Annotated in this window: 43 protein-coding genes and 3 pseudogenes; 21 read left to right on the top strand and 25 right to left on the bottom strand. The window is 62.0% G+C overall.

The window, feature by feature from the left end:
- Positions 1-146: 146 nt before the first annotated feature.
- Together sphst_RS09350 and sphst_RS09345 are read right to left on the bottom strand one after the other, a co-directional pair.
- Positions 147-1,436: a sensor domain-containing diguanylate cyclase gene (locus sphst_RS09350; protein WP_031393187.1), complete on the bottom strand. Its 1,290-nt coding sequence runs from the start codon at positions 1,434-1,436 to the stop codon at positions 147-149.
- Between the two features lie 11 nt (positions 1,437-1,447).
- Complete coding sequence (locus tag sphst_RS09345; RefSeq protein WP_234387541.1) at positions 1,448-1,780, bottom strand: phosphonate transporter; 333 nt, start codon at positions 1,778-1,780, stop codon at positions 1,448-1,450.
- Between the two features lie 437 nt (positions 1,781-2,217).
- On the opposite strand from sphst_RS09345, the gene sphst_RS09340 reads away from it, so the two are divergent.
- The 6 genes from sphst_RS09340 (at position 2,218) to sphst_RS09310 (ending at position 9,402) form a co-directional block, all read left to right on the top strand.
- The gene (locus sphst_RS09340) at positions 2,218-2,961 is read left to right on the top strand and encodes a Crp/Fnr family transcriptional regulator (protein ID WP_081877437.1); all 744 of its coding nucleotides are present in this window, start codon (positions 2,218-2,220) and stop codon (positions 2,959-2,961) included.
- Between the two features lie 808 nt (positions 2,962-3,769).
- Positions 3,770-4,309 (top strand): heme NO-binding domain-containing protein, encoded by a 540-nt coding sequence (locus sphst_RS09330; protein WP_031393191.1) that lies wholly within the window; start codon positions 3,770-3,772, stop codon positions 4,307-4,309.
- A complete protein-coding gene (locus tag sphst_RS09325; protein WP_081877434.1) occupies positions 4,279-6,303 on the top strand; it encodes a putative bifunctional diguanylate cyclase/phosphodiesterase in 2,025 nt (674 codons plus the stop codon). Before sphst_RS09330 ends, sphst_RS09325 begins: the two co-directional genes overlap by 31 nt.
- A 198-nt stretch (positions 6,304-6,501) precedes the next feature.
- Entirely contained in the window at positions 6,502-7,065 is a 564-nt protein-coding gene (locus sphst_RS09320; RefSeq protein ID WP_031393193.1) for a recombinase family protein, read from the top strand.
- A gap of 7 nt (positions 7,066-7,072) precedes the next feature.
- Positions 7,073-7,609: a hypothetical protein gene (locus tag sphst_RS09315; protein ID WP_234387539.1), complete on the top strand. Its 537-nt coding sequence runs from the start codon at positions 7,073-7,075 to the stop codon at positions 7,607-7,609.
- Positions 7,610-7,671: 62 nt separating this feature from the next.
- Positions 7,672-9,402: a methyl-accepting chemotaxis protein gene (locus tag sphst_RS09310; protein ID WP_234387538.1), complete on the top strand. Its 1,731-nt coding sequence runs from the start codon at positions 7,672-7,674 to the stop codon at positions 9,400-9,402.
- A 123-nt stretch (positions 9,403-9,525) separates the two neighbouring features.
- On the opposite strand, the pseudogene sphst_RS21495 reads toward sphst_RS09310, so the two are convergent.
- The 3 genes and pseudogenes from sphst_RS21495 to sphst_RS09290 form a co-directional block, all read right to left on the bottom strand.
- Positions 9,526-9,738: pseudogene (locus sphst_RS21495) on the bottom strand (transposase); the annotation flags it as partial.
- A 453-nt stretch (positions 9,739-10,191) separates the two neighbouring features.
- Positions 10,192-10,392, bottom strand: coding sequence for a 30S ribosomal protein S21 (gene rpsU, locus sphst_RS09295; protein WP_031393196.1), 201 nt, complete (start codon positions 10,390-10,392; stop codon positions 10,192-10,194).
- Positions 10,393-10,909: 517 nt separating this feature from the next.
- On the bottom strand, positions 10,910-11,554 hold the full coding sequence (locus tag sphst_RS09290; RefSeq protein WP_159043561.1) for an ATP-grasp fold amidoligase family protein: 645 nt from the start codon (positions 11,552-11,554) through the stop codon (positions 10,910-10,912).
- Here sphst_RS09290 and sphst_RS20890 point away from each other — a divergent pair.
- Complete coding sequence (locus sphst_RS20890) at positions 11,509-11,763, top strand: hypothetical protein (RefSeq protein WP_031393198.1); 255 nt, start codon at positions 11,509-11,511, stop codon at positions 11,761-11,763. The two genes, sphst_RS09290 and sphst_RS20890, sit on opposite strands and share 46 nt — an antisense overlap.
- An 807-nt stretch (positions 11,764-12,570) precedes the next feature.
- On the opposite strand, the pseudogene sphst_RS09285 reads toward sphst_RS20890, so the two are convergent.
- Positions 12,571-12,911 (bottom strand): annotated as a pseudogene (locus sphst_RS09285) (integrase core domain-containing protein); the annotation flags it as partial.
- Positions 12,912-13,160: 249 nt separating this feature from the next.
- On the opposite strand from sphst_RS09285, the gene sphst_RS09280 reads away from it, so the two are divergent.
- Positions 13,161-14,774 carry a DUF5597 domain-containing protein gene (locus tag sphst_RS09280; protein WP_031393199.1) on the top strand — a complete coding sequence of 538 codons (1,614 nt, stop codon included), beginning with the start codon at positions 13,161-13,163 and terminating at the stop codon, positions 14,772-14,774.
- 104 nt (positions 14,775-14,878) lie between these two features.
- Here sphst_RS09280 and sphst_RS09275 read toward each other — a convergent pair whose 3' ends face one another.
- The 5 genes from sphst_RS09275 to sphst_RS09255 all read right to left on the bottom strand — a co-directional run bounded on the left by sphst_RS09275 (position 14,879) and on the right by sphst_RS09255 (position 19,820).
- Positions 14,879-16,501: an alpha-L-fucosidase gene (locus tag sphst_RS09275; RefSeq protein ID WP_031393200.1), complete on the bottom strand. Its 1,623-nt coding sequence runs from the start codon at positions 16,499-16,501 to the stop codon at positions 14,879-14,881.
- Between the two features lie 146 nt (positions 16,502-16,647).
- Complete coding sequence (locus sphst_RS09270; protein WP_234387537.1) at positions 16,648-17,292, bottom strand: GDSL-type esterase/lipase family protein; 645 nt, start codon at positions 17,290-17,292, stop codon at positions 16,648-16,650.
- Between the two features lies 1 nt (position 17,293).
- Positions 17,294-18,073, bottom strand: coding sequence for a GDSL-type esterase/lipase family protein (locus sphst_RS09265; protein ID WP_031393201.1), 780 nt, complete (start codon positions 18,071-18,073; stop codon positions 17,294-17,296).
- A complete protein-coding gene (locus sphst_RS09260) occupies positions 18,070-19,029 on the bottom strand; it encodes an alpha/beta hydrolase (protein WP_031393202.1) in 960 nt (319 codons plus the stop codon). The genes sphst_RS09265 and sphst_RS09260 overlap by 4 nt, the downstream gene beginning before the upstream one ends.
- Positions 19,026-19,820 (bottom strand): IclR family transcriptional regulator, encoded by a 795-nt coding sequence (locus tag sphst_RS09255; RefSeq protein ID WP_051916241.1) that lies wholly within the window; start codon positions 19,818-19,820, stop codon positions 19,026-19,028. The genes sphst_RS09260 and sphst_RS09255 overlap by 4 nt, the downstream gene beginning before the upstream one ends.
- Positions 19,821-20,030: 210 nt before the next feature.
- Between sphst_RS09255 and sphst_RS09250 the strand changes: the two genes are divergently transcribed.
- The 6 genes from sphst_RS09250 to sphst_RS09230 all read left to right on the top strand — a co-directional run bounded on the left by sphst_RS09250 (position 20,031) and on the right by sphst_RS09230 (position 31,125).
- Positions 20,031-22,823 (top strand): TonB-dependent receptor, encoded by a 2,793-nt coding sequence (locus tag sphst_RS09250; protein WP_043156344.1) that lies wholly within the window; start codon positions 20,031-20,033, stop codon positions 22,821-22,823.
- A gap of 81 nt (positions 22,824-22,904) precedes the next feature.
- A complete protein-coding gene (locus sphst_RS09245) occupies positions 22,905-23,633 on the top strand; it encodes a FadR/GntR family transcriptional regulator (RefSeq protein ID WP_031393205.1) in 729 nt (242 codons plus the stop codon).
- A 382-nt stretch (positions 23,634-24,015) separates the two neighbouring features.
- Entirely contained in the window at positions 24,016-25,038 is a 1,023-nt protein-coding gene (locus sphst_RS21195) for a WD40/YVTN/BNR-like repeat-containing protein (RefSeq protein ID WP_234387536.1), read from the top strand.
- A 75-nt stretch (positions 25,039-25,113) separates the two neighbouring features.
- Positions 25,114-26,115 carry a hypothetical protein gene (locus sphst_RS21190; protein ID WP_234387535.1) on the top strand — a complete coding sequence of 334 codons (1,002 nt, stop codon included), beginning with the start codon at positions 25,114-25,116 and terminating at the stop codon, positions 26,113-26,115.
- A 162-nt stretch (positions 26,116-26,277) separates the two neighbouring features.
- Positions 26,278-29,145 (top strand): glycoside hydrolase family 31 protein, encoded by a 2,868-nt coding sequence (locus tag sphst_RS09235; protein ID WP_043156353.1) that lies wholly within the window; start codon positions 26,278-26,280, stop codon positions 29,143-29,145.
- Between the two features lie 39 nt (positions 29,146-29,184).
- Entirely contained in the window at positions 29,185-31,125 is a 1,941-nt protein-coding gene (locus tag sphst_RS09230; RefSeq protein WP_159043560.1) for a hypothetical protein, read from the top strand.
- Here the strand turns inward: sphst_RS09230 and sphst_RS09225 are convergent.
- The 8 genes and pseudogenes from sphst_RS09225 to virB10 form a co-directional block, all read right to left on the bottom strand.
- Positions 31,112-32,176, bottom strand: coding sequence for an aldose epimerase family protein (locus sphst_RS09225; RefSeq protein WP_159043559.1), 1,065 nt, complete (start codon positions 32,174-32,176; stop codon positions 31,112-31,114). The two genes, sphst_RS09230 and sphst_RS09225, sit on opposite strands and share 14 nt — an antisense overlap.
- Before the next feature lie 466 nt (positions 32,177-32,642).
- Positions 32,643-32,819: pseudogene (locus tag sphst_RS09220) on the bottom strand (transposase); the annotation flags it as partial.
- A gap of 352 nt (positions 32,820-33,171) precedes the next feature.
- Positions 33,172-33,474, bottom strand: a complete 303-nt coding sequence (locus tag sphst_RS21185) for a hypothetical protein (protein ID WP_234387534.1) — start codon at positions 33,472-33,474, stop codon at positions 33,172-33,174.
- A gap of 72 nt (positions 33,475-33,546) precedes the next feature.
- On the bottom strand, positions 33,547-33,816 hold the full coding sequence (locus tag sphst_RS21180; RefSeq protein WP_267895111.1) for a recombinase family protein: 270 nt from the start codon (positions 33,814-33,816) through the stop codon (positions 33,547-33,549).
- Between the two features lie 276 nt (positions 33,817-34,092).
- Positions 34,093-34,548 (bottom strand): hypothetical protein, encoded by a 456-nt coding sequence (locus tag sphst_RS20445; RefSeq protein WP_159043558.1) that lies wholly within the window; start codon positions 34,546-34,548, stop codon positions 34,093-34,095.
- 602 nt (positions 34,549-35,150) lie between these two features.
- On the bottom strand, positions 35,151-37,001 hold the full coding sequence (locus sphst_RS09210; RefSeq protein ID WP_234387532.1) for a type IV secretory system conjugative DNA transfer family protein: 1,851 nt from the start codon (positions 36,999-37,001) through the stop codon (positions 35,151-35,153).
- Positions 37,002-37,086: 85 nt separating this feature from the next.
- Entirely contained in the window at positions 37,087-38,109 is a 1,023-nt protein-coding gene (gene virB11 / locus sphst_RS09205; RefSeq protein WP_031393499.1) for a P-type DNA transfer ATPase VirB11, read from the bottom strand.
- A 4-nt stretch (positions 38,110-38,113) separates the two neighbouring features.
- Positions 38,114-38,956, bottom strand: a complete 843-nt coding sequence (gene virB10 / locus sphst_RS09200; protein ID WP_234387531.1) for a type IV secretion system protein VirB10 — start codon at positions 38,954-38,956, stop codon at positions 38,114-38,116.
- A gap of 1,078 nt (positions 38,957-40,034) precedes the next feature.
- On the opposite strand from virB10, the gene sphst_RS09190 reads away from it, so the two are divergent.
- From sphst_RS09190 to sphst_RS09180, 3 genes are all read left to right on the top strand, one after another.
- Positions 40,035-40,685, top strand: a complete 651-nt coding sequence (locus tag sphst_RS09190; protein WP_234387530.1) for a hypothetical protein — start codon at positions 40,035-40,037, stop codon at positions 40,683-40,685.
- 51 nt (positions 40,686-40,736) lie between these two features.
- On the top strand, positions 40,737-41,060 hold the full coding sequence (locus sphst_RS09185) for a single-stranded DNA-binding protein (protein ID WP_031393496.1): 324 nt from the start codon (positions 40,737-40,739) through the stop codon (positions 41,058-41,060).
- 251 nt (positions 41,061-41,311) lie between these two features.
- Positions 41,312-42,181, top strand: a complete 870-nt coding sequence (locus tag sphst_RS09180; RefSeq protein ID WP_107045444.1) for a DUF7146 domain-containing protein — start codon at positions 41,312-41,314, stop codon at positions 42,179-42,181.
- Between the two features lie 42 nt (positions 42,182-42,223).
- Here sphst_RS09180 and sphst_RS09175 read toward each other — a convergent pair whose 3' ends face one another.
- The 3 genes from sphst_RS09175 to sphst_RS09165 form a co-directional block, all read right to left on the bottom strand.
- Positions 42,224-42,847, bottom strand: coding sequence for an SOS response-associated peptidase (locus sphst_RS09175; RefSeq protein ID WP_031394153.1), 624 nt, complete (start codon positions 42,845-42,847; stop codon positions 42,224-42,226).
- Positions 42,848-42,898: 51 nt separating this feature from the next.
- Positions 42,899-43,168: an HU family DNA-binding protein gene (locus tag sphst_RS09170; protein ID WP_031394152.1), complete on the bottom strand. Its 270-nt coding sequence runs from the start codon at positions 43,166-43,168 to the stop codon at positions 42,899-42,901.
- A 210-nt stretch (positions 43,169-43,378) separates the two neighbouring features.
- Positions 43,379-43,975: a hypothetical protein gene (locus sphst_RS09165; RefSeq protein ID WP_234387528.1), complete on the bottom strand. Its 597-nt coding sequence runs from the start codon at positions 43,973-43,975 to the stop codon at positions 43,379-43,381.
- 40 nt (positions 43,976-44,015) lie between these two features.
- Here sphst_RS09165 and sphst_RS09160 point away from each other — a divergent pair, with 40 nt between their 5' ends.
- The 3 genes from sphst_RS09160 (at position 44,016) to sphst_RS09150 (ending at position 49,742) form a co-directional block, all read left to right on the top strand.
- Entirely contained in the window at positions 44,016-44,777 is a 762-nt protein-coding gene (locus sphst_RS09160) for an ImuA family protein (protein WP_031394150.1), read from the top strand.
- A 163-nt stretch (positions 44,778-44,940) separates the two neighbouring features.
- Positions 44,941-46,482 (top strand): Y-family DNA polymerase, encoded by a 1,542-nt coding sequence (locus tag sphst_RS09155; RefSeq protein WP_051916375.1) that lies wholly within the window; start codon positions 44,941-44,943, stop codon positions 46,480-46,482.
- Positions 46,479-49,742, top strand: a complete 3,264-nt coding sequence (locus tag sphst_RS09150; protein WP_107045441.1) for an error-prone DNA polymerase — start codon at positions 46,479-46,481, stop codon at positions 49,740-49,742. Before sphst_RS09155 ends, sphst_RS09150 begins: the two co-directional genes overlap by 4 nt.
- Before the next feature lie 389 nt (positions 49,743-50,131).
- Here sphst_RS09150 and sphst_RS09140 read toward each other — a convergent pair whose 3' ends face one another.
- The 3 genes from sphst_RS09140 to sphst_RS20440 all read right to left on the bottom strand — a co-directional run bounded on the left by sphst_RS09140 (position 50,132) and on the right by sphst_RS20440 (position 51,019).
- On the bottom strand, positions 50,132-50,422 hold the full coding sequence (locus tag sphst_RS09140; RefSeq protein ID WP_031393324.1) for a DUF1488 family protein: 291 nt from the start codon (positions 50,420-50,422) through the stop codon (positions 50,132-50,134).
- 6 nt (positions 50,423-50,428) lie between these two features.
- The gene (locus sphst_RS09135) at positions 50,429-50,716 is read right to left on the bottom strand and encodes a hypothetical protein (RefSeq protein ID WP_031393325.1); all 288 of its coding nucleotides are present in this window, start codon (positions 50,714-50,716) and stop codon (positions 50,429-50,431) included.
- A 96-nt stretch (positions 50,717-50,812) separates the two neighbouring features.
- On the bottom strand, positions 50,813-51,019 hold the full coding sequence (locus sphst_RS20440; RefSeq protein WP_031393326.1) for a hypothetical protein: 207 nt from the start codon (positions 51,017-51,019) through the stop codon (positions 50,813-50,815).
- A gap of 333 nt (positions 51,020-51,352) precedes the next feature.
- Between sphst_RS20440 and sphst_RS09130 the strand changes: the two genes are divergently transcribed.
- Positions 51,353-51,615: helix-turn-helix domain-containing protein (locus sphst_RS09130; protein ID WP_199848943.1), on the top strand; the 263-nt coding region annotated here is incomplete at its 3' end.

Raw genomic sequence — 51,615 nt, 5'->3', positions numbered from 1 at the left:
CCAGCCTTCGTCGCCGATGAGCATGTCTTCAGGCCATTCACCCGATAGCATCGAGGACAAGGATCCATCCCGCAAGCGCTGTACTTCTACGGTCGTGACGGCGCACGCAATCCGGTACACGGCGGACCGCCCAATCCCTGATCTCGTCACGCAGCCTTGGTCTCAGCTGCGAAGACCCGGTTCCGTCCGGCACGCTTTGCAGAATAAAGACGTTTGTCAGCCAACGCGATGAGCGCTTCGATTGATCCTTCGGTCTCGTCGAGGGTCGCACAGGCCAAGCTGGCCGTTACCCGCAGCGTGCCCGATGGAACTTCGATGACAACATCGGCAATCGCTTCGCGAAGTCGCTCGGCAAGCTCCATGGCTTGATCACGATCATAGCGCGGAAGCAGAACCCCAAATTCCTCGCCCCCCAAGCGCGCAAAAATACCGCGTGGTGGCAGGAGTGCGCTGCACGCCTCGGTCACCCGGCATAGAAGCGTATCGCCGACCGGATGGCCGTGCGTATCGTTCACCGTCTTGAAGTGATCGAGATCGAGCACGATGAGGGATAGCGACTGGCGGAGTTCGCGCCAGCTTTCCTGCTCACGCGTCATGGCTTGGCTGAAATGGCGTCGGTTTGCTGCGCCGGTCAGATGGTCACATGTCAGGAGACGCCGCACATCCTCCGTGGGGGCTTCGCGACGCGGTACATCGCGTAAGATTACGGAAAACCGAGGTAGGACGGCATTGTCGCGGGCCGAGCGCGCAACGACGAGACGCTGGCACCAATAGCGCTCGCCATCGGCGCGCTGCTGCCATCCTTCTTGAAGATGCCATCCCTCGCGAACGGCGATCGCAAGCTGCTCATCCAGCCGCAGATCGCCGCCAGGCAAATCGGTGCTGAGGACGTCGGCAAGGTTGTGCCCTGTCACGTCGGTTGGCTCGTACCCCGTCTGCCGGGCAAAGCCGGTGTCGGCCGCTGCGATTTGCCCGTCTGGCGTGATCGTCAGAGCGGCATAGCCATTGACCCCGTCGAGTAGCGTGGCGAACCAGGTGTCGGCCTGGCGCAGGCGGTTTTCCTGAACAACCTGGTGGCTAATATCGGTGAGCGTTGCCATGAATCGATCCGCGGCGAGCTTGACGAGCGTACAGGCGAGGACCTTTGGCGCGGCACCGCTCTTTCCCGGCCCGAGGTCGACGAAGATGCGGTGGCCGTCACAGATACGTCCCGTAGGCAGCGCAAAGGCTTCCGCCATGCTTCGCAGTTCGGGAGCGTGATGTTCGAACGCCGAGAACAGGTTGCTGACACCACGCGCGCGCGCTAGCGGCAGCAGATGCTGCATGGCGTGCGGGTTCATCAGGCCGATCTCGCCGGCTGCGTCGCATTCGATCAGGCCGACCGGACAGGCATATAGAAATTCGAGGAGTTCCTCCTCACCCGACGGTTCAGCCATCCCACCAGCCTTTAGCGTTCGATGAGCACGTAGCGGCGCGGCGTCTGTGCCGTCGCGAGCAGCCGCAACCGCACTTTGGTCGGCCGCATGCGAAGCGTCAGGACGTACGGAAATATGTCGTCGAGTTCCGGTTCGTCTTCGAACCGCTGCGCCACCATGAAGTTGTTCATGCACTGTGCGACCGCGTCGAAGAACGGAACGCCGACCACCGTAGCCGGATCCAAACCTGACATACGAGCCTCGGTTGCATTGTAGACCTGGACGATTGTGTCTGCGGCGAAGCCGACAACGCCGAACGGCAGAGTATCGCGTTCCACAGGGTTCATCGCTTCAAGGTCGTGCAATCCGACCGTCTCAAATTCTACGTTGGTTAGTGACACAATCAGTAGCTCCTCAGCGAGGGGGCATGCCTTAAGATATTTAATTTTCTACGAAAATTTTAGGGCATCGGGCTTGGCGGCGTCTCACAAGATTTGGGAAGAAAGCTGCCGTTGTACCTGTCGATAATAAAGCTATCGTCATGAGATGATTGACAAGCATGAGGACGATGGCCCGCCGCGATGGAGCGACCCACCCAGCCCAGGTTACAAAACACTCGGATGGGGCTGCCTAGCCGTCCTGCTCTTGCCGTTTCTTGTCATCATCCACGTTTTTGTGACCTTCTGCGAAAACAACTGCTCGTGACGATTACAACCATGCTTTGGCTTCACATGTTTATGCGATCGGTTTTTTCATCGTACGGTACAAATCGTCGGACCTACATCGCCGTCTGGGGGAGGAAATGAGTTCTTACAAGTTTTTGACGGGACGTGGCCGAGAGCGCTTAACTCTCAAAGAGCAGACTTTGCTTGAGGGCAGCAGTAGCCGTGTTCAGATGGTTGAGCCCCGGAAAACGCTGATTAGGCGGGGGGAGCCCGTTTGGTCGAGCATGCTGGTGGTCGAAGGTTTTGTCTGCCGCTCCGCAGACGATCACCGAGGGCGGCGGCAGATAATCAGCCTGTATATACCAGGCGATTTTGTTGACCTTGATGGACTCAAACTCAAGCGCCTTGATAACAACGTAGTAGCGATTGGAGCAGCCAAGGCTGCTGCCTACAGTCATGATACGTTAGCAAACTTGAGCAAGCGTTGTCCGCGTTTAGCTGAGTCGTTTTGGCTTAGCAGCTTGCTGGATGCAGCAATTCAGCGTGCGTGGATCTTTCGTCTTGGTCGCCTTGAAGCCGAGGCACGCGCTGCACATCTCTTTTGCGAACTTCATGCGCGACTAGAGATGGTTGGCCTAGCTCAGGATGTTTCGTTTGCGCTTCCACTGACACAATCGGATTTAGGTGCGGCCTTGAGTCTCACCGTCGTTCACACAAACCGCGTACTGCGTTCTCTGCGTGAACGAGGCCTTCTGACGTTCCGGAACCGGCAAGTGGAAATTCACGATAGGAAAGCCCTGGCCAAGCTAGGCGATTTTGACCCTGCTTATTTATATGCGTCGGACTGGAATACGCCAAGCGGGCGACCGCTGGATGGCTGAATGAGCGGCTGCTTTCGGACAGTTCTATTTCGTGGCCGGACCTCGGAGTTTAGACGAAAGCGGAATGGCCGGAAAGTCGCCGTCCTGACACACAAGCTAGAGGATGCCGACTGCACCATCGGCCCAGATCGCCAACGCAGCTAATATGACTCCATAAACGAGGGCCGTCCGTAAGCCCGACTGGTCAACGAACCGAACAATTAGCTCAATCGCACAGCCGACAACGGCGAAAATGGCGGCAGCCGCAATGAAATCGGCGCCAGTCCAACGCACCTCGTCAGTGAACAACATCGCGATAGCCGGAAGAAGGAGTAAGGCTCCAAGGAGAGCCCACAGCGCCGGACGCCAGCGTCCGAAATTAGCTGCTCGAGAATGGGTCGATACAGTCACAGACACCCTCCATCTACGCTAACTTCACATGCGCCCTGATATCTACAAGTAAGGTATGGTGAGAAGTTGCCACATTGAGCGAATATGCAGCTTTTTACCAGCAGACATTTTACGGCCGGCGTCTCGACTGCCCCCCCTGTCGTGGCACCGATCCAACCAGCGGTGATGGATTGCTCCGAACTTCGCCTGATCAAAAGCGCCATCTAGCCCATGTCGCGAAAGTGCTAAATCTTGGACTTCGCGAATGCCAAATACTATGCCGTAATGACGTGTTATAACGTAATATATACCTTATAAGAAAGTTTGCGTTAGAATGGGAAACCGATCGTTTCCTGTCGGCAGTTTTGCTGAAACCACGTATTAACGAATTATATCCAAGCAGGTCTGCGAAGCGGAGGAGCTTGGCGGGGAGCGAGCGGTGAAAGGCGTAATATTTAATCTGCTGGAGCAAGCGGTTACCGACGCTCACGGTGACGATGCCTGGATAGATTTGCTGGAGGCAGCAGGGGTCGATGGCGCCTACACTTCACTTGGCAGCTACCCCGACAGCGAGATCGTTGCGCTGGTAGGCATGGCCGCACTCCAACTTGACCTGCAAGCAGCCAATGTGCTGCGATGGTTCGGCCGTGCGGCAATGCCAATGCTGGCGGAACGCTATCAACCGTTCTTCGCTGGCCATGCCTCGGCACGCACTTTCATTCTGAGCGTAAACGACATCATTCATCCTGAGGTGCGAAAGCTCTATTCAGGTGCTGGTTGCCCACACTTCCATTTCAGCGATGATAGCGATGGCCGCCTTATCATTGGTTATCAGTCACCGCGGCAAATGTGCTATCTGGCACACGGTTTTGTTGAAGGCGCGGCAGATCGTTTTGATGAAAAGGTCGAGGTCGAGCACATGGCCTGCATGCTGGAAGGGAGTTCGGTATGCCGCCTGGCGGTTCGCTGGCTTCATTGAAGAATTTTACGCCACCTGTGTCCGATGATCGCGACCATAGACTCGCGCGCGCAGAACGTCGTGTCGTGCGCGAGCGCGCCGCCCGAATGGAAGCAGAGGCAATCGCCGAGCAAGGCCTGAGGCGGCTTTATGAAAGCCAGCAGCGTCTGCTTCTGCTTCAGCGGATTACCGATGGCGCGAACCGGACGACTGAGATCGAGGCGGCGCTGCGCATCGCCGTGACTGAAATTTGCCGAGACATGGACTGGGCATTCGGTAACGCATTGCTTGTCGGAGATCAGAGCAGCACCGTTGCCGGATGCGATGTCTGGTATGCCGCTGACCCCGATGCGCTGTTTCCTTTTGTCGAGGCCTCTCGTCATGCCCGTTTCGAGGCCGGGATTGGGTTGCCGGGGCGGGTGCTGGCCGATGTTCGGCCGCATTGGATCGACAACGTTACGAGAGACACCAACTTTCCCCGGCTGAACATGGCTGCGCAATGCGGGCTTGCTGCAGCCTGCGCCTTTCCGGTGATGGTGGGTGACGAAGTGGCGGGCGTGCTCGAGTTTTTCGCCAGACGGCTGATCGTGCCTGATGACGATCTGCTCGGTATCATGGGCCAGATCGGCACGCAGCTTGGTCGCGTGATCGAGCGTGATCGGGCCCGACGTGCCTTGATTCACGACGCTCACCACGACGCAATGACACGGCTACCGAACCGAACCCTTTTCATGAAGCGGGCCGAGAGCGCGTTCGTCAGGATGACGGTGGATCAACAGGTCAACATGGCAGTGATCGTTGTCGATCTCGACGGCTTCAAGGCGGTAAACGACACGCTAGGCCATCAGGCTGGCGATGCGCTTCTCATCGAGGTCGCGAGCCGCATGCAGGCTTGTATCGCTGCTGCCGAGGAAGAGGCCAGAGGAAGCGGAGCATGCTGGCGGGCAACACTCGCGCGGGTCGGAGGTGATGAATTCAATGTGCTGGTTGACAACTTCGATGACGCTGCTGCCGTCACCCGTCTAGCCGACACGATCCACCGTTGCTTCGCAGCTCCCAGTGTCCTTGCCGGCAAGCAAATCCGCTGCCAGGCATCGATCGGTATCGCCTTTGGCAATCAGTCATACGGTGACGTCGAACAGATGCTCCGTGATGCAGACCTGGCGATGTATCAGGCCAAGTCGCGCGGTCGCGGACAGTCCGTGACTTTTACCGAACAACTCGGGACGGAAGTGCGTCGGCGCACCCAGATTGAGCATGAGCTACGCCGGGCAATCGCCGAGCGCCAGTTCGTGCTTCACTACCAGCCGATCGTATCACTAAACGATCCCAATAGTATCTGCGGTTTTGAGGCGCTCATCCGCTGGAACCATCCCATGCGCGGTCTGCTGTTACCGGCCGAATTCATCGACATCGCAGAGCAGAGCGGGCTCATTCTTTTCATTGGCGACTGGGTTCTAGGGGAGGCATGTGCGCAAGCCTCTGCCTGGCACTGGCGCACCGGTGGCGAGCGGCTGCCGTTCATCAGTATCAACATATCGCCGCAGCAGTTCCTCCAGCCAGAGTTTGTCGATCGCGTTCACGCGGTGCTGATGGAGAGTGGGATAACACCCGCAACCGTGCGGCTTGAGGTTACCGAGGGCGTTGCGATCATGGATGCGGCACAAACGTCGGTAATTCTTGAAAAGATCAGAGCCTGGGGCGTCAAGACGAGTCTTGATGATTTTGGAACCGGGTTTTCCTCGCTCAGCTATCTCCAGTCGTTACCGTTCGACGCACTGAAGATCGATCGATCGTTTGTCGCGGCAATGAATGGCAGCAACAAGAGCCGCGGCATCGTTCAGGCCATCCTGGATCTAGCAAGGACCATGGGCATGACCGTGATCGCCGAAGGGATTGAGACTGCTGCGCAGGAAGAACTGCTACGGCTCATGGGCTGCGACATGGGGCAGGGGTTCCGCTATGGTCGGGCAGAGACCAATACGCATGCGTTGGCGAAGATCATGGTATGCTGACAATCAGGCATTCTGATCATCTAGTAGGCTGGCTACATGCCACATTCGTCTCCTGTGCCGGTAGGTTTCAAGCGCTCACACAATGATGTCGCGAAAGTTCTAAGTTTTGCGACAGCTGCCCGGCCGACGCGTTTCCGCGCTTGGTGGCGTCGCACAAGTCGGTTGCTTAAGTCTGCGGTTCCGATGCATATCCGCGACATGCTGACCGGCTATGCACGCGTATCGACCGATGAGCAGGATCTGCGGCTGCAGCGAGGCCTACTGACCGAGGTCGGCTGTCGTCGCATTTTCGAGGAGAAGGGCTCCGGCGCCAGCCGTGATCGGCCCGAACTGGTGCGGCTACTCGACCAGATCCGAGCGGACGACATCGTGGTGGTGACCCGGCTCGACCGGCTGGCGCGCTCGACCAGAGACCTGCTCGACATCGCCGAGACGCTGAACGACGTCGGCGCCGGTCTACGCTCGCTGGGCGAGCCATGGGCAGACACGACCTCACCGGCGGGGCGGATGGTGCTGACCGTGTTCGCCGGCATCGCCGAGTTCGAGCGCGCTCTGATCCACCAGCGCACTAGTAGCGGCCGCGTGGCGGCCAAGGCGCGGGGCGTGCGGTTCGGGCGGCCGCCCAAGCTGACCCCTGACCAGATCGCGCTGGGCCTGCGACTGGTCGGCGAGGGTACCTCAGTGCGCGAGACGGCCAAATTGCTCGATTGCCACCATGCCACGCTCTACCGGGCGTTGACCGCGGCGTCACTCAGGCCATGACGGCGATGTGTTCACGTTTCATCATGCCGGGATCACGCCACTGATGCCGATCCGAGCTGAGCATGTCTTCCTTTACCCGATCGACTGGCCGCAGCTGTCCCATCATGTCCGCTTCGTACGCGCCGGCGGGCGCTGCGAGCATTGCGGACGCCCGCACGGGGAACGCGTCTTCCACCTCGGCGACGGCCGCTGGTGGGATCAGGAACGGCTGTACTGGCGTAATGGCAAGGGCCGGCGGGTGCGACGGCCGACCGGCGACATCTTGACTGACGGCGCCTGGACGCCGGTGGCGCTGGCCTGCGCCCATCTCAACCACGATCCCAGCGACAGCGCGCTCCACCAGCTCGCCGCGCTCTGCCAGCGCTGTCACATGATCTACGACGGCCCCGAGCATCGGCGCCGACGCTGGATGAACGCGTATTACCGTCGCGCGCTTGGTGACCTCTTCCACGGCCCCTATCCCGAGCGCGGCGCCAACTGGATCGGCCCCACCCCGCTCAGCATGCTCGATGATCGCCGGTCGCTCTACGCGTATAGCCCTTAGGGGTAACCTGCTCCGGACGGGATCATGCCTTGGCCAGCGCATAGTCCTGGACCAGAACCTTATTGCGGGTCTCGATTAACTGCCCGGTAACCTCACACTGCAATGTGCCCAATATGGGACGAAGCGATCACATATCGAACATCTGGTCGCGCGATAGCGGTTCTATCACCACACGGGTACTGCATCAGCTTAAAGCCTACCTCAGGGACTCCACGACAATCGGGGTCAATCCTGATGCCGTTCGTGAAAAGGCATTTGGTCAGCAACTGGTTGCCGTAACAAGAGGCATGCGTCCGCTCATTCCATTGGCCCTGATCCTTGTGGGCATTGCCCTCGCAGTTTTCTGGCAAACCGCTGATCGGTCATTGTTGGTAAGTGGTGTTGCTATCATCGTAATTGGAGCGATCGTCGCACGCCTGAAACTGATGACGGTAGGGCGCGACCTTAACGCCTTCGCCCGATCCCATCTCCTCGTGGCCGTCAGCTTGGGAACTGGGTGGGGTATACTAAGCCTGAGCATCACATCGATCGGCGACCCGCACATCGTAATGATGATCCTCTGGATTCAGATGGGTCTGATTGCGTCAGGCCTGGTCATGTATCTTTACCTGCCGGTCGCATTCCTCGGTTTCAGTATACCGATCGCGGTGCCCATGGCGCTGATTTCAGCTCGTTATGGCATTGGCGGCTTTGCAAGTGCGTTACCGCTGACCGCGTTATACCTTGTGGTGCTGGGCAGGGCGGCGGTCGATCAATGCCGCATGTTCGTTGAAGCATCGGTGACAACCGAACGACTGATCAACAGCGAAGCTGCCACCCAAGCAGCCCATAGCTTAGCCGCTGCGGCCCATGCCGAAACAGCCAATGCCCATGCCGAAGCGGCAAATCTGCGCCTCGAAAGCCTCAAGGCCGCAGCAAAGGCAGCGAGTGAGGGCGAAGCCCAGCGCCGCATTGGCATGATTACGCTGGCCGAGCATTTTGAAACAAACGTTCTATCGGTAGCGCGACAGGTCTCATCAGCAGTGTCGGATCTGGATCAGTCGGCGCGTCGCCTGGCAGTAATCGCCGGGGAAAGCGCCGGGGCGGTAAGCGAGGTCGCCTATCGGGCCGAAGCCGCCTCAATCTCGGTGTCGACGCTGGCAACCGCAGCCAGCCAGCTTGGCACCACGATCACCAACATAGCATCACAGGTCGATAATCACGCCACCTTGAGCTCGGACGCCCATACCTTGGCGGAAGCAAGTTCCGGCGCCATCGCCGGTATGTGCGACCGGGCAACTCAGATCGGGGACATGACATCCGTCATCACCGACGTAGCCAAGAAGACTAGCCTGCTGGCGCTCAACGCCACGATTGAGGCAGCCAGGGCAGGCGAGGCAGGGCGTGGATTTGCCGTAGTTGCCGCCGAAGTGAAATCCCTCTCCGTCCATACCGAAACAACCGCTGGTGAGGTTTCCTCCCACGTCAAGAACATCTTCGCTCAGGTTGAGGTAGCAACCGATGCGGTACGCAAGACGGTATCGAGTATCGACGGGGTCGCAGCGATCGCTTCGTCGATTGCCGGCAGTATTGTCGAGCAGCGCAATGCGACGATCGAGATAGGTCAGGCTGCCGAGGTCGTGGCGGGCCACGTCAGTGACGTCCGGGATCAGGTGACATCGTTCGCTGAAAGCGCCGATGCGACCGGCGCCCTGACTGAGGAAGTCAGCGCAACGAGCCGCCGAGTATCCAGTCAGACAGATACGTTGCAGCGGGTTACCGCAGCGTTCTTGGAGGAACTGCGCTGCGCCTGACCGAGGCCATCGGCGAACGCATGGCGTTGAGTGTCAAAACCGTCCGAGACTGTTGAAAAGTCCTGCGGAGTAACAGCGCAGCGGATGGCTGGTGGCGGCGGGCACCGCAAGATGCGCTCGTACCGGCGCCGCCTGCCGGGCGAGCAGCTGGAGGTTATAGGCCGCAGCCGCCATGGTGAACTCCGCGGTAGCTCCCGACAGGCCACGCAACTTGAGTGTTCGTAGCCCCAGATTGCGCTTCAGGTGACCAAACACGCGCTCGATCCGCTGTCTTCCACGCCGCGCGTAGGTGGGCAATGGCTGCACTGTTACGAACCGCCGCCTCCGCCTGCTCACCTTGCTTGGTCGCGACGAAACAGTTGCGACACTTGGTTGCCTTCAGCCAGCGGGCTTTGCGCTCCTGCTGGCTGGCAAAGCCGGAAAGATAGTGAATCTGCTCATGCCCGCAGGCGTGCGTGATGATTTGTCCCATAACATGATGATGCTCAACAGCCGTTTCGAGGCAACCGGGATGAGTCAGGTTCAATCACGAATGCGTTGAGCCGTTGGCGTGACTACTTTCCAACTTCAATCACTTAGTTGGGGGCTACTCCATCGGCATTCACGAGAGCGGGGCCGACAAGCGTGCCGACCAGACGAACCCGCTTCTCTACGAGGTCGAATGGCGCTGCAATTCCAATTCGTAGCGACCCCCAAGGTGCCGCCGCAGGTAAAAGGCGCCACCGTCGCGGATCAATGTACCAATCTCATCTACCCGCATACCGATCACCGGCACGATCGCGTTGTCGTTCAATTATCGCGTTCGGCGCGCTTGCGATCCGCCTTCCGCGCACGACTGACGGCCGCGGCATGTTCGCGCGCCCGTTTCTCGGACGGCTTCTCATAATGCCGGCGCAGCTTCATCTCACGGTACACCCCTTCACGCTGCAGCTTCTTTTTCAGGGCGCGCAAGGCTTGGTCGACGTTATTGTCGCGGACGATGATCTGCATGATGGCTGGCTCGTTATGGCTATAGGTTAGTCAAATACAATACGCCTTATGCCCAGGAACGAGCCATGCCAAGGATAGCTTAGGCGGCATAGTCTGGCGATCCGCGTCACCGACGACGAGTCGAGCTCATCGTCGGCACATAGGGTTACCTTCGTCCGGTCGCCCTGCCTTTGAAACTGATATTGCGCCGTTGCATTCCAAAGAATGCCATATCCCGATTGGCGCGCGGAGCGCGACTGTGAAAATGTCGGCGCGATCGAGCAGATCGGTGTCGGCGAGGCCTGTAATAGACCGAGCGAACGGTTGATCCTGCATACCGGCGTGTCGGTCGTGGACGGGCAAATGTCCTGCGCCCGCATCTGGAGGCGGCGCTGGCTGGCACGGATGCAGCCTGGGGTATCACGAGCTCTACCCCGTCATCTTCGGCGAGGAGCTGGCGACCCCCGCCTATGCCAGTGTAAAGCGGATCGCGGCGGTGGGGGCCTGCGTGGTGCGTCCCGCTTGATGCTGACGCCCGTCAGCCCTCGCGCCTGAACGCCCGCATCAGCGTGCGGCTGTATTCGCGATGGGTCGGAGTTTCCCGGTGGCACCCGGCAGATGATGGCGCGATGCCAAGCGAAGCTGCGGGTGTGAACGTCAGTTCCCCGAAATAGATGCCGTCCGCCCCGTCATAGAGGTCAACGCGGACGAAATCGAACGGGGCCGCCAGTGCTCGAGCCGCCGCGGTTATCTCAGCAAGGCGACCAGCATCTGGAAGCCAGTAATCTTCCGGGGTCGTGAACCCGTCGTCTGCGTCCATGGGCTCGAACCCTGGCACTTGGAACAGGCGGCTCCATGCCGTACCGAACCGGGCGTGATCGACCTGGCACAGCAACGGTTCGCCGTGGATGCAATGAAACTTGTAATCGTCGGGCGGGGCGGAGTTATGGGCGGGCACCAGCGTTTCGACGATGATCTGCCGCGGCAGGTTCCAATACTGCATCTCGCGCATCACGAGCGCATAATCGATTGATGCCAGCTGGTGCATCGCCGCAAGATCTGCCGGCGAGGTGACGTTCCGCAGAAAGACGGGCGATCCACTGGCATGGGTCGGCTTGGCGATCGCAGGGGGTTCCAATGAACGGCCGCAGCAACTCGTGGAGGCGGTCGACGGATCGCACACCCGCCATCGGGATGACCGCCAGCGTTTCGGGCACGCGCAAAGCCGGGCATGATCGCGTCGCCATCGCCTTGGCAGTGCCCTTGTCAACGAACGTACGCTGGAGCGTCGACCAATTGGGGTTGATCATGCGGGCGAAGATCAGGTCGTTGATCGTTGCGGCGGCATCATTCGGGGGAAGCGGCCATCGCCCGAACTTCCGTTCAAAATGACCGCCTGCGATCAGATGGTTGAACCCGCGCTCCATTGGCGCGGGACGGGCGAACCCGTTTCGGTCGTCCCCTGACAAGTCCGTCATTCGATACTCTTGCCCATTGATCCCGATCGCGGATCAGTCCGCCTGCGGCCGCAATATGGCATCCAATTGGGTGAGGCGACCCGGAATGCATGCGACATGAGGGTAATGTAAGCCATTGCCTGGAGCTTGGCGGGGCGCACACGGAAAGTGAGACCGCCCCGAACTGCGTGCCATCATTAAATACCGGACTGCTGGTCAGCGATCCGTTATGTGGCATTCGATGCCGGCTCGCTGCTTTTTAACCCTCATGATTGCCTGTGTCGCATTGATCGGATGTGGCGACCGTACGCCTGACCGTGAACGTGTGCTGCGACAATTGGCACAATCCCCGGATGCCCAGCTTGCAGAGGGAAGCCGAGAACCTCAGGAAAAACTGATGCGAGCGCCGTCCGATAAGGAAGCACGGTATTTTCTAATCAAATCGCGAGCGCGATTGTTACATGGCACGCGTATAGCCGTCATCCGCAAGGAGCTTGCCGGGAAAGTAGGTTACGGTCGCATTGAGGTCGATTGTGCAGAGCGCTCGATGCGGGTGCTGGCCTTGTCAGATCGACGTTCTTTTGTAGAAGCAGGGCTATCAAGACCTGTCGAACTAAGCTCCATCGCCGATCGGCCGTTGAGGCGGGAATTAGCGGCTGCCGTTTGCGCAAAAGACGGAGCGTAATAGGCGGGCAGATTGATCTGTCAGCGCTGGCTGATCGCCGACCGCTACGAAACCCTGCTAGGTGTTTGGTCCCGGCATCTGGTGGATCAGATCAACAATGAATCTGTCCGGCTCTGACGTCCAGATCTTGCAATGTATTTGTAAGGCGTGAGGCCATTGAGCGTCTTGAGGCGACGGGCAAAATAATAGGCCGCCATGAGGTTGGCGAGGTGCACAGGCAACTGCTCGTGGCTATCGTAATGGAAGCGTTTGGCGGTCGCCTCCTTGATCGTGCAGTTCATCCGCTCGACTTGTCCGTTGGTCCAGAGATGGTAGGGATGGATCGGCCCCTTAACTGAGCTCGGGAGAGCCTTGGTGAGCCGGTGCTCTATGTCGTTCGCTTCGCAGATCATGTCGAAACGCATCTGCCGCGACCAAGCGGTGTTACAGTTGCGCGACTGTGCGACTAGACATGCTGGACACCTTATTTGGCCTTTGACGCGAACGAGCGCGACGGCATTCTATCTAGTGAGCAATGTGCTTGAAATGCTACGGCGCGGTTGGAAGTTCCATATTTTCACTTATGATATCCATGTTCACCAGCGCACCCATGGTTGGTTGTACAGATAATGTCGGGACCATAGGGGCTCCGTCTGGAGAGGAATTTCATGCGTATCGCACTTGCAACCCTAGCCCTGCTCGCGTCCGGCGCGGCGTGCGCGCAGTCGACGCCAATTCCAAAGATCGAGGCGCGCGACGGGCGTCACGCGCTGATTGTTGACGGCGCACCATTCTTAATGCTGGCCGCGCAGGCCAACAATTCGAGCAACTATGTCTCGCAGCTGCCAGCAGTCTGGCCCATGCTCGACCGGATGCACGCCAACACGCTCGAAATGCCGGTCGCCTGGCAGCAGATCGAGCCGGTCGAGGGGAAGTTCGACTTTTCCTTCGTGCAGGCGCTGCTTGACCAGGCACGCGCGCACGACAAGCGCGTCGTCCTGCTCTGGTTCGGAACGTGGAAGAACACGTCCTTGGCGTACACGCCCGATTGGGTAAAACTCGACAATATACGTTTCCCGCGAATGAAGACGCGCGACGGCAAGGATCACGGCGTCCTCTCGGCGATGTTCCCCACGACGATGGAGGCGGACAAAAAGGCGTTCGTTGCGCTGATGACTTATCTTAAGTCGCAAGATCCGCAGAACACGGTGATCATGGTCCAGCCGGAAAACGAGACGGGGAGCTACAGTAATCCGCGTGATTACAGTGCGAAGGCGAATGCGTTGTTCGCACAGGCGGTCCCGGCGCAGCTTATAAAGGCGCTCGGCAAGGCGCCTGGGACGTGGAGCGCGGTGTTCGGCGTGCAGGCAGACCGCGCGTTTAACACTTGGCACGTCGCGCGCTTCGTTAATGTGATCGCCGCGGCGGGAAAGGCGGTAAAGCCGCTGCCGATGTATGTGAACGCGTCGCTCGCAGGCCCCTCGAACGTGCCCGATCCCAACGGCGTCGCGAGCGGCGGCCCGCAGCAGGACGTGCTCGACATCTGGAAGGCGGCGGCACCGTCGATCGATGCCGCGGCGCCCGACATCTACGATCGCAAACACGACAATGTAATTGCGTATCTGAGCGCCTATGCGCGGCCCGACAACGCGCTGTTGGTGCCTGAGATCGGCAACGCGAAGGATTTTGCGCGGTTCTTCTGGCCGGCGCTGGGGCGCGGCGCGATCGGCTATGCGCCGTTCGGGATGGACGACACGGGATATTCCAACTATCCTCTCGGCGCGAAAACGCTCGATGACGAGACGCTAGGTGCGATCGGCAGGAAATATGCGCTGTTCGCGCCGATCGCACGAGAATGGGCGGGCGTTGCGCTCACACATCCGACCTGGGGCGTTGCCAAGGGTGAAGACGGCGCAGCGCAGTCGACCGTGATGGGCGATTGGTCGATTACGGCGAGCTTTGGGCAGTGGCAGTTCGGACAGAAAGAATGGACCTGGATCAAGTCCGACAAGCCCTGCTGGGCCGATCAGCCCGTCGGAGGCGCGGTCGTCGCACAGCTATCGCCGACCGAGTTCTTGGTCGCGGGGGATTATGTCCGCCTGAACTTCAGCGCGAAGACCGGAGGGCCCGCCAAGGGCATGATGCTGCGGGTCGAGGAGGGGACGTTGACCGATGAGCGTTGGACTACCACCCGTGTGTGGAACGGGGATCAAACGGATTACGGACTCAACATCGTCAATCGACCGACGCTGCTTAAAGTTACGATGGGGGTGTACAAATAGACGTCCGCTTCCATTACTTCTTTTGCAAAGGCTCGCGCGTAGTTGGAACCGGGTCTCGGCCTAGGCCGGGACCATTTGGTCCACGCGCCGGCTTGCTGAGGGGGTCACACCAACCCACGCCCCTCGATTCGGACTGCTGGGACAAAGCCCGTGTACGCCGGTAGGTCCAGATGCAGTCCGGCGGCGTCGCGGCGATGCTTCAATGTGCCACCGCCGAGCAGTGATACCCGCTCGATCTCCCCCGCTGTGCGTCCCGTTCCAAGCGACGCAATCGTCGCAGGGCCGCGCGGGGGGGCGAGGAATAGTGCGTAGAGTGCACTCCTGTTAGTCGTGAAGCGTATGTCCCGCGGCGTGAACGGCTTGGCGGTCGCCTCGTTCTGCATGCCAACTGCAAGCTTGGTGGGACCTTCGCCGTAAATGCGCCAAGGTCGCGAGCCAAAGATCGCTTCGCCGTTGGTTGCGACCCAGGCTGCCATGCCGTCGAGGATCTTCTCCTCTTCCGAGTCTATCGAGCCGTCGCCAGGCTGCGGTACAGAGAGGAGCAGATTGCCGTTTTTGGATACGACGTCGGCGAGGCGCTGTATCACCTCCTCGGCGGTCTTGTAGCTGCGATCGTTGAGGCGTGCGACGTTGTAGAACCAGTCGCCGAGGCACGTGTCTGTCTGCCACGGCTCGTCCCACAGATGATCGGTGAAGCCCTTTTCGACGTCCTGGACGATGCCGAAGCGTTCGTTCGGCTTCAGCTGCTTGCCGGTCAGCACGACGTCGATCTTGCCGTGCCATTGGATCGAGCGGTTGTAATAATCCGCTGCTGCCTCAAGCCCGACGGGGCCGAACGGCAGCCCATAATCGTCGAAATAGACAAGGTCTGGCTTGTATTTCTCGACCAAATCAGTCTGGCGAAGCAGCCAGCGCGTGACATAGGCAGGGTCGTCCTTGGGACCGGTTTCGACCCACCGGCCGTTATTCTTGTCGTGCCAGGCGTTCATCGCCTCGATCGTGTCGATGCCGTCGGGGAGCACGGCATGACCGCCGGTGTAGAGCTCCTGCGGGTCGAGTCCTTCCCACCATTGGCCTTTGCCGTCCGCCTTGGCTTGCGTGAAAGCATCGTAGCGGACACCCTTCTTGGCACCGATCGGGTCGTAGCCATAGGCGGGCTGGTACCAGTGCCAGGCGTGCGCCGCGTGGTTCGACACGCCGAATTTAAGGCCGGCGGCACGCGCAATCTTTTCCCATTCGCCGACGATGTCGCGCTTCGGCCCAACCCGTAGCGAGTTCCACGCGTGGTAGCGACTGTCGTAGCAATCAAGATTATCGTGATGCGTCGCGAGCGCGACGAAATATTTAGCGCCGGCCCTCACGTAGCGGTCCATCAGCGCCTGCGGGTCCCAGCGCTCGGCCTTCCAGGCGTGCTGCAGATCCTTCATCCCGGCAACCGACGGATGGCCGTAGGCCTTGAGGTGATGCTCGTACATCGGATGGCCCTGCATATACATGAAGCGGCCGTACCAATCCCCCTGCTCGGGCACCGCCTGCGGGCCCCAATGCGACCACAGCCCGAGCTTCGCGTCGCGGAACCAGTCGGGGTAGCGGTAATTGTCGACGAGCGAGGGCCAGTTTGCCTGCACCGGACCGCTCGCGCGGCCCATCGGGCTGGCTGCGCGGGCGGCGGTGGCAAGGCTCAGGGCGGCGGTGCCGGCGAGAAAGCCGCGGCGATTATAGGTCATTTGTCGGATCCCAACGTCTTTGCGATCGCGGCGAGCGCGAGGGTTTTCATGATGGCGTAGCCGGCGAGGGTAGGGTGGACGCCGTCGGTCGAAAGGCCGGGCTTCATGCCGCCCTCGGCCGTGGTTAGCGCGGCATGATAGTCGACTTAGCTATGCCCGTGCACCTTGGCATAGCCGCGCAACCAGGTGTTAAGCGCGGCGATCTGCGAGACGGGCCGCTTCGCGGGGCTCCAGGGGAAGGCGGCGGCGGGCGGAACCGACGCGAGGATGACCTTGATGCCGTACGCGCGCGCCAGTTCGGCCATGCCGGTGATATTGCCCTCGACGGTTGCCATCGTCACAGCACCGGTGTTGCCAGCAATGTCGTTTGTGCCTGCCATAATGTGAACCGCGGTCGGATGAAGTAGGATTACGTCGTTGCGGAAACGGATCAGCATCTGCGGCGAGGTCTGGCCGCTGATCCCGCGGTCGACCAGGCCGTTGGTAAACGGCGACGCATCGGCGCCGATCCAGTTGTCGGTGATCGAGTCACCCATGAACACGACACGCACGGGGGTCTTAAGCGCAGCGTTCTGCGCGGCGTCGCGGCACAGCTGCCCGTGATCGCGCGTTAGCATATGCAGATTGTACATCTGATAGTCGGCGGCGGGTTTGGGGTGCGTCGGGCACGGATCTGCGACGATGCCGACGGGGTCGTCGGCATAGGGATCGCCGGGGACCTTGGTCTGCGCGGCACCGGGGGCCAAGCACGAGATGGCGGCGAGCAGCGCCGTGAGGGTTCGGATGCGCATATCAGTTCCTTGCAAGCGCAGCGGCGATCGCGCGCGAGGCGATGGGAGTCATGCGGGCATAGCCGCTAGGGAGCGGGTGAATGCCGTCGGTTGTGTACGAGCGGCCGAGCATGCCTCGGGCATCAACCAGGGCAGCGTAGTAATCGGCATAGGCATAACCGCGCTCAGCGCAGAAGACGCGCAGCCAGGTGTTGAGCGCAAGTAGTTCGTCAGGCTTGCGCTCCCCGACCACGTTGCGCGCGGCTTCGGTATAGTCGTTCACCGGGAGCAGCGATCCGAACACGACCTTAATGTCGTGCGCGTCGGCTAAGTCGGCCATTGCTTCCCAGTTGGTCTTGATCTGCTCGGGTGTTTCCTGTTGCAGGAAGCCCTGCACGTCGTTGACGCCGGCGAGGATCACGACCGCCCGCGGGTGCAGCGCGATTACGTCCTGATGGAAGCGCAGGATCATCTGCGCTGTGACCTGGCTGCCGATGCCGCGATTAATATAGGGCTGGCCGGGAAAGCTGGCCGACAGGTTCCAGCGGTCAGTGATCGAATCGCCGAGGAACACTACGCGACGCTGGCCGGGTTTGCGGTCGGGGAGAGCGGCATTGGCTTGCCGGTAGATGTAACGTTCACCAAAATCCTGCATCAGGCTTGGGACGAGCTTGGCGCGGAAGGGCCCAAGCCACTGGCCCCAGTCCCGCTCCACGACGACTCTGCGCTCGGGCGAGCTTTGATAACCTTGCGCCACGGCCGCGCTCGACAACAAGGCCAATACGAAGACGCCGAACTTCATCCGAGGAGGCCGTGGCGCGCAGCGAACGTCATGAACAGCGTGGGCCATGCCATCGCCGAGCGGTCGGCGGGCAGCCGACTGCCGAAGCCGTGCCCCCCGTCCTCGAAGATGTGCAGTGCGACCGGGCGTTTGGCGTCAGTCATCGCGCCGAACATCGCGATGCTGTTCGCCGGGGGCACGAGACCATCGTCGGCGGCATGAACGAGGAAGGTCGGCGGGGTGTTCGCGTCGACGCAGTGTTCGACCGAATACCGGCGGCGCGTTTCGAGCATAGCTTCGGCCCCCAACAGCTGATCGCGCGAGCCGGCATGCGTATAGGGTTCGTACAGGCTGATCACCGGGTATACCAGCGCAGCAAGATCGGGACGGGCGCTCTGTCCGTCTGCGGAGTCGACAGGTGCGTACACCGCCCGCGCATGGTGCGTAGCAAGCAAGCCTGCGAGGTGGCCACCTGCCGAAAAACCGAGCACTGCGAGACGATCGGCCCGCACGCCGAAATCCGCGGCGCGGCTGCGGATCAGGCGCATCGCACGCTGCGCGTCCTGCAGTGGCACGTCGGAACGGTCGTCCCACCCTTCACCGGGCAGGCGGTACATTAGTATGAACGCGGTGATCCCGCGCGCGTTTAGCCACGCCGCTTGCGAGGTGCCCTCGTTGTCGTACGACAGGAAAGCGTAGCCCCCGCCGGGGACGACGAGCACCGCAGACCCATTTGCGCGCGCAGGACGACGCACGATCAACACGGGTTGTGCGATGCCCGTGACCCAACGATCGGGATGCGCGGGATCTTGCGACTGGTCTTCGACCCGTCGCGCGGTGATCGTTCCTCGGCTGCCGGGTGGAGCCCCGGGCCACAGCGCAACTACCTCGTCCGTCGCGCTGATCTGCGCGGCGAGAGGGCGGGCGAACGCCAGCAGCGCTCCTCCGCCCAAGACGGTGCGGCGGGACGGGGTCATGCTGCGCTCTCCACGTGCTGGTTAGCACCGGCGCCGTCCCTTACCACAGGCGCAAGTTGTTCCGCGATCGCTGCCGCTGCCGTGCGCAGCACATTCTGCGAGGCTGTCAGCGTTAAGCGACTGGCGGGACCGTCAACGAACGGCACGGTCAGCGCCGCGCGTGCGAAGCCAGCAGTGAGGATTGGCACCGACAGATCGGTGATGCCGGTCAGTACAGGGCTTGCGGTTGCGCCACCACCATCCGCGATGAGCCTGTTGAGCTGCGCAACGAGCGCCGCTTCGTCAATCGCTACACCGGTCAGGCGAATCTCCTCTAGCATGGCTCGCCGTGCTTCCGACGGCTGGAAGGCGAGCAGAATGCGCCCCGAGGCCGAACTATATAACGGACGACGATAGCCCACGCGCACCGCAAAGCCCGATAAGCCGGGCGCCTCGACCCCGGTGATCACCACCATTTCGGCTCCCGACGCAACCGCCATATGGCAGCTTTGTCCGGTGTTGCGCGCGACGTCGTGCATCGTGGGGAGGGCCGTCGAAACGAGATCGCGAACCGGCGGCTGGCCCATGCTCACCGCAAAGAGCCGGTTGGTGAGGCGATAGCCGTCGTCGCCGCGCGTGATGTAGTGATGCTCTTCGAGCACTTGCAGCATCCGGAAAATCTCACTGACGGAGCGTCCAAGCGCGATCGATATGTCGGACATGTTGAGCGGGCCGGCTGCAGAGGCGAGCAACTCCAGGATCTCAAGACCCTTGGTCAGGGCAGGCGCCTGATAGCGCGATTTGTCGGCCATTCCTTCTCTCCAGCGTCCTTATCACGGCTTCTGGGAGGCCGCTGATCGGGTCGGAGGTGCCATCAAAGATTCACACATGAAAGCACTTTTTATATTTCATAATCGTTTTATCAGGTTTATAGGATTGTACAGCGCTCTGGCCATGAGAAGCCGGGGTCTGAAGAGGATTACACGATGATTGATTCGGCTGCTGCGCGTCGCGTTCGAGGAATGCATCTGGCAACCGGGACGTCCGTCGTTGCGCTCCTACTGGGCTGGGCTATGCCCGCCTCTGCGCAGACGGCAACACCTGTGCCGACGGCATCGGAGCAGAGCGGTACGGTTGCTCCTAGCGCGGAGGAGGGCGTCGTCGGCGCGCAGGCCGAAGTCACTACACCGGCGCCGGACCAGGCCGATATCGTCGTCACCGGCGTCCGTGCCAGCCTTCAGTCGGCCCAGAATATCAAGCGTAACTCTGCGCAGATCGTCGATTCGATCGTTGCCGAAGACATCGGCAAGCTGCCCGACCGCAACATCGCCGAGGCGCTGCAGCGCATTTCGGGCATCCAGATTCAGCGTAACTACGGCGAGGGCAGCTCGGTTGCGATCCGTGGCCTGACGCAAGTCCGCACCGAACTGAATGGCCGCGACATCTTCACCGCTAGCGCCAACAGCAGTTCGCTGAGCTTGGAGGACGTGCCCTCAGAACTGCTCGCCGGAATCGACGTCTACAAGAACCCGTCGGCGGACCTTATCGAGGACCAGCTGAGCGGTACGATCAATTTCCGTACCCGCAAGCCGTTCGACTTCAACGGCTTCAAGGTCTCAGCCGCGGCGACAAACACCTATTACGACCTCGCGCGCAAGAGCCAGCCGACCGCTTCGCTGCTCGTCAGTAATCGCTGGAACACCGGGATCGGCGAATTCGGCCTGCTCGTCAGCGCTTCGTACCAGAAGACCGTGTTCAGCCAGGACACGATCTCGACGGAGCCGTTCGAGACGCTCGATCCGAACGATCCTGATCCAATCATTCGCGCGGCATCCCTCGCGGCGTTAACGTCGCTTGGTCGCACTGGGCAGGTCACGACCATTCCGCACGGCACCGGCATCGGCCAGGTCAATGGCGCACGCCGGCGGTTCGGGATCGACGCGTCGCTGCAATGGCGGCCGACCGACACGCTGGAGATCACGGGCGAGCTGTTCCGCAACGACTACAAGTTCCGCTATGACGATTTCAGCTACTTCGCGGAGCCTGCGGAAGGCGCGTTGAACGTCGTCCCAATCCCGGGCGCCGCGTTCGCGTTTGGCCCGAATGGCGATTTTCAAAGCGGATCGTTCCGGGACATCCGCCTTGCGGCCAACACCAGCCTCGAAAAGCGTCACTCGACCACCACCGACTATTCGCTGAACGCGAAATGGCGCCCGAGCGCGAACCTGACGATCACCGCCGATGGCCAGTTCGTCGATTCTAAGACGAACGGCCTCCGCTCGATCGTGGGCCTCAACGGCGTTGGCAATGCTACGCTGGTCCAAGACATCAGCGGCGACATCCCCTCGTTCCAGATCACCGCGCCCGGCGGACTGGAGAACCCCGCGAATTACGCGTCCGCTTTCTATCTTGATAACCTGAGCAACTCGCGTGGTAAGGATAAGACCGGCCGCCTCGATGCCGAGTACAAGTTGGACGGCGGTGTCCTGCAGTCGATCAAGGTCGGTGCTCGCTATGCCGATCGCTCCAGCCGCTCGAGCGACACCGGCTATCGCTACACCGGCCTGAACGCCGTGCCTGCGCAGCTTGAATTCGGCAATTTCAGCAAGTTCTTCCGGGGGGACGCTGATCTATTCGGCAATGCGCTGCTGTTCTCACGCGGAATCACGCGTGACTATGGTACGACGCTTGGCACACTCGGTATCCCGACAACGCCGTCCTATCTGCCTAGCAGCACAAGCAAACAGTCGCAGAAGACCTACACTGGCTATGCCACTGCCTTCTTCAAAGCGGATACACTGCCCGTGCCGATTGACGGCAATATCGGTGTACGCGTGGTGCGGACCAAGCTGAACGTCGACGGCTTCTATCAGCAGACCGACCTAGTCACCCCGGTTGCCGGCGGTCCGCAGCTAACCGGGCCTACCACCTTCGTGCCGATCGTGAGCAGCGACAACTACACCTCGGTGTTGCCGAGCTTGAACCTGCGCGCACATCTCACTGAAAAGGTGCAGCTTCGTCTGGCGCTGTCTAAGAACATATCGCGCCCGACGCTGAGCCAGCTCAACCCGAGCCTGAACATCACCGAGCCGGGCATCGCACAGATCCGGCAGGAGCAGTACACCTCGGGTGGCAACCCTGATCTGAAGCCGATGACCTCAAAAAACCTCGATGCGTCAGCCGAATGGTATTTCTCGCGCACCGGATCGCTCACCGTCGCCGGGTTCTACAAAGATATCTCGGACTATATCCAGACCGGCATCTCGCAGCGTAACGTCACCTTTACCGACGGCCAGACCGCGCTATACAACGTCACCTCGTACAGCAACGTCAGCAACGCCAAGGTAAAGGGCGCTGAAGTTGCCTATCAGCAATTCTACGATTTCCTGCCGGGGCCGCTCGCGGGCCTGGGCGCGCAGGCGAACTTCACCTTCGTCGACTCATCGGCGCCTAGCCCAGCGACCGAGGGCCCCGTGCGTCAGCTGCCGCTACAAGGATTGTCGAAGTACAATTATAACCTGATCGGCATTTACGAGCATGGCATTATCTCGGCGCGCGTCGCCTACAACTGGCGCAGCAAGTATCTGAGGCTCACATCCGGCAACGGATCGGGCAATCTGCCGGTGTTTCAAAATGCGTCGGGTCAGTTCGACGCGTCGATCACGGCGAACGTGACGCCACATCTGTCGTTGACGCTTAACGGGGTCAATCTGTTGAATACGATCCAGCAGACCTATTATGGCCTTGAGTCCCGCCCCCGTGATTCGATTGCGAACGATCGTCAGATCAGCGGCGTGGCGCGAATCACCTTCTGATCGCGACTTTTTCACGTTGAGATGATGACGTAATCTAACAGGAGTGTTTGTAGTCACATCTGAATTGAGCGGTCGAACAGCATGACCGAAGCTAAGCCAAGCCAGATGCGCATGACACCGGGCCGAAATTTGACTGAGCGGCTATTCAATTTCGTGGGGCGTGAGATCGTTACCGGGCGTTACGATGGAAAGCGGTTTCCTACGGAAGCCATTTTGGCGTCTGAGCATCATGTAAGTCGGCCGGTCACACGTGAGGCGATCAAGATGCTGACTGCGAAGGGTTTGCTCTATGCGCGTCCGAAACAAGGAACTTTTATACAGCCCATCTCAGCATGGAACCTCTTCGACGCTGACGTGCTCAACTGGTTGCTCGAACGTCTATTCACGCTACCTCTGTTGCGCAGCTTTATTGAGTTTCGCCTTGCCGTTGAGCCGATGGCTGCACAGCTCGCTGCGCGTTCTGCGACGCCTAAAAATATTGCGGTGATTGCCGCTGGCTATGCACAGATGGAATCATCTCAGCAAGGCGATGATGACGCACTTGAGGCTACTATCGTGTTTCACATCGCCATTCTACAAGCATGCAACAATCCCTTTTTCAGTCAGTTCGAGAGTTTTGTCTCGACTGCATTGCGGACTTCAATCAGCTTTACTAACCGGTTCAACGACCGCGACGCAGGCCTTGCAGCGCACAGGGCGGTACTCGATGCTATTGCCGCGCATGACCCAATTTCCGCCAGTATTGCGTCTCGATCGATTATCGAGGATCTCATGATCCTGATCCGCAAGGTCGAGAACGAAGGCAGGTAGGTCAATCTTGACGCCACCGTCTTTGGTGTTTGGCCCCCCCCATCTGGTTGATCGAATAGACGATGATTTAATTAAGCTATGACGGCCAGACTCTGACAATGCAGGCGTACGGTTTTAAGGCCATTTAAGAGTTAGAGTCGACGGGTGATGTATTAGCGGCCGTCGATCTGGTAAGGTGCGCTTGCGACATGATTAATAAAGCTGTGACCGCAATGCCGGCTCACGAACAGGTCATCGCACGAAATTGCACTGCAACGATGCGGGAGTCCTCATGATCCGATCACTTCCTAGACGATGGCGCGCGATTGGTGCAACTGTGCTGATGCTCACGGTTCCTGCGTCGGCTCGCCCGCCTGAAATTGCCCCGTACCGCTGGACCAACGTGAAGGTTGGCGCAGGCGGCTATGCTCCCAACATCGTCTTCAGCCCGGCGGAGCCCGGTCTCGCCTATCTGCGCACGGATATGGGGGGCGCCTATCGCTGTGACGACAGGGAACAGCGCTGGCTGCCGCTGCAGGACGGCAACGCCGTCCCGAGCTACATGGGCATCGAAAGCATAGCGCCCGATCCGCGCAGCCCGGATATCGTCTACATGGCCGCCGGCATGAACGCGGGCCAACCGGCCGCGATCCTCCGGTCCGGGGATCGGGGGCGGTCATGGCGCGTCACGCCGGTGTCGTTCGCGATGGGCGGTAATGAGGACGGCCGCGGGCTCGGCGAGCGGCTAGCTGTCGATCCAAATCAGACGCGTCGCCTGTTCTTTGGTTCGCGTCATGACGGGTTGTGGCGCAGCGAAGATGCCGGTGCGACCTGGGGCAAGGTCGCAAGCTTCCCCGTCGCGGGGCTCGGACGCCCGGCGTCCCGAAAGACGCATGGCGGCGTCTCCTTCGTGGCGATCGACGAAACAAGCGGTAGTGAAAGCAGGCCGTCCCGTCGAATATGGGCGGGCGTAGCAGATCCGGGTGAAGTACATCTCTATCGATCGGACGACGGTGGACAGACGTGGGTTGCGGTCACAGGACCGCCGATGCTGGCGGCAAAGGGCGTTGTCGATGAGCGTGGCGTGTTGTGGGTCGGCTATGCGAGCGGGCTTGGACCAAGCGGAATCGCGACCGGCGCGGTGTGGCGCTACGAGGCCGACGGACGCGGACGCGACGTGACGCCGACGGCGTGGCGCGAAACCGGCGCGGAGGGAGCATTCCTTGGTGTTTCGGTCTCGCGGATGACGCCAGGCACCGTCGCGGTCACGACCGTCGACCGATATCGGCATGGGGATTCGCTCTGGATCACTCGCGACGATGGGCGCAACTGGGACGATGTCGGTCCTCGCAGCAGGCGCAACGTGTCCGAGACGCCGTTCCTGCTGCATGAAGGCAAAGGCGCGGATTTCGGACACTGGATCTAAGGTCTTGCAATCGATCCATTCGATCCGGCACACATCGCCTATACGACCGGTGCGACGGTCTATGCGACACACGGGGTGAGCAGTACGAGCGTCAACTGGACACCGTGGACCAAGGGCATCGAACAGACCGCAGTCATCACGCTCGCGTCGCCGACAGGCGGCGTGCCACTGATCTCGGGCTTCGGGGACTTGGCCGGCTTCGTCCATGATGATCTCGATCGTTCGCCACAGCCGACCTTCATCAATCCGTACATGTCGAATACCAACAATGTCGATTACGCCGGGTTCAACCCGAACGTGATCGTGCGTAGCGGCAGCCTGTATCTTGATCGCCCACGCGAGGCTTCGATGGGGCGCTCCGAGGATGGCGGCCGAACGTGGGCGATGGTTAAGTTGCCGCCGATGGGTGATCCGGCAAAACGCGAGGATCTGAATGGCGATTGGCCGATCACCGTCTCGGCGGACGGCGCGACGATGGTGGTGGCGACCCCCGTTCCGCAAGTCTCACGCGATCGCGGACACAGCTGGTCCGTGGTTCGCGGCCTGCCGGACAGGACCCGCGCGGTGGCCGACAAGCGTGATCCGCGTCTATTCTATGCCGTGGACGTCGACCGCGGCCGGGTACTCGTTTCGTGCGATGCGGCGGCTAGTTTCTCGCCCGTGGCGGCACGCGGACTGCCTGCCACTCTAAGCCGGGCCGGCCGACAGGGCCGCGAGGCGCAGAGTGCACTTGTCGCAGACCCCTCCCGGACGAGCATGCTTTGGCTGCAAACAGGCGAGCGGCTGTTCCTCAGTACCGATGCCGGGCAGAGCTTCGCACCCGCCAGCGGTAACCTCCGTGTCGAACTTTACGGGCTTGGCAAAAACAGCCTGTTCGCGGTCGGCACGGTCGCCGGCGTCCACGGCGTGTGGCGATCGGTAGACCGCGGGGGAAGCTGGTCGCGCATTGACGACGACGCGCATCGGTGGGGCGCACGATACCGTGTCATCTCAGGCGACCCCCGGCGTGAAGGCCGCGTCTACATCGGTACGGACGGTCGCGGCCTGTTCTACGGCGACCCCGTGGAGGTTCGATGAACCCGCAAGTTATCGTTCCAGCGGGAATGGGCGCGGCGCAACCTGTCCTCGGGCGGAACACCAGGATATTGAGAGTCTAGCGATTTCCAGAACGACCGCGAGTGCTGAAGTCCGCGATGGACCATTAGCACTGAGCGACGAACGACATCCGGGAGAATGACGATGAAGGCAATTTTAACGGCGCTGCTGCTCGGCAGCGCGATGACAACGGTCCATGCACACGCGCAGAGGTTCGAACGGACCACGGGGGGCGTCAAGGTGACGCCCGCAGGCGGTTCCGCCGCGAGCGTGAAAGTCTCCGTGCACGGCGACGGCATCATCCACGTGGTCACGACGCCAAAGGGTGCCGGGACGGCTTCGCGCGCTCCAAGCCTGATGGTAGCGCAGCCGCCCGCCGCGGGCGAATTCGAAGTGGCCGAGTCGGCCGGACAGGTGCGTATCACCACCCGCAAGGCTACCGCCGAAGTCGCCCTCGCGACCGGTCAGGTCCGCTTCCTCGACCCCTCCGGCAAGCCGTTGCTCGCCGAAGCCGGTCCCGTCCAATTCGCCGCGGCCACCGCGGATGGGAAGCCATATGTCTCTGTCTCGCAACAGTTCAACCGCGGCACCGACGAGGCGCTTTACGGTCTCGGCCAGCATCAGAACACGCAGATGGACTATAACGGCGAAGACGTCGAACTTGCGCAGCACAACATGGACATCGGTGTTCCGTTCGTCGTCTCGACGCGTGGTTACGGCCTGCTGTGGGACAACAATTCGATCACTCGCGTCGGCAATCCCAAGCCCTACGCCTTCGTTGGCAAGGAAATGAAGGTCACGAGCGGTGGCAAGCCCGGCTGGCGGGCCGAGTATTTCCTGGACGGCAAATCCGCAGTGACGCGGCAAGAGCCCACGATCGACTACCAGTTCATCGAGGATCAGAAGAAGTGGCCAGAGGCCGCGAAGGCACGTACCGTTGCGGCGACTGGCGGTCAGAACACCGCCGGCAACGCGGTGCAGAAGCAGACGGTGGTGTGGAGCGGTGACGTTATGCCTACCGCGACTGGCACCCACAAGTTTAAGCTCTACGGGTCGAGCTACTACAAGGTCTACGCTGACGGGAAGCTCGTGCTGGACCGCTGGCGGCAGAACTGGAACCCGTGGTTCGCCAACGTTGATTTGCCGATGACGGCCGGCAAGCCTGTGGCAATCCGTATCGAGTGGGAGCCGAACGCCGGCTACATCGCGTTCTTCCACAATGATCCTATGCCCGACGCGGACCGCCACTCGCTGTGGTTCACCAGCGAGGTAGGTCAGGCGAAGGACTATTGGTTCATTCCCGGCGGTGGCATCGACGGCGCGATCGCGGGATACCGACAGATCACGGGCAAGTCGGAGATGATGCCTAAATGGGCGTATGGATTCTGGCAGTCACGCCAGCGTTACGAAACTGCGGACCAGCTAACGGGCGTCGTCGATCGGTATCGCAAGTTGAACATCCCGCTCGACAACATCGTGCTCGACTGGCGCTATTGGCGGGATCCCGAGTGGGGCAGCCACCGCTTCGACGCCACGCGCTTTCCCGATCCGGCGAAGATGCTTGCCGACGTGCACGGCGATCACGCTAATTTCATGATCTCGGTCTGGCCGAAATTCTATCCCACAACCGATACCTACAAGGAGCTCGTGGCGGCGGGCGTCGTGTATCAAGGCAATCTGCGCCAGGGGAACAAGGACTGGGTCGGCCCGGGCTTCGCCAGCACGATCTATGATCCCTATTCAGCCAAGGGACGCGAGATCTTCTGGAAGCAGATCGAGGGGCGGCTCGCAAACCTGGGCGTCGACGCCTGGTGGGCCGACGCGTCCGAGCCCGACCAGCATTCGAACACCTCGATCGTCCAGCGTATCGAACAGATGGGGCCGACGGCGATCGGGCCCGCGGCTCAGTACTTCAACAGCTATCCGCTGATGAACGCGCGCGCCTTCTACGAGGGCTGGACCGCGTACAAGCCGGACGTGCGGCCGTTCCTGCTCACCCGGTCCGGGTTCGCCGGTCTGCAGCGCTACGGCGCGGCGATCTGGTCGGGCGACGTGGCCAGCCGCTGGTATGACCTGCGCGCTCAGATCTCGGGAGGCGTCAACGCGTCGATGTCGGGCATCCCCAACTGGACGCATGACATAGGCGGCTTCGCGCTCGAGGACCGCTTCGCGAGCAAGACGCCGACCGCGGCCGATCTGGAGGAATGGCGCGAGCTCAATCTGCGCTGGTTTCAGTTCGGCGCGTTCAGCCCACTGTTCCGCAGTCATGGCGAATATCCGTATCGCGAGATCTATGAGATCAGCCCGGAAGGCTCGCCGATGCGCGCGTCCATGATCCGCTACGACGAACTGCGCTATCGCCTAATGCCGTATATCTACACAGTGGGTGCCGACACCTACATGAAGGACGGCAGCATCATGCGCGCGCTTGCGGCCGGCTTCCCTGGTGACCGCCAAGTGCGCCGGATCGACGACGAGTATCTATTCGGTGACGCATTCCTTGTGGCGCCGGTGACGTCGTACAAGGCGCGCAACCGGTCGGTCTACTTCCCCAGCGGCACGACCTGGTACGACTTCGATAGCGGCCGGGCCTATAAGGGCGGGACCAGAGTTACGGTCGATGCGCCGTTCGAGCGGCTGCCTCTATTCGTGCGCGCCGGGGCGATCGTGCCGACGGGACCGGTGACGCAATATGTCGACGAGCGCCGCGACGCGCCGCTGACGATCCTGATCTACCCGGGCGCCGACGGCAGCTTCTCGCTGTACGAGGACGACGGACGGTCCACCGGATACAAGACTGGCGCCTTCTCCCGCATTCCGATCGCCTATGACGACCGCAGCGGCACAGTGCGCTTCGGGCCGCGCGAAGGCGGCAGATGGGACGGCATGCCGGCGACGCGCAAGTTGCGCGTGAAATGGGTCGTCGCGGGTCAGACGGCCCAGGACGACGCGTACGACGCGGAGGTCACCTACACTGGCCGGCCGGTCGAACTAGCGAGACGGAACCGCTGACGGCGACGACCAACGACAGACGACATGGGAGGAATGCAGATGACGGTATGGCGCGCCTTGGCCCTGATGGCCGCAATGGGAGCCGGAACCACGGCAATCGCGCAATCGGGCCAGGCTCCGATAAAGCAGTCGCCGATGCGGCCGGTGGTGCGCTATGCCAATCTACGCGCCGCGATCTACATTGCGGTCAAGGACGCCCGCGCCCTCGCGGACCGCACGACGTTCGACCGACAGTTCGCTCGCGCCGCCTCGCAGCTGCATTTCGACAAGGTCTACATCGAGGCGTATCGCGACCACGAATTCGCGACCGCCGAGGAGTTGGAGCGGGTGAAGGGCTATTTTCGCGAAAAGGGCATCGCCACCGCGGGCGGCATCACGCTCGCGGCCGGTGGGAAGAATGGCCAGTTCGGCACCTTCGACTATGAGGATGCGGACGATCGGGCAGAATGTGAACGCGCCAGCCGGCTGGCAGCACGCCATTTCGACGAAGTGATCCTGGACGACTTCTTCTTCTACACGTCGAAATCCGACGCGAACATCGCCGCCAAGGGCAAGCGCAGCTGGACGCAATATCGGCTCGACAGCATGCGCAAGGTAGCGCGTGACCTGGTGATCCGCCCCGCCAAGGCGGAGAATGCGCGCGTCCGGATGATTATCAAATACCCGAACTGGTACGAGCATTTCCAGGGCTTGGGTTACGATCTCGACCAGAACGCGCAGGCGTTCGACGGTATCTACGCGGGCACGGAGACGCGCGATCCGACGCTGACCGATCAGTTTCTGCAGCAATATGAAAGCTATTCGATCATCCGCTATTACGAGAATATTCGCCCCGGCGGGAATGGCGGGGGGTGGGTCGACATTGCCAGCATTCGCTCGGTTGATCGCTATGCGGAACAGCTGTGGGACACGTTCTGGGCAAAGGCGCCCGAGGTCACCTTGTTCAACTGGCGCCCGATGAGCGAGGATGCGCCGGCCATCGCCGGCGACAGGCCATGGTCGTCCGACTGGACGAGCTTCGACTGGGACTCCGAGCTGGCGCGCTGGCGATCAGGTGGCACGCCGGGAACACCCGGCTGGGGCCGTGCGGCGGGGCTCGCGCTCGAGCGGATAGATCCGATCCTGGGGGCGCTTGGCAAGCCAGTCGGCGTCGCGAGCTACAAGCCCTATCAGTCGTCGGGCGAGGACTTCCTACACAACTACTTCGGCACGATGGGTGTGCCGGTCGAACTGTCACCTAGATATCCTGACACCGCCGACACGGTGCTGCTAACGGAGGCGGCCGCTGTGGACCCGGCGATCATCGAGAAGATCAAAGGCTCGCTGCGGCGCGGTGCTGACGTCGTGGTCACCTCGGGACTTGTTAAGGCATTGTCCGGTCATGGCTTTGCCGACCTTGCAGAATGGAACCCCACTGGAAACACCGTAAGCGTGTCGAACTACATCCAAGGCTTCGGGGCTGGCAACGGCACCCCGCTCGTCGACGCGTCGGATCCACGACCAGTGCTGATCCCCGACATCCGTTTCTACACCAACGACAGTTGGATGCTGGTGCGCGCATATGCCGGCGCCAAGGGCTATCCAATGTTGCTGATGAACCATTATTCTAAGGGCACGCTGTACATGGTGACCGTGCCTGAGAACCCGGCCGACCTCTATGCGCTGCCCCAGCCGGTGTTGACGCAGCTGCGCTCGGTGCTGGCGCGTCATGCCCCGGTACTGCTCGATGCCCCCGCCGAGGTCGCGCTGTTTACCTACGACAACGGCACGTTCGTTATAGAGAACTACCGCGACACGGCGGTCACCATCCGGGTCGGCGTCACCGGTGCGGCGCGGCTGCAAGAGATCGGCGGGCCGACCTTGCTCACGGCAGCTGGCGAGATCACCGGTGCGATGGGAGACAGCCGGCCGGCGTTCGCGCTTAGCATTCCGGCCCATTCGTTCCGCGCTTTCGGCCGCGGCGTCGCTAGCGCGAACTAACTCCGAACCGCCAGATCGTGGTCGAGCGAAAAACCTGCCCGGGGCGCAGTAGCGTGGTAGGGAAGTCTGGGCGGTTCGGACTGTCCGACAGATGCTGCGTCTCGAGCGCGATGCCGTCGAACGTGCGCATCACGCGGCCGCTAGGGCCCTTGTCCAACCCGTCGATATAGCCGCCCGAATACACTTGGATCGACGGCTCGGTCGTCTCCACACTCAATGTTCTGCCCGATCCAATATCGTCGAGCCGCGCTACCGTCTCCAGTCTACCCAGCGGCTTGTCGAACAGCCAGGCGTGGTTGTAGCCATGCTCGCCCATCGGCGGTACGCGGCTGTCGATCGCGTGCCCGAGTGCGCGCGGTTGCCGCAGATCGAGCGGAGTGCCGACGACGGACGGAAAGGCGCCGGTTGGGATGCCGCTGGCGTCCGTTGCGACATAGCGTCGCGCGAGCACCTGCAAGCGCTGCACGCGGATCGACCCGCTGCCCTCGCCAGCCAGGTTGAAATAGGCGTGGTTGGTGAGATTGAGCGCCGTCGGCTTCGAGGTCCGCGCCTCGTAGTCGATCTGCAGCGCGTTCCCGCTAATCAACCGATAGGTTACTGCGACCTGAAGTCGCCCTGGAAAGCCTTGGAAGCCGTCAGGACTGTTCAGACTAAAGGTAGCCGCTCGGGAGCTTCGCGACCGCACCGACCATTCCTGCGTGTCGAACTTGGCCTTGCCTCCACCATGGAGCGCGTTGGGGCCGTCGTCCGCCATAAGCCGCACCGGCTTGCCGTCGATCGTGAAACCTGCACCTGCTATCCGTCCAGCATAGCGGCCGATCGTCGCACCGAACGACACCTTGCTGTTCTTAACGCGAAACTCTGCCGGGGTCGCGAAGCCGAGCAGTATGTTCGCGGGGTAGCCGTCACGATCGGGGACTTCGATCTGTGTAACCGTAGCGCCGAATGGAATCAGACGGACGACCATGCCGGTGTCATTGTGAAGTTCGATGACATCGTTACTCGACTGTGCACTAGCGACCGGTGCCAAAGTGAGGGCGAGAACAATCATTATCTGACGCATATCTGCTCCGGATCCAGTTTGCGTATGGCTATATACCGTGGAAGATGCTGATACGCACCGATAAAGGCATTCCTCGGACCTGTCTCATTGTCTATGTGCTTGATCCCACGTGCGCTGGAGCGCCGACGAATCGGGGTTGATCATGCGGGCGAAGATCAGGTCGTGGATCGTCGCGACGGCATCATTCGGGGGAAGCGGCCATCGCCCGAACTTCCGTTCGAAATGACCGCCTGCGATCAGATGATTGAACCCGCGCTCCATAGGCGCGGGACGGGCGAGCCTGTTTCGGTCGTCCCCCGACAAGTCCGTCATTCGATACCCTTGCCCATTGATACCGATTGCGGATCAGTCCGCCCTCGGCCGCAATATGGCATTCAATTGGGTGAGGCGACCCGGAATGCATGCGAGATGAGGGCGGCGTAAGCCATTGCCTGGAGCTTGGGGGGGAACGCCCCCGGAAATCCGCGATCGTGCGAACGTCCGGTCGCAGGCCGCCCAGCAGCCACATTACTCCCAGGTTGCGCCCCGCCTCTGCCGCCAGGCACCGGCTCGACCGGACCCGGTTGAAATAGCCGTAGAGGTGGAGGTACAGCTTCAGCATATCAGCAGGGTCATAGCCGGGCCGACCTGCGCCTTGGGTCGCGCCAGCCAAAAGCACGCTCATCTATGTCTAGCTCGTCGATGAACACCGCGATGAACCATGTCAGGTTGTCCGCCGATACGTAGTCATCAACCGACGCCAGCAGCAGCATTTGATCACGGGAAAGCCCTTCCTGTATCCCATGCCGGATCATATCGATCCGGCCACCACGCAATAATCCGTCATGACGTTTTCAGACGGTCTGACAGTCTGACTGTCTGGCGTATATTACTGGTATACCCTGAGTGGGTATGGGCTTTGGTACACAAAACTCGTTCAAACAGGGTCGATAGCAGAGAAATCGGACGCCTCATTATGAGGATCTAGAGTCTGCCTGAACACATTAGGGGTGCGCGTCTGACATTGCTGCGTCAGCCTCTGCCTGTCGACGGCGATCACGAGCAATCTTGGCGAGCAGCGTTCGACTGCAGCCAGTCGCATCCATTATATCGCGCCAGCTTCGGCCATCGCGAAGAAGGCTCGAGATTGCAGCGTTGCGGGTCTTGTTCTCGGGGCGCCCCTTATAAAGACCCGCTGCCTTGGCTTTTGCAGTGCCTTCGGCCTGTCGACGACGGCGATCCTCATAGTCCTTGCGGGCAACCGCGGCGAGTACGTCCAACATCATGGCGTTTACTGCTGCGAACATTCGGCCGGTGAACTCATCCGTCGGTGCCGTCAGGATCCACGACGTCGGCAGGTCGAGTGCGACAACGCGGACCTACTTGGCGTCGATTAAATTGCGCAGCTTAATCCAGTCGGGTGAGGTGAGGCGAGAAAGCCGATCAACCTGCTCAACAAGGAGCACGTCTCCCGGCTCGCAATCCGACAGCAGGCGGAACAGCTCTGGCCGGTGAAGCTTGGCTCCACTTTCGTTTTCGACATAGCGGGCCGCAATCCGAAGCCCGTGCTCCGCCGCAAACACGTCGAGGGCGCTCTTACCGCGCGACGCATCCTGTTCGGAGGTAGAAGCGCGAAGATAGGCTCGGATGAACGTTCCGTAGTCTGCTATATGTGGTACTTATTAGTCCAGTCCTTTTTACGCGATTAGGAGGCGCTTAAAGTACCAGCTATTAAGAGGTCTGCGAAAGGCATACCTAAAACGTACCGGCGGAAAATAGAGCATATCGAGGGGGGGGATCGTCCGGAAAGCGGACGGACCGGAAGCGCCCAGAGCAGGACGTTCCAGTGGGAAGATCGCAGGCTCGAAAGTGGACATCCGTTCATCACCATGATCGCGTACGCAACGTCCGTGATCGTGATGTTATCAGCGGACGCGCATTCCCGGCGGTACTAGAGCGGAACACTTCTCTGCAAATTCCTGGCGGAATGCAGCAGGTGCTGTTGGAAAAGTAAGCGACTTTCCGTTGTACGTCGCAACTAGTGGCGCGCCGTTATTTAGTGCCGACAGTACGGGATTGCTGATCGCAAACTGAAATTCGAAGGCCGTTTGATCTCCGATCAGTCGTAGATCGGGATTGGCAAAACGCATTGCGGTACCAAACTTCAAGGACATCACAGGCTGGGGCCATTTTTGCGCTGCCGTGAATCCTCTAACCTGAACGGTGGTTTGCGTACCGCTGCACGTCATAACGAAGCTTGGTTTGCCTTCCTCGTAATAACTGATTGCAGGACGGGTTGGGGTCATTCCTGCAATATCCCACTTTGCCGAACCTTCGAGAGGCATAATCGGAAGCAGGAGAGTGGCGAGGACGGCAATCATGAATAGGTCCTTTGCAGTGACGCAGTAGCATGGAGACTATCATCGAATGCCGCTTAGCCAACAGTCATCGCAATCAAAGCCATGAGCCAACTCACGAGTTTGCATCGACCAACGCACGGCAGGAAACCTCGGTTTCCGCCGATGCATAAGCCTGCATCTGGGACGTCCTTTCAGTGGCTGATTTCCTGGGGTGCGTCCCCAAAAGCGGCCGTTCCGCTTCCCACCAAACCCGGACATTCGTGCTTACTACGCGGCGAGGCACCGACGACAAATAGCGCGATCAGAACGCCGCCAGAAAGCGTGAGCGTTTACACGAGATACCCTGTCGGATTGAGAAAGTGCACGACAACCTCTGAGGTGGGGTTTTTCGTCAGGGGAGCAGCGGCTGCTATTTTGGCGTGAGATCGAATCCTGGCGAAGTCGCTACCGTGCACGCTGGCTTGTTGCCGAGCAGATCTCGGAAGCCCCGCGAATGGCCAGCTCATCCGAAACCCGACATTCCCGGCCGATTGCCCGAACGACGGCTTTGTCCCATTTGACGCCCTCCGGGGGCAACCTCGCTCGTTTCCACCTTAAAATCGATGAGAAGGCATTCCCATTGGTTACGCAGGTCTGCCTCGCACCATGAGGAGGCCGTCGAAGAGCATGGCAACACGCTCGTTTGGCGGAACGGCCAAGGCGGCGTTGATCGCGGCTTGGTTCAATCCACGCCGACCCTTTGCAGGTGCGTCGTTGGTCGCAACAGATCCTGCGGTCGCAGCGGCGCCTGGCGTCGACGAGGCGGAATTGAAGTCATCGGGGGCCTGCGTGGCCTCGATCACGCGAAGGCTGTTGGCAGCGACGGCGGGGTCCACGCGGATCTGGGGCATCTCCGGGGCCGGTATCTTAGTCCGCGCCGAGAGCTTTTTCTCGGCATAGTAACGGACCTTCTTTCCATAGGTCGCGTACATGCCTCGCCGGAAAACGATCAGATCGTCCTCCGGCAGCAACTCGACTTCCTGAGGGAGCATCAGCGGCCGGCGCTGATCGGAGTCCGAAGTGGAGCCGCCTCCGCCACCCCACGTTCCCATCGAGCGCGACCGCGCCTTGAACGTGTAGCTGCCGAGCTGGTCCGAAATCTTCTTCGCTTCGGCCAAACCCGCGGGCCGAAGCACAAGCCGCACCGCGCAGTTTCGCTCGATGTCGGCCGCCACCTTGTCCCCATAGACGCCCTGGATCTGTTCGAGCGACTGGAACGCCGGAAGCATCCGCAACCCGTAGCCGGCGACATAGCTGAAGGCGTTCGCGAGTACGGTGCATTTGCCGAGGCTCGCGAACTCGTCCAGCGCGAGCAGCACCTTGATCTGATGCTTGTCGCCCTTCGGCAGCTCGCGGACGTTGCGGTCGATGAGTTGCTGGAAGAGCAGGCCGTAGATCGGGGCAACCCGCTCCAGGTCATCCGGCGACACGCCGAGATAGAGCGAAATCCGCTTGTCCCGAAAATCGCTCAGGTCGAAATCGCTCTCTGAGGTCGCCGCATCGACATAGGGGTTCAGCCAGCCGTTGATCTTGGACGTAACCGACTGGCGCAATCCGGAGAACGTGTTCGCCGACGAGCCGGTATAATCCTTGATCGCCGATACGCACCCTTCCGACAGGGGCTTCCCGGCCTTCTTACGATCGGCGATGATCTTCGGGAAACGACGCTGTGCATCACCGGCCGCAAACTGGCGGTACACCTCGCCAAGCGTGAAGGGGAGGGCGTCCTCCCCATCGTTGACGGTAGCCGCGATATAGGCGGTGATGCCGAGGAACGCGGTTCGTGCGCCCTCGGCCCAGAACTTCTCGCCCGTGAGCGGATCGGGATAGAGCATTGCCGCGATCTTCTGGAGCTCATTGATGACCTCCACCGGGTCATGCCGGTTGATGTAGCTCAGCGGGTTCCACCGCACGGTGCGGCCGGTGGGATCGAGAGGGTTGAAGAGCAGCACCTCATGCCCGAGCACCTTCAGCCGATACCCCGCCGTGTTGTCGTAATTTTCCTGCTTGATGTCGAGCACCACGAGAGAATCGAGCCAGTCGAGTAGGTTCGGGATGATGACGCCCACCCCCTTGCCGGCGCGCGTCGGGGCTTCCAGCATCACATGCTCGGGTCCGCCAAAGCGCATCACCTTGCCGCCGAACTTGCCCAGCACGATGCCGGCCGAGGCGAGCATCTTGCCGTTGCGGACCTCGCCGACCCGCGCGAAGCGCGCCTCGCCGTGGAGCTTTTGCCGCGTGAACAGCGTCGAGACGATGATGACGACCGTCAGGACAAGGCCGATCCCGAAGCCGATTAGGAACGGCTGATAGACGATCGGATAGCCCTTCAGCGCCCACAGCGCGGCCGGCACCTTGCGCCACGGGGTATGGGCGTTGAGGAGGTGGGCACGCCACAGGACGGCGAGGGCGCCGATCGCGGCGCTGACGAACATGCCGATGACGCCGAGGAACGCGATCGCGCCCGGCTGCGACCCTTCGTCGCTTCGCACCCATTTTCCGTTCATGCCGGCACCCCCTTCAGTCGGTTGGCTTGCTCGCCGGATCGAACCATACTTCGGTCATGCGATAGCGCGCCGGCTGGCCCTCACCGGGTGGGAGGCGACGCATCTGCACGACGATATCAACCAGGGAGCGCAGCAGCGCCCGGATGTCGTGGCGGTCGAGATCGTTGCCGCCTTCCGATTCCTTCACCAGCAGCGTCAGCTGCTCGAGCGCGCCCTCGGCCGTATTGGCGTGGACCGTGGTGATCGAACCAGGATGACCGCTGTTGACGTTGCGCAGGTAGAAGAAGGCGGTGCCGTCCCGCAATTCCTGCAGAAGAATGCGATCGGGCCGCATCCGCAGCGCCGATTCCAGCAACTCCTTGGCGCCCGCCTTCTGGAGGCTCTTCCCATCCTTGGCGTACATCATGTGGACGTGGTTGCGCTGGGGTACGACGAGCTCGCGCGTGTCCTCGATCGTCAGGATCCGCTCATAGTCCGGGATCAGCTTGATGAGACCCTTAGAAAAGCTCGTCTTGCCGGAGCCCGTTGCGCCGGAAATGAGGATGTTCTTGCGGGCTTCGACCGCCAGCTTGAAGAAGGCGCGCCAGTCGCCCGCCTCGCGCAGTCGTAGCAGATCGGGGTCGACCTCCTCGTACAGGCCGTGCGCGCGGACCTCGCTGAAGAGGCCGGCACGCTCGAAATCGTCGATGTTCATCGTCACGCCCGACGCTTTGCGGATCGTGATCGAGATGAAGCCTTGCTCGACCGCCGGGGGAACGACGACCTGTGCGCGCTCGCCGCCCGGCAGGACTGAGGAGCATATCGGATATTCGGAATTGATGTCCTGCTTGGTCAGCCCCGCGATCAGCTTCGCCAGCGTCATGAGTGCCGCATTGTCGAGTGCGGGCTCCTCATGCCACTCCCAGCCACCCCGCGTCTCGAGGCCGATTATCCCCGGCTCGTTGATGACCAGCTCGGTCACATCATCGCGAAGAAGGTGCCGTCGGATCGGTTCGGCATTATGCTCGTAGATCAGCGAGGTCGGACTGGATGCCACGGCCTTAACGCCTCAATCCCACGTCATAAACCGAGCGGAAATCGAAGTCCTTGGCGACGAAGATCGCCGCGATGTCGCCCTGGTTCTTTTTCAGGATCGGTTTGATGTTCATGGTTTGCTGAAGGACGGTCTGCCCGGTTTGCCCGGGAACCTGCGTGGTGTTGCTCCCCTCATTGGCAACCGCCCGACCGGCGATCTGCGAGGCATCCTCCAGCACCGAGATGACGAGCCCGACGCCGAAACGTGCCCAGAACTGGGTATCGACGCCGCCTGGCAACCCGGCCCGGCCAAGGCTGTCCGCTGCCGGCGACCCGAGCTCGATCGCGACGCCACGCGGCGTCAGGGCGCGCGTCCACAGCACGAACAGGCGCGCTTGCCCCTGCGTGATGCCACCGGAATACTGCCCCAGCACCTTGGTCCCCTTGTCGAGCAGGACGATGCGGCCGTTCTCGGAATAGACGTCGTGATTGATGACGCAGGACACGAAGCCGGCCTGTGTCGAGTTGATCGCCGTTTGGAGCGTGCAGGGGATGACCGTGCCGGCACTCAGCAGAAGGTTACGGTCCGCGACCATCGTTGCCCGCACCGTCTGGATCGCGGCATGGCCGAGCTGATCGCTGAAGTCGGTCGGGCCCTTGCCCGCCTCGGCCGGACCGTCTTCACCCGGCGCTCCGAAGCCGATGGCACCGAGGCCCCGCCGTGCGACAGTGGATTGGCCGCCGCGCGTCCGGTCGTCGAGGTCCGTGCCCTGTTGGGCGTCGGCACCGGCGGAGGCGGGAAGGGCGGCCGAGGCCAGCCCGGTGTTGCCAAAGGCCATGATCGGCGACCGCCGCGCCGCATCGGCCATGGCGCGTGCCTGTTCGGCACGTCGCTGCTCGGGAGATTGCTGTCCGTTCGCCGTTGGGGAGGTTGTCCCGCTCGTTGCCGGCACCGGATTTCCGTTGGCATCGGCGACCTGCGGCCCCGGGGCTGCGGCGATCGGCCGCCCGAAGATGTCGGTTTGCGCCGCGCCGGGCTGGCCGAGCTGACCTGTCCGGGTCGCGCGAACGCGACATGCCAGTGGTTCGCGTGACCGCGATCCCCCGGCCCGAGCAGCTCGATGATACGGATACCGCTCTGTGCCATGAGGGCGCGGATCTGCTCGCGGTCGATCGCGTGGACGCCGCCTGCGGGAACGAAATCGACCGCTTGGCCGAACTTGTGCCAGCTATACCGCGCGCCGTAGCTGGCGTTCATTGGGCGGATCGTATCGGTAATCCGCGAGCCAAAAGCGCGACGAACGAGGGCTGCGACGTTCGACGCCGAGAGCGCGCCCACGGAGCCGATAGAAGACCGGTCGTCGTCGATATGCGAGAGCGCGCAGGCATCAAAAACGGTTGCCGGCGTGATACCGTAAGTCGCGAAATCACGGCCGCGGATCGTCAGCGGCCCCGCCTCGAAGTCCGCGCCCAACGCGATCAGATCACGCACCGTCGCCTCTGCGTCAGCTGCGTTGCCGGGCTGCCTGGCGAGGACCGCACCCGAACGAACGGAGATTGCGAGCGACGCGGGAGATGGCGTTCCGGCCCCGGCAAGCCCGGCGGCACAGAGTTGAATTGCCTTCGCTACGATACTCGCCGGAAGCACACCAATGCACCATTGCTGAATTGAACCCAAGCAGATGTCAGCGACTACAGGACATCGACATCAAAAGCCTAAACCTGAAGCATAAGGCAAACAACAACACATCTGGAGTGATCCATTCGCGATTATGGAGTGATGCGGCGTAATCTATTGCGACTAGAGGCACGGTATTGCACCATGACCATAGGAGATGTGTTTCAAACCGCTTTAGGCAATTGTCAGCTAGGCCAGAACCTAGCTGATTCAGTTGTCGAGTGGTTTGAGGTGACTGGGACGACGGTGGATATACGGGGCATGCGCTCTTGAAGCTGCAAGCTATATCGGGCGGGTTGGCGCTCTTGATCGCCATCGGCTTCTGGTATCGGCCGTTTGACGACAAGCGGGCTGGGAGGCGCGGTGAGGTTTCGGCCTGCAGCGTCGCCGCGACCCATGACTTCTGCGATGCCGTTGCCGGCCTATCGACGGCGCTCCGCAATCCCTTCTTGCGGGTGGACCGAACCGGCATCCTGCCGCCCCGCGATACGCCAGGGGCCGTCGATCCCTCTATCACTCAGGCGAACATCGGCACGACGATCTGCCGACCCGGCTATGCACGATCGGTCCGCCCCGCCTTCGCGGTTACCGCGCCCGTCAAACGGCGCTTGATGGACGCGCAGCATCCGGGCGAGTCCTTCGCCGATTACGAACTCGACCATCTGATCCCGATCTCGCTTGGCGGCGCGCCGCTCGACCTACGCGATCTGTGGCTTCAGCCCCGGCGCGGCCAAGCGAACGCGGCCGACAAGAATGCCTTGGCCTATGTCTTGTGGCGACTGGTTTGCGAGCGCCGCGTGCCACTTCGGACGGCGCAGCAGGCCATCCGGCGCGACTGGACGACGGCCTACGACACATTCGCGACGCCCCAGAATTTGGCGCGCTACCACTTTGCGCACCGGCAAGTGGAGCCCGACTAGGCTAGCACCGGGTCGCCGGATCCGATCCCAACATCAACCAAGGAGGATATCATGCCCCAGAATATTGCCGAGTTTCGGATCATCGGTCGCATCGGCAAAATCACGGCGCGCGAGAAGGTCACCTATGTGAGCGTCGCCGCGAATTATAACCGGCGCGATGGCGACGACTGGAAGACCGACACGCTGTGGAACAGCGTCGTGTGCTTCTCCAATGTAGGACCCCAAGTCGAAGCAGCCGGGAGGGGCGATCTGGTGCATGTCACCGGCCGGGTCCGCGAGAGCAACCACGGCGAAGGCAACGAGGTTTCCTACCGCACCGAGCTGATCGCCGACACTTTCTCGATCCTGACCAAGGCCGAAGCCGAGCATAGCTGATTGGGGGCGGGAGCGGGTTGGCGACACGGCTCCCCCCCCGCCGCGTTGCGGTCCAGCCAGCGTGACCGTCCCGACCCGGTCGGGTGACGATCCTCGCTCGGCTCGATACCTGGACGAAGGAGATCGTCGCGCCGCGCGCAGCCAATCGTCTCCTGCCGACCATCCAGAGTGGAGGATGCCGCCTGGCTTTCGGTGATATTTTCCGGAGGCCAAAAGTGACCGAAACCTATCAGCTTCACAGGACGTGGCCGATGGCGAGACTACCGCTCGATGCCGAAATCCGAGCCAAGAACATTGTCGAACAGCTCGGCGGGGTATGGCGTGGCACCCGCGGCGAATGCCGCTGCCCGGCCCATGACGATGGCTCGCCCAGCCTGTCCGTCCGCCTCGGCGATTCGGCGATCCTCTTCCACTGTTTTGCCGGCTGTACAGCGCTCGAGGTGCTGAAGGCGCTTCAGCGCAGGAAGCTCCATGACCGTTCTGCCGTGGCAATGCCGGAGGGCAAGCCGAAGCGCGACATGGGCGCGCTCGCGCTGCGTCTCTGGAATGCCAGCGTGCCGGTCGCGGGCACGCTCGCCGAAGCCTATCTCGTCGCCCGCGGCATCTCCGCGCCCTATCCCAAGGCTTTGCGCTTCAACCCGGCGACCATATTCGGCTCCGGTGCCGACAGACGCGTAATGCCCGCGATGATCGCCGCAGTCGAAAACGACCTCGGACTGGTTGCCGTCCAACGGACCTTCCTCGATCCTGTCGATGTGCTGCGCAAGCCCATCCCAAAGCCGAAGGTTGCGCTCGGACTGCTCGGCACAGCAGCGATCCGTCTTGCGCCTGCGACCGACGAGCTGGGCCTTGCCGAAGGGATCGAGGACGCCCGATCGGCGACGCAATGGTTCGGGACGCCGACATGGGCGCTGGGCGGTGTCGAACGGCTAGCCTTCGTCGCGATCCCGGAGAAGGTCCGCCGGGTGATCGTTTACGGTGACCGAGGCCGCGCGGCCGACCGCCTTCTGGAAAAGGCACACGATCACCTGACAGCGAACGGGCGCGAGCTCATCAGCCGCGTGCCCGAAGATCATGACGACTGGAACGATGCTTGGCGCGCGCACCAGCGGAGTGCATGAAAGCGCAGCAGCGGCAGGTGACTTACGCGGATCATGGGCGTGTCAGCCGAGCCGCATCAACTGGGAAGGGTAAGGGGCGACGAGCCTCTTCAGATCGTCCCATGGTGCCGATAGCCAGCGATCATAGTCGTCGTCGTGAAGGACCACCGGCATCGCCTTTGGATGGATCGGCGCGACGATCGCATTCGGCTCGGTGGTCAAGAACCCATAGGCATTCCCGCGCTCGGTCGGTCGCCAGATCCCGGCAAAGGCAAAAATCGGGCGGCTAGGCACGTCGAACCAGTGAAGCGGCTTCTTGCCGTCCTCGCCAGGCGCGATCCCGAACTCGGAGAACGCCGTTACCGGCACCAGGCAACGGCGCGCCGGCGTAGTCAGCATCGACCGCCAGAAGCTCGAGTTGAGATTGCGCACGTTGGTCACGTACTTGGTGAGCTTGACCGCTGCATCGCGCTTGCTCGGCACCTGCGTCGGTACACCCCACTCCATCCGCTCGATCTTCCGGTCGGCGCCGTCCTGGATGACCACCTGGCCGTAAAACGGCGTCTTCTTGCCCGTCGGAAAGATGTCGGGGGCCGGGTACGTCTCGTCGGGCTCGTAAGGTGGGCGGATGCCGAACGTCGCGGCGACCTCCGCCTGTTTCGCCGTCAGCCTGTATCGATTGCACATTCGAGCACCCTGTCGTTGTGCCGGCAAGCTTTGCCCGCCGGCACTCTGGCCTTAGAGCTTATCCTTCAGACCCTTGGCGGGCGTGAACGAGACCTTCTTCGATGCCGCGATCGTCATTGCCTCGCCGGTCGATGGGTTCCGGCCCTGGCGCTCGGGACGATCCTTGACGGAGAACTTGCCGAAGCCAGCGATCGCGACCTCTTCGCCCTTTGCGGCCGCGCCAGCGATATGCTCAAACACGGCGGCGATCGCGGCCTTGGCTTCTGCCTCGCTCGTGCTCGTCGTACCAGCGACGGCCTTGACCAGTTCACCCATATTCATGCTCGTGTACTTCCCTTGTGAAACTCACAGGACCTTAGCCATGACGAGCAACGTTTCAACGACGCTGCGCATCGCGGCCGACATCACGGCCTTCCGCTCGACTATCGAACGTTGGCATATCATCACCTCTTCGAGAGTATCGGACTGCGTGCGGCCAGAAGCGTCCGTCCAACCGGCGCCTCGGCAGATCCGAATTCTTGGCGTGGCCGCCTACCGTGCACCACGCTCCCGGGTGACGCGCGGATCTTCGTACAAGTCACGGATTGCGCGCAGGCGAAATACGTTCCACCAGCGCCGCCAACGATGCTCGGCCGCATCATGGAGCATATGGCACCGCTGACAGAGCGCCGCGAGATTGCCGGGCATGCTGTTGCCCGGATCATGATCGAGATGCGCGCAGGCGAGCACCACATAGGTCGTTCGCACCGACGCGAGGACGGAGTCGCCCTTGAGCGTGATCCGCTTGCCACGCGCTGAGCGCCAGCACGCAGCCTCTGCGTCCCACCAACGACCGTCGCCGAGATGGGCCACCCGTCGCATATGCGGTCTCGAGCAATGCTCGCAGCGCGCGCCGGCTCGGTCGAACCGGATCACGTTGGACAGCTGCCGCCAATCGATCGGGTAAAGCCAGCGGTTTTCGGGGCGGATCGGCATCTCGATTCTATGAGTCAGCCGATGGCAGAACGAAAGAGAAATCTTCCTGCTTTGTTTGCCGTATGTTGCGCAGCCGTTCCGTCCCGCGATCGTCCGTCGAATCCCGATTTGGTCAAACGGCTCGCTGGAATCGCCTTGACGGAGCGCTGCCATGAGCGGAACATAGAGAGAACGATTCGAGTTTGAGCTTATCATGTTTGCCGCGCCCACTAACCTCCAGCACAGTCTCGCACAGCTGCGAACAATCGCGGTTCCCGTCGCCGACTACCGTGTGTTGCCGTTCGGAATTCAGGGCATCGATAGCCGTCTGAGTGGCGGGGGCCTGCGCACGGGGGCGCTCCACGAGGCCGCAGCGCACAGCTGCTCGCTGGTCGACGACGCAGCCACCACGCTGTTCCTCGCCGGCATTGCAGCACGCGAATCGGCCCGGACTGGCGGGCCGGTATTGTGGGCGAGTTGCCGTAACGATCTTTACGCCCCCGGCCTTGCGCAGGCGGGCCTTCTTTCCGCTAACGTGATCTATGCGCAGCCGCTCGATGACGCAGCGCTGCTGGCCGTCATTGAAGACGCGGTGCGCGATCGCACACCGTCTGCGGTTATCGCGGAAGCACGGCAGGTTTCGATGGTGGCGACGCGCCGGCTTCAGCTGGTCGCGGCCGACGCAGACATCCCTGTGCTTCTCCTTCGGCGACGACGCGGGCGCGAGCAGGATCCGCTTGGCGAGCCGTCGGCCGCGTGGACCCGCTGGCGGATTGCCAGCGCGCCGTCCGAACGCCTGAGCGTCGCCGGGGTAGGGCGGCCGCGTTGGTCGGTCGAGCTTGCCCGCCAGCGCAGTGGCACGTCGTTTTCTATGATCGTGGAGGGATGCGATGAGACGGGTTGTCTCGCTGTTCCTGCCGCACTTGGCCATCGAACGGCTGAGACGGCTGGACCGGCACGCTATGCCGCGGCCTAGGCCCGTCGCGCTCCAGCTTCCTGTCGACGACAATCCCGGCGCCTGTTCCGTTCCGCGTGGTGGCGGTTGGCGACCCGGTGCACGCTGGGCCCGTACGGACGCGCCAGAGAGCACCGACGTCGAAAGTCAGATCGCAGCGCTCCCGGCACATGCGAAACCGCCGATGCGCGAACTCGGCCGGCGCTCGGAAGCGGCGGTTCACCCGTACCGCGGCGATGCGCCAGCAGAGCAAGCCATGTCGGTAGAAGCAACGGTCGCCGCCTTCCATGCGTCGCCGCTCGCGTTGATCGGGAAGGTCGGTCGGCGGGAAGAGGTCGTGGCAGCCTGCTCTTCGGCTGCAAGCCTCGGGATTGCCGTTGGCATGGCTGCAACGCATGCCCGCGCCTTGGTGTCGGACCTCGATTTCCGACCGGCTGAGCCGGAAGCAGATGCGGCGTTGCTTGACCATCTGGCGCTGCGCGCCGTGCGTCGTTGGACACCGATCGCCGCGGCAACACCACCCGACGGGCTGTGGCTCGATCTGACCGGCTGCGAGCATCTTCACGGCGGCGAAGAGCGCTTCTGCCAGCGGTTGCGCGCTTTCTGCCAGCGCGCCGGCTTCACGGCCCGTGTTGCGGTTGCGGATACGCCAGGCGCTGCGCATGCAGTCGCTCGCTTTGGGCGCGCCGCTCTCACGATTGTGCCGTCGGGGCGTACCGTCGAAGCGCTTGGACCTTTGCCGATCGCAGCACTGCGTTTGAACAGCGTAGCACTGACCGCCGGCCGCAAGTTCGGGTTCGAGACGGTCGCCGATCTCCTGCCCGTCGCCAGGGGACCGCTCGCGCGCCGTCTCGGCCTACCCGCGATCACGCGGCTCGATCAGGCGCTGGGCGGCGTCGCCGAGCCGATCACGCCGCGCCAGGATGCAGAGCTGCCGATCGTCGAACGGCGCCTGCTGGAGCCTATCTGCACCGCAGAGGCGATCGAGCGCGTCATGGGAGACCTGCTCGCCGATCTCGCCGAGGTGCTGCAGGCGAGGGGGCTCGGCGCTCGCGCCTTGCGACTGGTAGGGCTGCGGATCGATGGAGGCGAGCAAGTGGTCGGTGTCGGCACGTCCCGCCCGACGCGGGAAGTGTCGCATCTCCTACGCCTTCTGAAGCTTCGCATCGACCGGATCGATCCCGGGCTCGGCATTGAGCAGTTCACGCTGGTCGCACCCCACACCGAACCGCTCGATGCCATCGATCTGGGAGCCGTGCTCGCAGGCGAGACATTGGTACGCGATCCTGCCCGCCTGATCGACGTCGTCGCCGGCAGGATTGGCGCCCGCGCGGTGTACCGCCTCGCGCCCGTCGAAAGCCATGTGCCCGAGCGCGCAGTGATCCGAGCGGACCCTGTCGACGCACCCAGCGGCTGGCCAGAATGGGTTCGCCCCGTTCGGTTGTTCGCAAGGCCAGAGCCGCTGGCGCGCGTGATAGCCCTGCTGCCGGATCAGCCGCCCCGGCGCTTCGAGTGGCGCGGCACGACCTACATGATTGTCGCCGGCGACGGCCCCGAGCGCATCCACGGCGAATGGTGGCGTCGCGACGCCGAAGTCTGGGCGGTGCGCGATTACTATCGTGTCGAGGATGACAAGGGCGGCCGCTACTGGGTGTTTCGACGCGGTGATGGCTTCGAGAGCGAGACCGGCGATCTCAGCTGGTGGATGCACGGCGTGTTCGCATGACCGATTATGTCGAGCTGCAGGTGCTCACGCATTTCTCACTGCTCCGCGGCGCGTCGAGCCCGGACGAGCTGTTCGCGGCCGCGAATCTACTCGGCCTGGAGGCCCTGGGGCTATCGGACATCGGTTCCGTCGCCGGGGTCGTGCGGGGCTGGGAGGCGCAGAAGGCGACCGGCGTGCGCATGATCGCCGGAGCCCGTGTCGATCTCGCCTGTGGGCGCCGGCTGCTGCTTTATCCGACCGACCGGCCCGCCTGGTCCCGGCTTACCCGGCTGCTGACGGTCGGCAAGAAGCGAGCGGGCAAGGGCAAGTGCGAGTTAGTCTGGCACGATCTCGCGCCATGGTCCGAAGGGATGGTTGCCATCCTGCTTGCCGAGGAAGCCAGCGACCATAATGCGGTTGCGCTCGCCGAGCTGAAAACGGTGTATGGCAAGCGCGGGTATATGGCGCTGTACCAGCGGCGCCGGCCGAACGATGCGGTCCGCATCGATGCGCTCGCCCGCCAAGCCGCGGCCGCAGGCGTACGCGCGGTCGTCACCGGCGACATCCTCTATCACGCGCCCGAGGCACGGCTGATGCAGGACGTCGTCACTGCGGTCAGAGAGAAATGCACGGTCGACGAACTCGGCTATCGCCGAGAGGTGAACGCCGACCGCGCGCTCAAGTCGCCGGCCGAGATGGTTCGAAGGTTCAAGGCCTACCCCGACGCACTGCGCGCGAGCGTCGATATTGCGCGCGCCTGTACCTTCGATCTCGGCGAGCTGGCGTACCAATACCCGCATGAGCGGCTGTTGGAGGGGCTGAGCGCACAGGAAGCGCTCGAGCGCTTGGCGCTGGAAGCCGTCGACCGGATGTTCGATGGAGCAGTGCCCCAGGCGTACACCGATCAGATCACACACGAGCTGAAGCTCATCGCAGAGCTCGCATACGCCCCGTATTTCCTGACCGTCTACGCGATCGTGCGCGAAGCACGGCGTCGCGGGATCCTGTGCCAGGGGCGGGGGTCTGCCGCGAACTCGTGCGTATGTTTCGTGCTCGCGATTACCTCGATCGACCCGATCAAGCACGAGCTGCTGTTCGAGCGGTTCGTCTCGGGCGAGCGCCGGGAGCCGCCCGATATCGATGTCGATTTCGAGCATGAGCGGCGCGAAGAGATTATCCAGTGGATCTACGAAACCTATGGCCGCAACCACGCCGCGCTGACGGCTGTGGTGCAGCGCTACCGCGCGCGCGGCGCCGTGCGCGACGTCGGCAAGGCGCTGGGGTTGCCCGAGGACCTGACGTCGTCGTTGGCGGGTCTGGTCTGGGGTTGGTCGGCCGAGGGCGTCGGCGAGAAGCAGGTCAATGAACTGAACCTAGATATGGGCGATCGTCGGTTGCGGCTTACGCTCGAACTCGCCCGCAAGCTGATCGGCGTGCCACGCCATATGTCGCAGCACCCTGGCGGGTTCGTGCTCACCCACGACCGGCTCGACGACCTCGTGCCGATCGAGCCTGCCGCGATGGTCGACCGGCAGATCATCGAGTGGGACAAGGATGATATCGACTCCTTGAAGTTCATGAAGGTCGACGTGCTCGGCCTCGGCATGCTCGGCTGCATGAATCGAGCCTTCAACATGCTGGAGGAAACCAAGGGCGTGCGGATCGGGCTTGCCGACCTGCAGGACGACGATCCGGACGTTTACGCGATGATCCAGAAGGCCGACACGCTCGGCACGTTCCAGATCGAAAGCCGCGCGCAGATGTCGATGCTGCCGCGCATGAAGCCGCGCCGCTTTTACGACCTTGTCATTCAGGTCGCCATCGTGCGGCCAGGCCCAATTCAGGGCGACATGGTCCACCCATATCTGCGCCGGCGCGAGGGGCTCGAAAAGCCTGAATATCCCCGGCCCGAGTTGCGCGCGGTGCTGGAAAAGACGCTCGGGGTGCCGCTATTCCAGGAACAGGCGATGAAGGTCGCGATCGTGGGTGCGGGCTTCACGCCGGCCGAGGCGGATCAGCTGCGCCGCGCCATGGCGACGTTCAAGGTCACCGGTGGCGTATCGCACTTCTCGGAGAAGCTGGTCGAGGGCATGGTTTCCCGCGGTTATCCCCGCGACTTCGCCGAACGCACGTTCCGCCAGCTCGAGGGCTTCGGCTCCTACGGCTTCCCGGAGAGCCACGCGGCGAGCTTCGCCAAGATTTCCTACGCCTCGAGCTGGATGAAGCATCACCATCCAGATGTCTTCTGTGCCTCGCTCATGAACGCGCAGCCGATGGGGTTCTATGCGCCCGCACAGATTGTCCGGGACGCTCAGGCGCACGATGTGCAGGTCCGGCCCCCTTGCGTCAATGCGAGCCGCTGGGACTGCACGTTGGAGCCGACAGGCGGCCGCTACCTCGCGGTGCGGCTCGGGCTTCGCCAAGTGCGCGGGCTGTCGAACGCCGACGGGGCTGCGATCGTAGGGGCGCGTAGCACCACGCTGTTCGATAGCGTCGAAGATGTATGGCGCCGGTCCAGTGTACAGCGCGCCGCGATCGAGAAGCTGGCCGATGCCGATGCGTTTCACGCCTTCGGTGCCGATCGCCGGCAGGGCCTTTGGAAAGTAAGGGGGCTTGGCGAGGCGCCGCTGCCGCTGTTCGCCGCCGCGGATCGCGCTGCGGAGACGATCAGCGCCGAAGGGATCGAACCGTCCGTCGCTCTCCGTCCGTTGACTGACGGGCGCGAGGTGATCGAGGATTATCGCTCGCTGCAGCTGTCGCTGCGGGCGCATCCGCTGACGTTCGTTCGGGGTGAACTCGCACGACGTGGCGTGACCAAATGCGCCGAACTCGCGAATATCCGGGATGGCCGGCACGTCGAGGTCGCCGGCATCATTCTGGTCCGCCAAAAGCCCGGCTCCGCCAAGGGCGTGCTGTTCATTACGATCGAGGACGAGACGGGAATCGCGAACGGCATCCTGTGGCCCGATCGGTTCGAGCGGCAACGCCGCACGATCATGTCCGCATCGATGATCGGCATGAAGGGCAGGGTGCAGAAAGAGGGCGAGGTAATCCACGTCATCTGCGACCGGATCATCGACCATGGTGACCTGCTGCACCGCGTGGGCGAGATGTCGTTCCCCCATCGGACCGGCCGCGGCGATGGGGCCAAGCATGCCGGATCGCCTGACCGCGGTGACGCGGGTTGGAAGCCGGAGCCGCGGAACTGCTACTGGCCGCCGCACGCTGAGGGCATGGATCCCGAGGACGCCGTCCGCTTCAAATCGCATGACCTTCGTTGAGCGATGACAAAGCTTGCTCGCCACCAGCGCGTCGTCATCGCACTATCGGTCCATATCCTACGGAGCGGCGTCGCCCGCTGTTCGGACTCGCGCGTGGACGGCGTGGAGGTTCGTCTGGCGCTTCGGTGCCTCTTACCGCATTGCCCAGAGCGTTGGCCGCTTGAGCTCTACTGGGATGCGGCGTGCCAGGAGAATGAGATCGGCAGGGCACAGGGTGTGACCGCCGCGTTCAACGGCATTGTCCGTCAGCTACGCCGCGCAGGCCGATATGAGGAAGTGTTGGATCAGTGAGAAAGCGTGCCGCCCGCATCCTTGGCTGAGGCACCTCGGGGATGGTGCCCGTCGAATGGCGTGGATCGATCCGGCTGGCGTTTCCTTCCGACACGGCTTCAGCCTTCTACGTCGGCCGCAGTCAGCAGGATCGGGGGCTCCCCGCCGAGCCGCTTGACGAACTCGCGCTGTGCTATGCGGTGAATGTCGCTCTCGAACTCGATGAACACCTCGAGGGCAGTTTCGGAATCGAGCGTATCGCGATCGGGATCGAGGAGTTGCGTCAGAGCCTCGCTGGTGATGAGGAACTCGACCAGCCCCAAGTTGGTGGTACCCGTGAAGCCGACGCTCTCGCGTTCGGCAACCCAGTAATAGTCCCCCATCTCGAAAAGGACGCTTGGGTTGGCCATTCGAGCTTACTCCTCGGTCGGGCTGGAAGCAGGCAGATGGTCCGCCAGTGCTGCGATGCCTTCACCGGCAAATGTCGTGCTGGAGGCACCCTCGATTTGGACAGGATGCTCAACCGTCAGGACGGCCGCAGCTTGATGCTGGGGGTCCAGTTTTTGCCAATCGCGAACTGCCCGTTCCAGGTTGGTGACTTCGGCCACGTCGCTATCGCCGCGCGGGACGTTTTCGAGCGACGCGCTCACCCGCCAATTGATCTCGGGCGTCTTCGCGCTTTCACCCCAGGTCGCTTCTGTCATGATCGTCTACCTTCTCGCGTCTGGTTCTTGGCGGAAGTTCGAATGTAGCCCGACAGGACGCGTCCGTGCCAGTCCGAAGCCCACAATGCTCAAGCTTCAGGGGCCGCGGCGGGCGACCGCGATGATATCGAGCTTGCGTAGGGCTCGTGCCAAGCGTTTGGCATCGAGCAACCCGATGCTATGTGCGCGAAAGGCGCTGGCGAGTTGTCGCTCTGTCAATGGCGCCGACACCTGATCGAGAACGGCAAGCGCTGCTGCGCGCACTTCAGGGGGTGCAGCCTTCAGGGCGTCTAGGGCTTTCATTCTGCCTCGTGAAGGTGCTCGGTCCGATCGGTAGACCAACGACATAGCCCATCGCCATCCGACTTGCACGTACCACGCCCCGCGGTGCCGGCCCCCTGAAGAGCGAGCCGCACGGCCAACGCTCTGTGTGACATTGCCGGTTCTATCGATGCCGCCCGAGCAGGCACTTGCAGCCGTCTTGGTCGAACCCGGGCAACGCGTCTCTAGCCGGCTATCTCGACTGGCCACATAAGGTCGTGTATAACGTACCGTATTGGCCTGATGGGCATTTATATGAGACGTTAGATGCGATCGACTGTCGCTGATACTCTTCCCCCGCGCGTGAGGCGGAGCTTGACGAAGTTGGGCGCCGATATCGCGCTGGCGCGCAAGAAGCGCAGCCTCACGGTGGCCATGATGGCCGAACGCATCGGTGTGGCCAAGAGCACATATCTCAAGCTGGAAAAAGGCGACCCGACCGTCGCGTTGGGTACATACGCCATGACTTTCTTCGTTCTGGGTTTTGGCGAGAGCCTTGGAGAGATCCTCGACGCCCGGAAAGACGAGCAGGGTCTGTTGCTCGACGTGGAACGCATGCCGCAGCGCGTCCGCAGACC

The sequence above is a fragment of the Sphingomonas sp. STIS6.2 genome (assembly GCF_000732685.2).
GTDB classification, from domain to species: domain Bacteria; phylum Pseudomonadota; class Alphaproteobacteria; order Sphingomonadales; family Sphingomonadaceae; genus Sphingomonas; species Sphingomonas aerolata.
Note: the sequence above shows the minus strand (reverse complement) of the source record. Positions and strands in the feature narration are given on the sequence as shown.

Coding starts and splice junctions, on each gene's coding strand:
- sphst_RS09275 (WP_031393200.1), bottom strand. CDS start 16,501: ATGACCTATAATCGCCGCGGCTTTCTCGCCGGCACCGCCGCCCTGAGC.
- sphst_RS09270 (WP_234387537.1), bottom strand. CDS start 17,292: ATGCGCATCCGAACCCTCACGGCGCTGCTCGCCGCCATCTCGTGCTTG.
- sphst_RS09170 (WP_031394152.1), bottom strand. CDS start 43,168: ATGAATATGGGTGAACTGGTCAAGGCCGTCGCTGGTACGACGAGCACG.
- sphst_RS09135 (WP_031393325.1), bottom strand. CDS start 50,716: ATGACAGAAGCGACCTGGGGTGAAAGCGCGAAGACGCCCGAGATCAAT.
- sphst_RS09350 (WP_031393187.1), bottom strand. CDS start 1,436: ATGGCTGAACCGTCGGGTGAGGAGGAACTCCTCGAATTTCTATATGCC.
- virB10 (WP_234387531.1), bottom strand. CDS start 38,956: ATGGCCGATGCGGCGCGGCGGTCGCCGATCATGGCCTTTGGCAACACC.
- sphst_RS09235 (WP_043156353.1), top strand. CDS start 26,278: ATGAAGGCAATTTTAACGGCGCTGCTGCTCGGCAGCGCGATGACAACG.
- sphst_RS09245 (WP_031393205.1), top strand. CDS start 22,905: ATGACCGAAGCTAAGCCAAGCCAGATGCGCATGACACCGGGCCGAAAT.
- sphst_RS09320 (WP_031393193.1), top strand. CDS start 6,502: ATGCTGACCGGCTATGCACGCGTATCGACCGATGAGCAGGATCTGCGG.
- sphst_RS09250 (WP_043156344.1), top strand. CDS start 20,031: ATGCATCTGGCAACCGGGACGTCCGTCGTTGCGCTCCTACTGGGCTGG.
- sphst_RS09325 (WP_081877434.1), top strand. CDS start 4,279: ATGCCGCCTGGCGGTTCGCTGGCTTCATTGAAGAATTTTACGCCACCT.
- sphst_RS20440 (WP_031393326.1), bottom strand. CDS start 51,019: ATGAAAGCCCTAGACGCCCTGAAGGCTGCACCCCCTGAAGTGCGCGCA.
- sphst_RS09210 (WP_234387532.1), bottom strand. CDS start 37,001: ATGTTCGTCAGCGCCGCGATCGGCGCCCTCGCCGTCCTGTGGCGTGCC.
- sphst_RS09340 (WP_081877437.1), top strand. CDS start 2,218: ATGAGTTCTTACAAGTTTTTGACGGGACGTGGCCGAGAGCGCTTAACT.
- sphst_RS09180 (WP_107045444.1), top strand. CDS start 41,312: ATGGCGAGACTACCGCTCGATGCCGAAATCCGAGCCAAGAACATTGTC.
- sphst_RS09160 (WP_031394150.1), top strand. CDS start 44,016: ATGTTTGCCGCGCCCACTAACCTCCAGCACAGTCTCGCACAGCTGCGA.
- sphst_RS20445 (WP_159043558.1), bottom strand. CDS start 34,548: ATGATTGCCGTCCTCGCCACTCTCCTGCTTCCGATTATGCCTCTCGAA.
- sphst_RS20890 (WP_031393198.1), top strand. CDS start 11,509: ATGAACGGCCGCAGCAACTCGTGGAGGCGGTCGACGGATCGCACACCC.
- rpsU (WP_031393196.1), bottom strand. CDS start 10,392: ATGCAGATCATCGTCCGCGACAATAACGTCGACCAAGCCTTGCGCGCC.
- sphst_RS09155 (WP_051916375.1), top strand. CDS start 44,941: ATGCGCGAACTCGGCCGGCGCTCGGAAGCGGCGGTTCACCCGTACCGC.
- sphst_RS09230 (WP_159043560.1), top strand. CDS start 29,185: ATGACGGTATGGCGCGCCTTGGCCCTGATGGCCGCAATGGGAGCCGGA.
- sphst_RS21185 (WP_234387534.1), bottom strand. CDS start 33,474: ATGTTCGCAGCAGTAAACGCCATGATGTTGGACGTACTCGCCGCGGTT.
- sphst_RS09175 (WP_031394153.1), bottom strand. CDS start 42,847: ATGTGCAATCGATACAGGCTGACGGCGAAACAGGCGGAGGTCGCCGCG.
- sphst_RS09150 (WP_107045441.1), top strand. CDS start 46,479: ATGACCGATTATGTCGAGCTGCAGGTGCTCACGCATTTCTCACTGCTC.
- sphst_RS09225 (WP_159043559.1), bottom strand. CDS start 32,176: ATGATTGTTCTCGCCCTCACTTTGGCACCGGTCGCTAGTGCACAGTCG.
- sphst_RS09265 (WP_031393201.1), bottom strand. CDS start 18,073: ATGAAGTTCGGCGTCTTCGTATTGGCCTTGTTGTCGAGCGCGGCCGTG.
- sphst_RS09280 (WP_031393199.1), top strand. CDS start 13,161: ATGCGTATCGCACTTGCAACCCTAGCCCTGCTCGCGTCCGGCGCGGCG.
- sphst_RS09185 (WP_031393496.1), top strand. CDS start 40,737: ATGCCCCAGAATATTGCCGAGTTTCGGATCATCGGTCGCATCGGCAAA.
- sphst_RS09165 (WP_234387528.1), bottom strand. CDS start 43,975: ATGGCAGCGCTCCGTCAAGGCGATTCCAGCGAGCCGTTTGACCAAATC.
- sphst_RS09255 (WP_051916241.1), bottom strand. CDS start 19,820: ATGGCCGACAAATCGCGCTATCAGGCGCCTGCCCTGACCAAGGGTCTT.
- sphst_RS09260 (WP_031393202.1), bottom strand. CDS start 19,029: ATGACCCCGTCCCGCCGCACCGTCTTGGGCGGAGGAGCGCTGCTGGCG.
- sphst_RS09140 (WP_031393324.1), bottom strand. CDS start 50,422: ATGGCCAACCCAAGCGTCCTTTTCGAGATGGGGGACTATTACTGGGTT.